The 45,809-nt window shown below is 64.6% G+C and carries 42 protein-coding genes, 1 tRNA gene and 1 pseudogene; 18 read left to right on the plus strand and 26 right to left on the minus strand.

Annotated elements, in window-relative coordinates; all coding sequences use genetic code 11:
* Nucleotides 1–51 precede the first annotated feature (51 nt).
* The gene (locus IVB13_RS18550; RefSeq protein ID WP_026233888.1) at nt 52–642 is read right to left on the minus strand and encodes a DUF4337 domain-containing protein; all 591 of its coding nucleotides are present in this window, start codon (nt 640–642) and stop codon (nt 52–54) included.
* 117 nt (nt 643–759) lie between these two features.
* On the opposite strand from IVB13_RS18550, the gene IVB13_RS18555 reads away from it, so the two are divergent.
* Nucleotides 760–1,332 carry a hypothetical protein gene (locus IVB13_RS18555; protein WP_018459838.1) on the plus strand — a complete coding sequence of 191 codons (573 nt, stop codon included), beginning with the start codon at nt 760–762 and terminating at the stop codon, nt 1,330–1,332.
* A 4-nt stretch (nt 1,333–1,336) separates the two neighbouring features.
* Here IVB13_RS18555 and IVB13_RS18560 read toward each other — a convergent pair whose 3' ends face one another.
* Nucleotides 1,337–2,302 carry a tyrosine recombinase XerC gene (locus IVB13_RS18560; RefSeq protein ID WP_018459839.1) on the minus strand — a complete coding sequence of 322 codons (966 nt, stop codon included), beginning with the start codon at nt 2,300–2,302 and terminating at the stop codon, nt 1,337–1,339.
* A gap of 112 nt (nt 2,303–2,414) precedes the next feature.
* Between IVB13_RS18560 and IVB13_RS18565 the strand changes: the two genes are divergently transcribed.
* Nucleotides 2,415–4,625, plus strand: coding sequence for a primosomal protein N' (locus IVB13_RS18565; protein ID WP_018459840.1), 2,211 nt, complete (start codon nt 2,415–2,417; stop codon nt 4,623–4,625).
* A gap of 197 nt (nt 4,626–4,822) precedes the next feature.
* Here the strand turns inward: IVB13_RS18565 and IVB13_RS18570 are convergent, their stop codons facing one another.
* Nucleotides 4,823–5,332, minus strand: a complete 510-nt coding sequence (locus IVB13_RS18570) for a septal ring lytic transglycosylase RlpA family protein (RefSeq protein ID WP_026233889.1) — start codon at nt 5,330–5,332, stop codon at nt 4,823–4,825.
* Between the two features lie 647 nt (nt 5,333–5,979).
* Between IVB13_RS18570 and IVB13_RS18575 the strand changes: the two genes are divergently transcribed.
* From IVB13_RS18575 to IVB13_RS18600, 6 genes are all read left to right on the plus strand, one after another.
* Nucleotides 5,980–6,540, plus strand: coding sequence for a F0F1 ATP synthase subunit delta (locus IVB13_RS18575; protein ID WP_027566412.1), 561 nt, complete (start codon nt 5,980–5,982; stop codon nt 6,538–6,540).
* On the plus strand, nt 6,540–8,069 hold the full coding sequence (gene atpA, locus IVB13_RS18580; RefSeq protein WP_018459843.1) for a F0F1 ATP synthase subunit alpha: 1,530 nt from the start codon (nt 6,540–6,542) through the stop codon (nt 8,067–8,069). The genes IVB13_RS18575 and atpA overlap by 1 nt, the downstream gene beginning before the upstream one ends.
* Nucleotides 8,070–8,222: 153 nt before the next feature.
* Entirely contained in the window at nt 8,223–9,098 is an 876-nt protein-coding gene (locus tag IVB13_RS18585; protein WP_026233891.1) for a F0F1 ATP synthase subunit gamma, read from the plus strand.
* A 52-nt stretch (nt 9,099–9,150) separates the two neighbouring features.
* On the plus strand, nt 9,151–10,593 hold the full coding sequence (atpD, locus tag IVB13_RS18590; protein WP_007598896.1) for a F0F1 ATP synthase subunit beta: 1,443 nt from the start codon (nt 9,151–9,153) through the stop codon (nt 10,591–10,593).
* An 86-nt stretch (nt 10,594–10,679) separates the two neighbouring features.
* On the plus strand, nt 10,680–11,087 hold the full coding sequence (locus IVB13_RS18595) for a F0F1 ATP synthase subunit epsilon (protein WP_018459845.1): 408 nt from the start codon (nt 10,680–10,682) through the stop codon (nt 11,085–11,087).
* A 151-nt stretch (nt 11,088–11,238) separates the two neighbouring features.
* Complete coding sequence (locus IVB13_RS18600) at nt 11,239–12,870, plus strand: adenylate/guanylate cyclase domain-containing protein (protein WP_247489947.1); 1,632 nt, start codon at nt 11,239–11,241, stop codon at nt 12,868–12,870.
* Nucleotides 12,871–12,948: 78 nt separating this feature from the next.
* Here the strand turns inward: IVB13_RS18600 and IVB13_RS18605 are convergent, their stop codons facing one another.
* The 10 genes from IVB13_RS18605 to proB form a co-directional block, all read right to left on the minus strand.
* Nucleotides 12,949–13,449 (minus strand): RNA pyrophosphohydrolase, encoded by a 501-nt coding sequence (locus tag IVB13_RS18605; protein WP_018459847.1) that lies wholly within the window; start codon nt 13,447–13,449, stop codon nt 12,949–12,951.
* 165 nt (nt 13,450–13,614) lie between these two features.
* Nucleotides 13,615–14,118 carry an RNA pyrophosphohydrolase gene (locus IVB13_RS18610; RefSeq protein ID WP_018459848.1) on the minus strand — a complete coding sequence of 168 codons (504 nt, stop codon included), beginning with the start codon at nt 14,116–14,118 and terminating at the stop codon, nt 13,615–13,617.
* A gap of 75 nt (nt 14,119–14,193) precedes the next feature.
* A complete protein-coding gene (locus IVB13_RS18615) occupies nt 14,194–15,426 on the minus strand; it encodes a divergent polysaccharide deacetylase family protein (RefSeq protein ID WP_018459849.1) in 1,233 nt (410 codons plus the stop codon).
* Nucleotides 15,427–15,571: 145 nt separating this feature from the next.
* Complete coding sequence (locus IVB13_RS18620) at nt 15,572–16,927, minus strand: S41 family peptidase (protein WP_018459850.1); 1,356 nt, start codon at nt 16,925–16,927, stop codon at nt 15,572–15,574.
* Entirely contained in the window at nt 16,924–18,255 is a 1,332-nt protein-coding gene (locus IVB13_RS18625; RefSeq protein WP_018459851.1) for a peptidoglycan DD-metalloendopeptidase family protein, read from the minus strand. The genes IVB13_RS18620 and IVB13_RS18625 overlap by 4 nt, the downstream gene beginning before the upstream one ends.
* A 33-nt stretch (nt 18,256–18,288) precedes the next feature.
* Nucleotides 18,289–18,771 (minus strand): 23S rRNA (pseudouridine(1915)-N(3))-methyltransferase RlmH, encoded by a 483-nt coding sequence (rlmH, locus tag IVB13_RS18630; protein WP_018459852.1) that lies wholly within the window; start codon nt 18,769–18,771, stop codon nt 18,289–18,291.
* Between the two features lie 96 nt (nt 18,772–18,867).
* Entirely contained in the window at nt 18,868–19,224 is a 357-nt protein-coding gene (rsfS, locus tag IVB13_RS18635) for a ribosome silencing factor (RefSeq protein ID WP_007598906.1), read from the minus strand.
* Between the two features lie 238 nt (nt 19,225–19,462).
* On the minus strand, nt 19,463–20,107 hold the full coding sequence (locus tag IVB13_RS18640) for a nicotinate-nucleotide adenylyltransferase (RefSeq protein ID WP_026233892.1): 645 nt from the start codon (nt 20,105–20,107) through the stop codon (nt 19,463–19,465).
* Nucleotides 20,108–20,127: 20 nt separating this feature from the next.
* Nucleotides 20,128–21,423 (minus strand): glutamate-5-semialdehyde dehydrogenase, encoded by a 1,296-nt coding sequence (locus tag IVB13_RS18645; protein ID WP_018459855.1) that lies wholly within the window; start codon nt 21,421–21,423, stop codon nt 20,128–20,130.
* Nucleotides 21,424–21,610: 187 nt separating this feature from the next.
* On the minus strand, nt 21,611–22,732 hold the full coding sequence (gene proB / locus IVB13_RS18650; RefSeq protein WP_018459856.1) for a glutamate 5-kinase: 1,122 nt from the start codon (nt 22,730–22,732) through the stop codon (nt 21,611–21,613).
* A gap of 195 nt (nt 22,733–22,927) precedes the next feature.
* Here proB and IVB13_RS18655 point away from each other — a divergent pair, with 195 nt between their 5' ends.
* Complete coding sequence (locus IVB13_RS18655; RefSeq protein ID WP_247489949.1) at nt 22,928–23,893, plus strand: Bug family tripartite tricarboxylate transporter substrate binding protein; 966 nt, start codon at nt 22,928–22,930, stop codon at nt 23,891–23,893.
* A 137-nt stretch (nt 23,894–24,030) separates the two neighbouring features.
* On the opposite strand, the gene IVB13_RS18660 is transcribed toward IVB13_RS18655, so the two are convergent.
* From IVB13_RS18660 to IVB13_RS18670, 3 genes are all read right to left on the minus strand, one after another.
* A complete protein-coding gene (locus tag IVB13_RS18660) occupies nt 24,031–25,665 on the minus strand; it encodes an alkaline phosphatase family protein (RefSeq protein ID WP_018459858.1) in 1,635 nt (544 codons plus the stop codon).
* A 131-nt stretch (nt 25,666–25,796) separates the two neighbouring features.
* The gene (obgE, locus tag IVB13_RS18665; RefSeq protein ID WP_018459859.1) at nt 25,797–26,837 is read right to left on the minus strand and encodes a GTPase ObgE; all 1,041 of its coding nucleotides are present in this window, start codon (nt 26,835–26,837) and stop codon (nt 25,797–25,799) included.
* A gap of 84 nt (nt 26,838–26,921) precedes the next feature.
* Entirely contained in the window at nt 26,922–27,404 is a 483-nt protein-coding gene (locus tag IVB13_RS18670) for a MaoC family dehydratase (RefSeq protein WP_018459860.1), read from the minus strand.
* A gap of 127 nt (nt 27,405–27,531) precedes the next feature.
* Between IVB13_RS18670 and IVB13_RS18675 the strand changes: the two genes are divergently transcribed.
* A complete protein-coding gene (locus IVB13_RS18675; RefSeq protein ID WP_018459861.1) occupies nt 27,532–28,446 on the plus strand; it encodes a DMT family transporter in 915 nt (304 codons plus the stop codon).
* Between the two features lie 67 nt (nt 28,447–28,513).
* Here the strand turns inward: IVB13_RS18675 and IVB13_RS18680 are convergent, their stop codons facing one another.
* The 3 genes from IVB13_RS18680 to rplU all read right to left on the minus strand — a co-directional run bounded on the left by IVB13_RS18680 (nt 28,514) and on the right by rplU (nt 30,020).
* Nucleotides 28,514–29,107: a GNAT family N-acetyltransferase gene (locus tag IVB13_RS18680; protein ID WP_018459862.1), complete on the minus strand. Its 594-nt coding sequence runs from the start codon at nt 29,105–29,107 to the stop codon at nt 28,514–28,516.
* 153 nt (nt 29,108–29,260) lie between these two features.
* Nucleotides 29,261–29,530 (minus strand): 50S ribosomal protein L27, encoded by a 270-nt coding sequence (gene rpmA / locus IVB13_RS18685; protein ID WP_018459863.1) that lies wholly within the window; start codon nt 29,528–29,530, stop codon nt 29,261–29,263.
* A gap of 97 nt (nt 29,531–29,627) precedes the next feature.
* On the minus strand, nt 29,628–30,020 hold the full coding sequence (rplU, locus tag IVB13_RS18690; RefSeq protein WP_007604396.1) for a 50S ribosomal protein L21: 393 nt from the start codon (nt 30,018–30,020) through the stop codon (nt 29,628–29,630).
* Between the two features lie 332 nt (nt 30,021–30,352).
* On the opposite strand from rplU, the gene IVB13_RS18695 reads away from it, so the two are divergent.
* Entirely contained in the window at nt 30,353–31,492 is a 1,140-nt protein-coding gene (locus IVB13_RS18695; RefSeq protein WP_018459864.1) for an ROK family protein, read from the plus strand.
* 419 nt (nt 31,493–31,911) lie between these two features.
* Nucleotides 31,912–32,001, plus strand: a tRNA-Ser gene (locus IVB13_RS18700).
* Between the two features lie 45 nt (nt 32,002–32,046).
* On the opposite strand, the gene IVB13_RS18705 is transcribed toward IVB13_RS18700, so the two are convergent.
* On the minus strand, nt 32,047–32,958 hold the full coding sequence (locus IVB13_RS18705) for a LysR family transcriptional regulator (protein ID WP_018459865.1): 912 nt from the start codon (nt 32,956–32,958) through the stop codon (nt 32,047–32,049).
* Nucleotides 32,959–33,071: 113 nt separating this feature from the next.
* Between IVB13_RS18705 and IVB13_RS18710 the strand changes: the two genes are divergently transcribed.
* The 3 genes from IVB13_RS18710 to IVB13_RS18720 all read left to right on the plus strand — a co-directional run bounded on the left by IVB13_RS18710 (nt 33,072) and on the right by IVB13_RS18720 (nt 36,902).
* Complete coding sequence (locus tag IVB13_RS18710) at nt 33,072–34,712, plus strand: FAD-dependent oxidoreductase (RefSeq protein ID WP_162496289.1); 1,641 nt, start codon at nt 33,072–33,074, stop codon at nt 34,710–34,712.
* A gap of 100 nt (nt 34,713–34,812) precedes the next feature.
* Nucleotides 34,813–35,793 carry a tripartite tricarboxylate transporter substrate binding protein gene (locus IVB13_RS18715; protein WP_247295759.1) on the plus strand — a complete coding sequence of 327 codons (981 nt, stop codon included), beginning with the start codon at nt 34,813–34,815 and terminating at the stop codon, nt 35,791–35,793.
* Nucleotides 35,794–36,041: 248 nt separating this feature from the next.
* On the plus strand, nt 36,042–36,902 hold the full coding sequence (locus tag IVB13_RS18720) for a DMT family transporter (RefSeq protein ID WP_026233895.1): 861 nt from the start codon (nt 36,042–36,044) through the stop codon (nt 36,900–36,902).
* Between the two features lie 18 nt (nt 36,903–36,920).
* Here the strand turns inward: IVB13_RS18720 and IVB13_RS18725 are convergent, their stop codons facing one another.
* On the minus strand, nt 36,921–37,856 hold the full coding sequence (locus tag IVB13_RS18725) for a LysR family transcriptional regulator (RefSeq protein WP_018459869.1): 936 nt from the start codon (nt 37,854–37,856) through the stop codon (nt 36,921–36,923).
* Between the two features lie 92 nt (nt 37,857–37,948).
* Here IVB13_RS18725 and IVB13_RS18730 point away from each other — a divergent pair, with 92 nt between their 5' ends.
* The gene (locus tag IVB13_RS18730; RefSeq protein WP_039801040.1) at nt 37,949–38,803 is read left to right on the plus strand and encodes an NAD(P)H-dependent oxidoreductase; all 855 of its coding nucleotides are present in this window, start codon (nt 37,949–37,951) and stop codon (nt 38,801–38,803) included.
* A 20-nt stretch (nt 38,804–38,823) separates the two neighbouring features.
* Here IVB13_RS18730 and IVB13_RS18735 read toward each other — a convergent pair whose 3' ends face one another.
* Nucleotides 38,824–40,032 carry an EAL domain-containing response regulator gene (locus IVB13_RS18735; RefSeq protein ID WP_026233896.1) on the minus strand — a complete coding sequence of 403 codons (1,209 nt, stop codon included), beginning with the start codon at nt 40,030–40,032 and terminating at the stop codon, nt 38,824–38,826.
* A gap of 545 nt (nt 40,033–40,577) precedes the next feature.
* Nucleotides 40,578–41,741, minus strand: coding sequence for a hypothetical protein (locus IVB13_RS18740; RefSeq protein WP_018459873.1), 1,164 nt, complete (start codon nt 41,739–41,741; stop codon nt 40,578–40,580).
* A 340-nt stretch (nt 41,742–42,081) separates the two neighbouring features.
* Between IVB13_RS18740 and IVB13_RS18745 the strand changes: the two genes are divergently transcribed.
* Nucleotides 42,082–42,705: a helix-turn-helix transcriptional regulator gene (locus tag IVB13_RS18745; RefSeq protein WP_018459874.1), complete on the plus strand. Its 624-nt coding sequence runs from the start codon at nt 42,082–42,084 to the stop codon at nt 42,703–42,705.
* Nucleotides 42,706–42,789: 84 nt separating this feature from the next.
* Here IVB13_RS18745 and IVB13_RS18750 read toward each other — a convergent pair whose 3' ends face one another.
* The 3 genes from IVB13_RS18750 to IVB13_RS18760 all read right to left on the minus strand — a co-directional run bounded on the left by IVB13_RS18750 (nt 42,790) and on the right by IVB13_RS18760 (nt 44,390).
* Nucleotides 42,790–43,038, minus strand: a complete 249-nt coding sequence (locus IVB13_RS18750; protein ID WP_018459875.1) for a hypothetical protein — start codon at nt 43,036–43,038, stop codon at nt 42,790–42,792.
* 122 nt (nt 43,039–43,160) lie between these two features.
* On the minus strand, nt 43,161–43,538 hold the full coding sequence (locus IVB13_RS18755) for an Hpt domain-containing protein (RefSeq protein ID WP_018459876.1): 378 nt from the start codon (nt 43,536–43,538) through the stop codon (nt 43,161–43,163).
* A gap of 153 nt (nt 43,539–43,691) precedes the next feature.
* Complete coding sequence (locus IVB13_RS18760; RefSeq protein ID WP_018459877.1) at nt 43,692–44,390, minus strand: Crp/Fnr family transcriptional regulator; 699 nt, start codon at nt 44,388–44,390, stop codon at nt 43,692–43,694.
* A gap of 453 nt (nt 44,391–44,843) precedes the next feature.
* Between IVB13_RS18760 and IVB13_RS18765 the strand changes: the two are divergent.
* Nucleotides 44,844–45,265, plus strand: a pseudogene (locus IVB13_RS18765) (response regulator).
* The last annotated feature ends 544 nt before the right edge of the window (nt 45,266–45,809 follow it).

Consider the following 45,809-nt stretch of genomic DNA (forward strand, 5'->3'; position numbering starts at 1 on the left):
AGCCGGGGCATGACAGCGCGCATGTCGCTGCGCTCATGCGGGCTACGAGCCTCAATGCAGATGCAGCAGATGCGGCGACCATGCGCCGAGCATGGTCATCCCAAGTCCGGCAAGCGACAGCAGGCCCGCGATCCAGGCGAGCGGCAGCATGCCGGTGATGATGGTGGCTGAGGCCAGCACGATGCCGATCTGGAAGGCGGCGGACGCCAGCTCGAAGTGATGATATTTCGCAGTCGCCTCGTCGCGCTCATGCTCGGCGTGCTTGGCCTTTTCGGCCAGCTGCTCGGTGCCTTCGCCGGTCTCCGGCTCGGAGCGGTAGCGCTGCGCGGTCTTCTGCCAGTCCTCGATCTGCTTCTGCACGGCCACCTTGTTGGCCTCGTCGCTCGCCGCGCCGAGGATGAGCTTGCCCTGGTCGGCCATGGTCTGCACCACGGTGCGGCGGATGCTCTTGGCCTGGAAGAACGCCCAGAGGTTGGAGGCCTCGACGTTCTTGCTGATCGATTCGGTCTGGGCGCCCTTGCCGAGCGTCTCGGAGATCGCCAGGAACAGCGCCAGAACCGCGATCAGGAGCGCGATCTTCTTGTTCGAGCCGGACGCGTGTTCGGCGTGCTCGGCATGCTCCATGCTTTCATGTGCGCTCATAAATCCCTCCTGCCTGTTTACCAACGATTGACCGAACTGCGCGACGGGCGCAAGTGGCAAGCCGCGATGGCCGTTGCAATTAAGGGTTTCGCGTCGGGGCTGATCTAGTCCTGTCCCATGACCACAGCGGAATTCATCGCAGCCTGCGTCTGGCCTTCCATCCTCGCATCCGCGCTTGCGCTGCTGAAGGCCCGCAACACCGCGGCCTTTCCGTTCGTCGGCAAGATTGTCCTCGCGCTTGGCCTGACCTACATCGGCCTGTTGCGGTTTTATGACAAGAGCTCGATCATCGCAGTCAACGACGTCCATGTCGGCCTCGTTGTTCTGGGCCTGATTATCGTCGGCTCGCAGCTGCGACAACCTCCGCTGTACGGCTCATGGCGTGACCAGGCGAAGGCGTTCGCCTCGATGATCCTGATCGTGCTGCTCGGCAGCGGTCTTGCATGGTATGCCGGACGAATGCTGTTTCTCGATCACCTGACGTCCCGCCTTGTGATCGAAGGCCGTGTCGATCGTGCGTGGAGGTCAGGTAGCCGCCGCAAAGCGGACTATCTCGTTCGCATCGCGGGCCAACCGGTGAAGGTCACGGCGCCGCTGTACGAGCGGCTGGAGACGTTCAGGCCGATGGTCCGCGTCGAGGTCGGGCGCGGCTCGAACTACGTCTACGATATCGAGTATCTCGCCAACTGAGCCGCTATCGGCGCGGATGCGCGCTGGCATAGACTTCCAGCAGCCGCTCGGCATCGATGCCGGTATAGATCTGCGTGGTCGAGAGCGAGGCATGGCCGAGCAATTCCTGGATCGCGCGCAAATCGCCGCCGCGTGACAACAGGTGCGTGGCGAAGGAATGCCGGAGCGCGTGCGGCGTGGCGCTGTCGGGCAGGCCGAGCGCGCCGCGCAGCCGCTCCATCGCGAGCTGGATGATGCGCGGGCTCAAGGGCCCGCCGCGTGCGCCGACGAAGATCGGCCCCTCCGCCGGCAGCGGATACGGGCACATGGAAACGTATTCTTGCACCAGTGCGAGCACGTTCTGGAGCACCGGCACCATGCGGGTCTTGTTGCCTTTGCCCGTCACGATCAGCACGTCGCCTTCACCGGGACGCGGGACCTCGCGGCGCGTCAGCCCCAGCGCTTCGGAGATGCGCAGGCCTGAGCCGTAGAGGAGAGCCATCACGGCGGCGTCGCGCGCAAGAATCCAGGTCTCGCGGTCCTCGCCGGCGCGCTCGTCGGCGTCCGCAAGACGTTTGGCCGACGCCATCGGCAGCGGCTTGGGCAGGCTCTTTGCGACTTTCGGCGCGCGGATCGCCGAGAGCGCCCCGACCTTGCCCTTGCCTTCGCGCTCGAGAAAGCGGCCGAACGAGCGCAGGCCCGCGAGCGCGCGCATCAGGCTGCGGCCGGCAATATCGTCGGCGCGGCGCATCGCCATGAAGGCTCTGATATCGGTGGCCTCCAGCGCGGCGAAACGCTTTAGCGTCACTCGCTCGCCCCAATGGCCGCAGAGGAAAATCAGGCACTGCCGCAAATCGCGGGCATAGGCTTCCAGCGTCTTCGGCGACAGCCGCCGCTCCGCGCCGAGATGCGACAGCCAGCGCGTCATCTCCCGCGCGATGTCAGGATCGGCGCTGGCGAGCTCGATTTGTGGGGCGGCCGCTTTGCTCATGCGCTCTGGACGTGGTGATTCCACTCAGTATATCGCATCACACTCGTTTATCGTTCGCTAAGGCCGCCTCAGGGCGCTAGCCTTGAAGCCCCCGGGTTCCGATTCCCCCTCCATGGATCACACGTCGCGCAGCAACGCCGTCTCCGCCAACGCGACCCGCATGGTCGACGTGCTGGTGCCGGTCGCGCTCGACCAGACCTATTCCTACAAGGTGCCGCGCGGAATGGAGCTGAAGGCGGGCGATATTATTGGCGTGCCGCTCGGCCCGCGCGAGGTGCTCGCCGTGGTCTGGGCCGAAAACGCCAATCCTGATCCGCGCCTGCACAACCGCCTCAAGGAGGTCAGCGAAAAGCTCGACATCCCGCCGTTGAAGCCCGAGCTGCGTGCGGTCGTGGACTGGATCGCCAATTACACGTTGAGCCCGCGCGGCATGGTGCTGCGCATGTGCCTGCGGATGGGCGAAAACCTCGGCCCCGAGCGGGTGCGCGCCGGCGTGCGCCTGGTCGGCGATCCGCCAAAACGTCTGACGCCGGCGCGGCAGCGCCTGATCGAGGTGCTGTCGGACCGGCTGCTGCACGGCAAGTCCGAGGCGGCCAGAGAGGCCGGGGTTTCGGCCGGCGTGATCGACGGCCTCGTCGACGAAGGAACGCTCTCGGTCGAGCCGATGCCCCCGCCTCCGCCGCCGCCGGCCCCAGATCCGGATTTCAGCCGGCCGGATTTTTCGCCGCTTCAGCGCGCCGGGGTCGATGCCATGCGCGCACTCGCCGCCAACGGCAGCTTTCACGTCGCGCTGCTCGACGGTGTCACCGGCTCGGGCAAGACCGAGGTTTACTTCGAAGCCGTCGCCGAGGCGATCCGCCGCGGAAAACAGTCGCTCATCCTGATGCCGGAGATCGCGCTCACCGGCCAGTTCCTCGATCGCTTCGCGCAGCGCTTTGGCGTGCGCCCTCTGGAATGGCATTCCGAGCTGACGCCGCGCACCCGCGCGCGCAATTGGGCGGCGATCTCCGAGGGCAGCGCGCCGGTTGTGGTCGGCGCGCGCTCGGCGCTCTTTCTGCCCTACGCCAATCTCGGCCTCATCGTGGTCGATGAAGAGCACGACCAAGCCTACAAGCAGGACGAGGGCGTGCATTATCACGCCCGTGACATGGCGGTGGTGCGCGCGCATATCGCAAAGGTTCCGATCGTGCTGGCGTCGGCGACGCCGTCGGTCGAATCCGAGGTCAATGCGCGCAAGAACCGCTATCAGCGCATCGCTCTGCCGTCGCGCTTCGGCGGCCAGCACATGCCACATATCGAGGCCATTGACATGCGCCGCGAGCCGCCGGCGCGCGGCCGCTTCATCTCGCCGCGGCTGGCGTCCGAGATCAGGACCGCGATCGAGCGGCGCGAGCAGGCGCTACTGTTCCTCAATCGCCGCGGTTATGCGCCGTTGACGCTGTGCCGCGCCTGCGGCCATCGCTTCGCCTGCACCATCTGCGATGCCTGGCTGGTCGATCACCGCTTCCGCCAGCGCCTCGTCTGTCACCATTGCGGCTTCTCGATGCCGCGCCCGCAAACCTGTCCGCATTGCGCGGCGGAGGAATCGCTGGTCGCGGTCGGGCCCGGCGTCGAGCGCTTGCAGGAGGAGGCGGCGGCGCTGTTCCCGGAGGCCCGCACCATGGTGCTGTCGAGCGATCTCATCACCTCGATCGAGACGATGCGCTCCGAGCTGAACGACATCGCGGAGGGCCGCGTCGACGTCATCATCGGCACCCAGCTCGTCGCCAAGGGCCACAATTTTCCGCGGCTCAATCTGGTGGGCGTGGTCGATGCGGATCTCGGCCTGTCCAATGGCGATCCGCGCGCCTCCGAGCGCACCTGGCAGTTGCTCAACCAGGTGATCGGCCGCGCCGGGCGCGAGCAGGGCCGTGGCATCGGTTATCTCCAGACCCACCAGCCCGATCATCCCGTGATGAAGGCGCTGATCGCCTGCGACCGCGAAGCGTTCTACGATAGCGAGATCGATTTGCGCGAACGCACGCTCTATCCGCCGTTCGGGCGGCTCGCGAGCCTGATCATTTCCGCCGGCGACCGGCCGAGCGCCGAAGGCTTTGGCCGCCACCTCGTTGCGCTCGCGCCGCGCGACGAACGCGTTGTGGTGCTGGGCCCGGCGGAAGCCCCGCTCGCGGTCATCAAGGGCCGCTACCGCTTCCGCATCCTGGTGAAATCGGCGCGCGGCTTCGACCTGTCGGATTATCTGCGCAACTGGCTTGCCGCATGCCCGAAGCCGAAGGGCAATCAAAAGCTCGAAGTCGACGTCGATCCGCAGAGCTTTTTGTAAGGAGCTGCAAAACTCCCCGTCATTGCGAGCGCAGCGACTTGTCCGCCGAAGCTTTAGCGAAGGCGGAAGCAATCCAGAATCCCTCCACGGAGGCAGTCTGGATTGCTTCGTCTCTCCGCTCCTCGCAATAACGGCGGAAGAACAAACAAAAAGCCCGCCGTCCCCCAAGACGGCGAGCTTGTTTCAGGCGTCGCGCTTTAGGAGACGACTTCGGCAGTGACGCGGCCGACGCCGGCGCCGGTGAGGCCGATGGCACGGGCAGCGCCCGTGGAGAGGTCGAGGACACGGCCGCGGATGAACGGGCCACGGTCGTTGATGGTGACGATGACGCTCGAGCCGCCATGGGTGACACGCAGCTTGGTGCCGAACGGCAGTGAACGGTGCGCCGCGGTCATGGCGTTCTGGTTGAAGCGCTGGCCGGAGGCGGTCCTGCTGCCGGACTCGTTCCCGTAAAAGGAAGCCATGCCGGAGAAGGAACGTCCGGTGCCCTGCGACGGCGTCATCGATGCATTGGCGTTACGCCAATCGGAGGTCGTGTTGGCATCGGTCTGGGCGTGGTGGCGGTGATGATGGTGGGAATAGCGATGGTGATGGCGGGATTTGGCGGAAGCTTCGGTGGCAGTTCCCCCGATGAGAAGAGTTGCGGCAACAAAGGCGATCGCCTTACGCGGCCGGGTCACTGAGCCCAGCGTCTTCAAACAAAGCATATATTGGTCCCTAAGCTAGTATTGCCACATATGTGGCAAGTGGAGCCCCCGTAAGTTTGCGAGCGGGATCGCGTTTCGATTCCTAATGAGGCGTGAATTGGGCAGTAAATCCGTTCTGTGTCGCTGTGTAATATCTTGTTACCGGCAGGGATGTTCGGCCGACATTCCGTAATATTGGAATTTAGCAGTTTGTTAACCTCTATATTACTCGCGAATACTGTAAAACGAAGTCATCGCTTTCCGCATTTAGAATTCAGAAAGTATTCGGCGAGTGGAGCCGGGAGGGCTGGAATCACGCCTCAGCGATCCGTGTTCATGGCGGCTATGCGCTGAGGGCAGGAACCAATCGCCGGCCTCGGCTCAGGGTTGGGCTTAAGCGCTGTGGCAATTCCGCGGCATGGCAAGGTCGTCGTCGCGTCGTCGTGGAGTGCGACGAACTGGCGACAGAACGTCATGCCTTTAATTTGGCGTCATGTTGCACGTGCGCGCCTGCTATGTTAGCAAAGCCGCGATTTTAACGAGCCCGGCACTTCCGTGCGGGGTCGAAAATCGAAGTCCCGCTTGAATTCCAAGGGCTTGGATCGCTAGGCGCCGCTTCGTGGCGACGGTTTTTCCCTTGCGAGTTTGACAGCAAAAAGAGCACGTCTGTGGCTGCAGAAGATACGTCCGTTTCCGGTGTGTCGGGCCGTTATGCAACGGCCTTGTTTGAACTGGCCCGCGACCAGAAAGTGGTCGACGAGGTCAAAGCCGATCTCGAAAAATTCGAGGGCATGCTGAACGAAAGCGCCGATCTGAAGCGCCTCGTCCGCAGCCCCGTGTTCGCGGCCGATGCCCAGTCCAGAGCCCTCTCGGCCGTGCTGGACAAGGCCGGCATCGCCGGCATCTCCGCCAATTTCCTGAAAGTGCTGACCGCCAACCGCCGCCTGTTCGCGGTGGCTGACGTCATCCGCGCCTATCGCGCCCTGGTCGCCAAGTTCAAGGGCGAGGCGACGGCCGACGTCACCGTGGCGGAGGCGCTCTCGGACAAGAATCTCGACGCCCTCAAGGTTGCCCTGAAGTCGGTGACCGGCAAGGACGTCGCGCTCAACGTGAAGGTCGATCCCTCGATCATCGGTGGCCTCGTGGTCAAGCTTGGCAGCCGAATGATCGATAGCTCGCTTCGCACCAAACTCAATTCGATCAAGCACGCGATGAAAGAGGCAGGCTGATGGACATCCGCGCCGCGGAAATTTCCGCGATCCTCAAGGACCAGATCAAGAATTTCGGCCAGGAAGCTGAAGTCTCCGAAGTCGGACAGGTGCTGTCCGTCGGCGACGGTATCGCTCGCGTTTTCGGTCTGGATAACGTCCAGGCCGGTGAAATGGTCGAATTCGAGAACGGCACCCGCGGCATGGCGCTGAACCTCGAAACCGACAACGTCGGTATCGTTATTTTCGGCGCTGACCGCGAGATCAAGGAAGGTCAGACCGTCAAGCGCACCCGCGCCATCGTGGACGCGCCGGTCGGCAAGGGCCTGCTCGGCCGCGTCGTCGACGCGCTCGGCAACCCCATCGACGGCAAGGGCCCGATCCAGGCCGACAAGCGCATGCGCGTCGACGTCAAGGCGCCCGGCATCATTCCGCGCAAGTCGGTGAACGAGCCGATGGCGACCGGCCTCAAGGCGATCGATGCCCTGATCCCGATCGGCCGCGGCCAGCGCGAGCTGATCATCGGCGACCGTCAGACCGGCAAGACCGCGATCGCGCTCGACACCATCCTCAACCAGAAGCCGCTCAACGCGCAGCCGGACGAGAACATCAAGCTGTATTGCGTCTACGTCGCGATCGGCCAGAAGCGCTCGACGGTTGCCCAGTTCGTGAAGGTGCTGGAAGAGCAGGGCGCGCTCGAATATTCGATCATCGTCGCCGCCACCGCGTCGGATCCGGCACCGATGCAGTACATCGCGCCGTTCACCGGCTGCACCATGGGCGAGTACTTCCGCGACAACGGCATGCACGCCGTCATCATCTATGACGATTTGTCCAAGCAGGCCGTCGCCTACCGCCAGATGTCGCTCCTGCTGCGCCGCCCGCCGGGCCGCGAAGCCTATCCGGGCGACGTATTCTATCTGCATTCCCGCCTGCTCGAGCGCGCGGCGAAGCTGAACAAGGACCAGGGTTCGGGCTCGCTGACGGCGCTGCCGGTCATCGAAACCCAGGCCAACGACGTGTCGGCCTACATTCCGACCAACGTCATCTCGATCACCGACGGCCAGATCTTCCTGGAAACCGACCTGTTCTTCCAGGGCATTCGCCCCGCGGTGAACGTCGGTCTGTCGGTGTCGCGCGTCGGCTCCTCGGCACAGACGAAGGCCACCAAGAAGGTCGCCGGCAAGATCAAGGGCGAGCTCGCGCAGTACCGCGAAATGGCGGCGTTCGCGCAGTTCGGCTCCGACCTCGACGCCTCGACCCAGCGCCTGCTCAATCGCGGCTCGCGTCTGACCGAGCTCCTGAAGCAGCCGCAGTTCGCGCCGCTGAAGATGGAAGAGCAGGTCTGCGTGATCTGGGCCGGCACCAACGGCTATCTCGACCCGCTGCCGGTCAACAAGGTGCGCGCGTTCGAGGACGGTCTGTTGTCGCTGCTGCGCGGCAAGAACGTCGAGATCCTCAACGCGATCCGCGACAGCCGCGATCTCTCCGACGACACCGCCGCCAAGCTGAAGTCGGTGGTCGAAGGTTTCGCCAAGAGCTTCGCATAAGAGAACGGTCGCAAGGCCGGGCTTCTTGTCCCGGCCTTCCGTGCCTCACTGCATGGAAACGAAGACGTGGATGCCCGGGACACGCCCGGGCATGACGACTGGGATAGGCTAGCGGCTTGATCCAAGGGGTCGAACCGCCGGGGTGAACGAAGAATGGCGTCACTTAAAGACATGCGCGTCCGCATCGCCTCCACCAAGGCGACGCAGAAGATCACCAAGGCCATGCAGATGGTCGCGGCGTCCCGGTTGCGCCGCGCCCAGCAAGCGGCCGAGGCGGCGCGGCCCTATGCCGACAAGATGAGCGCGGTGATCTCCAACATCGCCAGCGCTGCCGCCGGTTCGCCCGGCGCCCCGGTGCTGCTGGCCGGCACCGGCAAGGATCAGGTTCACCTACTGCTGGTCTGCACCGGCGAGCGTGGTCTGTCCGGCGCGTTCAACTCCTCGATCGTGCGCCTCGCGCGCGAGCGCGCCCAGGCGCTGTTGGCGCAGGGCAAGGAAGTCAAATTCTTCTGCGTCGGCCGCAAGGGCTACGAGCAGCTCCGCCGCCTGTACGACAAGCAGATCGTCGAGCATCTCGACCTGCGCGGCGTTCGTCAGCTCGGCTTCGTCAACGCGGACGACATCGCCAAGAAGGTGCTGGCCCGCTTCGATAACGGCGAATTCGACGTCTGCACGCTGTTCTACGCGCAGTTCAAGTCGGTGATCGCCCAGGTCCCGACCGCGCAGCAGATCATTCCGCTGACCGTGGAAGAAAAGGCGGCGACCGCGCCGTCGACGTCCTACGACTATGAGCCGGAGGAAGACGAACTCCTCTCCGGCCTGTTGCCGCGGAACATCGCGGTGCAGATTTTCCGTGCGCTGCTGGAAAACAACGCCTCGTTCTATGGCGCGCAGATGAGCTCCATGGACAACGCCACCCGCAACGCCGGCGAAATGATCCGCAAGCAAACCCAGATCTACAACCGAACCCGTCAAGCCCAGATCACCAAGGAGCTGATCGAGATCATCTCCGGCGCCGAGGCGGTCTGACGCACGAACCAAACGACGGTCGTTCAAGTAAAGAATTTCGAAGGAGAGCTTCATGGCTACAGCAGCTACCCAGGTCGGTCGCGTCACCCAGGTCATGGGCGCCGTCGTCGACGTTCAGTTCGAAGGCCATCTGCCGGCCATTCTGAATTCGTTGGAAACCAGGAACGGCAACATCCGCCTCGTGCTGGAAGTTGCACAGCATCTCGGTGAGTCCACCGTGCGCACGATCGCGATGGACGTGACCGAAGGTCTGGTCCGCGGCCAGGAAGTGACCGACACCGGTCAGCCGATCTCGGTTCCGGTGGGTGCAGGCACGCTCGGGCGCATCATGAACGTGATCGGCGAGCCGATCGACGAAGCCGGTCCGATCCAGTCCGAAGGCATGCGCGCCATCCACCAGGAAGCGCCGAGCTACACCGACCAGTCGACCGAAGCTGAAATTCTCGTCACCGGCATCAAGGTCGTCGACTTGCTCGCGCCCTACGCCAAGGGCGGCAAGATCGGCCTGTTCGGCGGCGCCGGCGTCGGCAAGACCGTGCTGATTCAGGAGCTGATCAACAACGTCGCGAAGGCGCACGGTGGTTACTCCGTGTTCGCCGGCGTCGGCGAGCGTACCCGCGAGGGCAACGACCTCTATCACGAGTTCATCGAGTCCAAGGTCAACGCCGATCCGCATAATCCGGATCCGAGCGTCAAGTCGAAGTGCGCGCTGGTGTTCGGCCAGATGAACGAGCCGCCCGGCGCTCGCGCCCGCGTCGGCCTCACCGGTCTGACCGTCGCCGAGCACTTCCGCGACCAGGGCCAGGACGTGCTGTTCTTCGTCGACAACATCTTCCGCTTCACCCAAGCCGGCTCTGAAGTGTCGGCGCTGCTCGGTCGTATCCCGAGCGCCGTGGGTTACCAGCCGACGCTCGCCACCGACATGGGCGCGCTGCAGGAGCGCATCACCACCACGCAGAAGGGTTCGATCACCTCGGTGCAGGCCATTTACGTTCCGGCCGACGACTTGACCGACCCGGCGCCCGCGACCTCGTTCGCGCATTTGGACGCCACCACGGTGTTGAACCGCGCGATCTCGGAAAAGGGCATCTATCCGGCGGTGGACCCGCTCGACTCGACCTCGCGCATGCTCTCGCCGCTCGTCGTCGGCCAGGAGCACTACGACACCGCGCGTCAGGTCCAGCAGGTGCTGCAGCGCTACAAGTCGCTGCAGGACATCATCGCCATTCTCGGCATGGACGAGCTTTCGGAAGAGGACAAGCTGACGGTGGCCCGCGCCCGCAAGATTGAGCGCTTCCTGTCGCAGCCGTTCCACGTCGCCGAAATCTTCACCGGCTCGCCCGGCAAGTTCGTCGACCTCGCGGACACCATCAAGGGCTTCCGCGGCCTCTGCGAAGGCAAGTACGACCACCTGCCGGAAGCCGCCTTCTACATGGTCGGCACCATCGAAGAGGCGATCGAGAAGGGCAAGAAGCTGGCGGCCGAGGCGGCCTAAGCTGCGAAGGGCGAGCAGGGAGTAGCGAATAGTCGCGCCGCTCCCGCTCCATTCGCAATTCGCTACTCACCATTCGCAGGTTTCCAATGGCCACCTTCCACTTCGATCTCGTCTCGCCGGAAAAGCTCGCCTTCTCGGGCGAGGTCGACCAGGTCGATATCCCCGGCGTCGAAGGTGACTTCGGCGTGCTGGCGGGACACGCGCCGGTCGTGGCCGCGATCCGGCCCGGCATTCTCACCGTGACCACCGGCGGCAAGCACGAGAAGATCATCGTGCTCGGCGGTATCGCCGAAGTCTCCGAGAAGGGCCTGACCGTACTCGCCGACGTCGCGACCTCGCTGGCCGAGCTCGACCGCGCGCAGTTCGCCGCGACCATCTCGGAGATGGAAGAGGGCTTGAAGGAGCACGAAGGCAACGAGCTCGATCAAGCCATCGCCCGGCTCGACCACTTCAAGAGCATCCAGCAGCAGCTCAGCAGCACGGCGATGCACTAAGCCCCGGTGCACTGCGCCGGGGCCCGAACTGAAAATTCCTGAATAAGTTCAGCGCTCGTCACGGGAGTGGCGGGCGCTGAAACTTTGTTGCACGGCGCCGCCGATAGCGCCATTCTGCGCCCGCGAACTTTGTTCCGGGGGCCGACCGCAGATGAAACGCAAGATCGCAGCGATTTTCGCGGCCGATATTGCCGGTTACTCGCGACTGGTTGCGGAAGACGAAGAGGAGACGCTGCGGCGTCTCGCCGCCTATCGCGAGGTCGTCGATGATTTCATTGCCAGGGCGGGCGGACGCATCTTCAACACCGCGGGCGATGCCGTGCTTGCGGAATTTCCAAGCGCAGTCGATGCGGTGCGCTGCGCGATCGACATTCAGGAATCCCTGCGAACCCGCAACATGGCCTATCCGCCGAGCCGGCAGATGTCGTTCCGCATCGGTATCACCATCGGTGACGTGGTCGAGCGCGACGGCGATCTGCTCGGTGAAGGCGTCAATATCGCCGCCCGGCTCGAGGGCCTCGCCGAGGTCGGGGGCATCTGCGTCTCCCGCGCCGTGCACGAGCAGGTCGCCAACAAGCTGTCGGTGCAGTTCGCCGATATCGGCGCGCAGGAGGTCAAGAACATCCCGACGCCGGTGCACGCCTACATGGTGGCGATGCGGCGCGGGGACGGTAGCTACGCGACGCCGCAGATCAAGAAGGTGACGAAGGCTGAGGCCGCGCCGAACTGGATGTGGCCGCTGGTGGTCGGTGTCGTCTCCGTCGTCGCCATCGGCGTCGGCGGCTTCCTCTATTTCACCAAGCTCGAGACGACCAGGGCGCCGGCGGTTGCAGTGACCGCGCCAAGCCCAGCATCAAGTCCGATGCCCAACGCGGCTGCGGCAGCAGCGCCAAGCCCGTCATCCACCATGGCGGCGAAAGCGCCGATGCCCATGCCGGCACCATCGGCTTCACCGATGGCCGGCAAGTTTCCTGCCGACAGCGTCCCCTTCATCAACGAGCGCATCCGCAACTACCTGGCCGGCGACTATTCCGCTGCCGGCGACTACAAGGCGTTCGCACTCAATGTCGGCGGGTTCACCGGCGCGTCGTTGAATCAGCCGAACGAGGAAGCCGCGCGCAACGCCGCACTCGATCAGTGCCAGAAGCGCGCCGATGCCGCGCAGTCGCCGCGGCGTTGCGAGCTCTATGCAGTCGGCAACAATGTGGTCTACACGCACGGCAAACCGCCGATGCCGCCGCAACCGTTCGTCCGGCATGATGCCATGACCGAGCGCGCCTTCGCCTCGAAAGACTTTCCGATGGTGCGCGATCCCGCCAAGGTCCGGCTCGAGAACATGTTCGTGCCCGCGGCAAAATCCCGCGCGGTCGCGCTCGGCCCCGGCGGCCAATATTTCATGGTGATGGGCGCATCGTCCACCGACGATGCCGCGCGGCGTTCACTGGAATCGTGCGGTGCGATCGCCGGCGTCGCCTGCCTGGTCGTTGCGGTCGACGAGAATTTCGTCGTGCCGATCCCGACCCTGCTCCGGATCACCGGCTTCTTCCATGCGGCGTCGAACGCCTCGATCATCGCAGATGCGCGCGACGAGGTCGTGCGCAAGCTCGCCGACGGCATGGGCTGGAACGCCGTCGCGGTCGGCACCGCGGGCCGGCCGGGCCTCGGCCTCAAGGCCGCGGACGAGCAGACCGCCGTCAATTCCGCGCTCGCCGACTGCGCCAAGCGCGACAGCGACTGCCACCTCATCGCAATCGGCCCGTTCACGGTGGGACCGATCAACTAGGCTCACGCAAATTTCCGGGCAAAGTTCTCTAATGATTTCAACCCCGTTCTACTGTGCATGGGGTTGTTTTTCGCGTTTTTAGTTCGCGAACGGCGCAAACTGCTGCGCCACTGCGCTGTAGACGTGGCGGCGGAACGGCACCACGACATCGGGGACGCGGTCGAGCCGCTCCCAGCGCCAGGCGTCGAACTCGGCGGGCTGCCCGTTGCGCGGCGTCAGCGGATCGATCTCGTCATCCTTGCCGGTGAAGCGTAACGCGAACCATTTCTGGCGCTGGCCGCGGAATTTCGCCAGTCGATGTGTCTGCGGCCCGTCATATGGCGGGAATTCGTAAGTCAACCAGTCGGTCTCGCCGAGATAGGATGCGCTCTTGACGCTGGTCTCTTCCCAGAGCTCGCGCAGCGCGGCATCGCGCAAATCCTCGCCCTCGTCGACGCCGCCCTGCGGCATCTGCCAGTCCAGACCCGGCAGGATGATCTCGGGTCCGTCGCCCTTGAAGCGGTGCCCGATCAGCACGCGGCCATCGGCATTGAACAGCGCGATTCCGACATTGGGACGGTAGGGTTTTTCAGTGCTCACGCGTGGATCTCTCGTCGTCATTTCAGGCTGTGCATTAGAGCGTTTTCGAGCGAAGTGGATACCGGTTCGCGTCAAGAAAACGCGTCAAAATAAAAAACTAGAGCCCCGTCCCGATTCTATCGGAACGGAACTGGCTCTAGCATCAACCTGGAATGGCGACTTGAACTAATCCTGCGCCAGCGCGGAAAATTCCTTCACCACGCGCTCGTAGACCGGGCGCTTGAACGGGACGATCAGCCCGGTCAGGTTCTTCATCGGCTCCCAGCGCCAGCTCACGAACTCGGCCTTGTGACCGCCGCCGGGCTTTTCGACGTTGATCTCGCTATCCTTGCCGGTGAAGCGGACCGCGAACCATTTCTGGCGCTGACCGCGGTAGCGGCCCTTCCAGGTGCGCCCGGCGACCGTGCGCGGAATGTCGTAAGTGAGCCAGTCCGGAACTTCGCCGAGCCGCTCAACCGAACGCACGCTGGTCTCCTCATAGAGCTCGCGCTTGGCGGCCTCCCAATTGTCCTCGCCGGGATCGACGCCGCCCTGCGGCATCTGCCAGACATGGGTGTCGTCGACATGCTCGATGCCGCCAGCGCGGCGGCCGATGAACACCAGTCCGTCCTTGTTGAGCAACATCACGCCGACGCAGGTCCGGTAGGGCAGATCCTCGTAACGCGCCATTCCGCCAGACCTCTCGCATGCTGTCGGTAAGGCTTAAGCAGGCCCCGCGGGCCTGTACCATACCAATCCGTTGATTTAGCTGGATTTTGATTTCAGCATCGCGGTTGTCAATGGCACCAAAAGGATACCTCGGTCGCCCAATGTCTTGGTCCAGGCGCCGATGCGCTCGATCGAGACCGGGAGGGCGGAGGCGGTGCCCACGGCCACGCCGCGCTCGCGCGCCGCCGCTTCGAGCTTGGTCAGGGCGCGGTCGATCTCGGCCGGGGTCGGCACCGCGTCAATCGCGATATCGCCCTTGCCGAACGGCATCGCCTGGCTGCCGGCCGCTTGCGGCGCGATGCTGCGCGGCGAGGAGCCGTCGTCGAAGAAGCCGAGCCCGCGCTTGGCCGCCTCGCGGATGATCGGCTGCATCGCCGGCTCCGTCGCGATGAAGCGGGCGCCCATGAAATTGGTGAGGCCGGCATAGCCCTGCATCCGGCTCAAATGCCAGTACAGGCGGTCCATGTTCTGGTCGGCACTCAGCGAGGTCAGCAGCGTCTGCGGTCCCGGATCGTTGTCGGGGAAGTCATAGGGCTCCATCGGGATCTGGAGGAAGATCTCGTGGCGCTGGGCGCGGGCGCGCTCGGCGAGTTTTCCTGGATCGGACCCATAGGGCGTGAAGGCCAGCGTCACCGCCGCTGGCAACCGCATGATGGCATCGGTGGTCTTGGCGGCGCCGACGCCGAGGCCGCCGATCAGGATCGCGACCACCGGCATCTTGGCGGCCTTGGCGCGGTCGGCATCCGCCGCATAGACGTTGAACGGCTTCAGATCCCCGGAAACCGCGGGGATCATGCCATAGCGCGATTTCTCAAGAAGTTTTGGGTCGATCCCGGCCATGACGGGCGGCGGTGCGGAGGCCGCCGCCGTCTCGCTTTTGCCGGCGGCATCGCCGCCGATCACCACGTCGTGGCGCATGCCGGTGGAACCGTCGATCATGGTGACGGTCTTCTGCTCGCCCGCCTGCTTCGGTGCGTCCTTGGTCTCTTGCTTGCTTTCCTGCTTGCTGTCCTGGCCATGGCCGGCCGCGGCCGGCTTGTCGTCGCCAGCCTTGTCTGCGGCATTGGGTTCGCGGATCGCGAGCCGTGTCATTGGCTCGCCGCCGAGCGGATCCTTGTTGAAGATGGCGAAGCCGGCAAAGGTGACCAGGAACAGTCCGAGCAGGACCGCGAGCAGCTGCATGGCCGTGAACGGCAGCCGCAGCCGACGTTTCCGGCGCGGCTTGTCCCGTCCGAGCGGGGCGCTCAGATCATCGGCCGTTTCAGTCATGCGCGATCCCGAATCACTCAGCAATGACGATACCACGCCGGGGTCAAGCGGCGGCAGGCCGGGATAGGCCGGGGGATATCAGGAGTTCCAAGCAAAAAGGGCGGCTCCGGGAGCCGCCCTTTTCGTCAGATCGCGATGCGCCGACCTAGTTCGCCGCTTTGGGCTTGTCGGTCGTGGCCTTGTCGCCGCCCGGCGTGGGCGCCGCGGACGCGCTGTTCTTGATGCCGTGGAGCAGATCGTCGGCGAGCTTGAGCGCCTTGTCGTCCTTGGCGTCCGGCGGAACGTAGGACTGCGAGCCGGTCTTCTCGTCGCCGTCGTTCTTGAGATGGCCGCGCAGCGAAGCTTCGCCCTTGGTGTCGGTACGCGACTTCAGCTCGTCCGGCACGTCCTGCAGCACTTCGATGTCGGGCACGATGCCCTTGGCCTGGATCGACTTGCCCGACGGCGTGTAATAGCGCGCCGTGGTCAGACGCAGCGCGCCGTTGCCGGAGCCGAGCGGAATGATGGTCTGCACCGAGCCCTTGCCGAACGAGCGTGTGCCGACGATGGTCGCACGCTTGTGGTCCTGCAGCGCGCCGGCGACGATCTCCGACGCCGAAGCCGAGCCGCCGTTGACCAGCACGATGACCGGCTTGCCCTTGGTGAGGTCGCCCGTATGCGCGGTACGGCGCTGGGTCTCCTCGGCATTGCGGCCGCGGGTCGAGACGATCTCGCCCTTCTCCAGGAAGGAGTCGGAGACGGTGACCGCTTCCTCGAGCAGGCCGCCCGGGTTGTTGCGGAGGTCGATGACGTAGCCCTTCAGCTTGTCGCCGATCTGATTCGAGAGGTTGGCGACCTCGCGCTTCAGGCCTTCGGTGGTTTGCTCGTTGAAGGTGGTGATGCGGATATAGGCGATGTCGTCGGCCTCGACGCGGGCGCGCACCGAACGGACGCGGATGTTGTCGCGCACCAGCGTGACGTCGATCGGATTGTCCTGGCCCTTGCGGATGATCTTCAGCTTGATCTTGGTGTTGACCGGGCCGCGCATCTTCTCGACCGCCTGGTTCAGGGTCAGGCCCTGCACCGCCTCGTCGTCGAGATTGGTGATGATGTCGTTGGCCATGACACCGGCGCGCGAGGCCGGGGTGTCGTCGATCGGCGAGACCACCTTGATCAGGCCGTCTTCCATCGTGACTTCGATGCCGAGGCCGCCGAACTCACCGCGGGTCTGCACCTGCATGTCGCGGAAGCTCTTGGCGTCCATGTAGCTCGAATGCGGATCGAGACCGGTAAGCATGCCGCTGATCGCGGATTCGATCAGCTTGGTGTCGTCGGGCTTCTCGACATAGTCCGAGCGCACGCGCTCGAACACGTCGCCGAACAAATTGAGCTGGCGATAGGTGTCCGCAGTGGCGGCTCGCGCGCTGGAGCCCATGAAGACCGCGCGCGGTTGCGTCACGAACAGCGTCAGCGCCGCACCGGTGGCCGCGCTGAGGAGGATAACTGAAGTCTTGCGCATCATCCGCGAACCTTCTCGCCTTCATTTGCGGCCCACCATGGGCCTGGATCGATTGGAGTGCCGTCTTTGCGGAACTCGACATAGAGCACAGGTTGACTCGCGTTCGTGGCGAGAATGGAGGCGACTTGAGAGGTCGACCCCATGGTCGCGACAGGCTCCCCCGTGAGCACGAATTGTCCGATGTTGACCGAAATGCGCTCCATCCCGGCGATCAGCACATGATACCCGCCCCCGGCATTGAGGATCAAGAGTTGTCCATAGCTGCGGAACGGGCCGGCATAGACCACCCAGCCATCACACGGCGTCGTGACCTGGGAGCCGGGCCGCGTCGCCAGCGAAATGCCCTTCTGGACCCCGCCGAGCCCGTCCGAACCGCCGAAATCCCTGATCTTGTTACCGTTAACCGGCAGAGGCAGGAGGCCCTTGGCCGCGGCGAAGGCCATCGCAGGGGTGGTGCGGGAACGATCCTTGAATGTGCCGGGGCCGGTCTTGGCGCTGGCGGCCGCGTTTGCAGCCGCCTTGGCCTCGGCCTGCTTGGCGGCCTCAGCTGCTTTCTCGGCCGCCTTGGCGGCGCTTTGCAGATCCTGCTCCATCTTGGCGATCAGCCCCTGGAGATCGCCGACCTGTCTTGAGAGCGCAACGGCGCGCGCGTTCTCGGCGTCGAGGTCCTTTTCGCGCGACGCCTGCTGACGCTGCCGTTCGTCGACCAGAGCCGCGAGCCGGGTCTGGTCGTTGCGCACCTTGTCGCGGTCGGAGGCAAGCTGGTCGCGCTCGGTCGCGATGGTCTTGCGCAAGGCCACGAGCTCGCCGAGCTCGCCCGCGATCTTCTCGGCACGGCCGCGCAACTCCGGCACCACGGCACCGAGCAGCATCGCCGTGCGCAGCGATTGCAGGGCATCCTCGGGCCGTACCAGAAGTGCCGGCGGCGTCCGCCTTCCGGCGCGCTGCAAGGCCGCCAGCACCTCGACGATGTCGGCGCGGCGTGAATCGAGCGAGCTGCGCATCGCCTGTTCGCGGCCGTTCAGCGATCGCAGCCGCGCTTCGGCCTCGTCGATCTTGGTCTCGACGGTGCGCACATTGGCGGCGGTGTCGATCAACTGTTGATTGAGCTGGGTGCGGTCCTGGCCGAGCGAGGTGATCTCGGCCTTGAGCTTGGCCTGCGCTTCCTCAGCGCTCTTCTTGCTGGCGCGCGCGGCTTCGAGCTCCTGCTCGCGCTGCTTGATCGCATCGGGCGCTACGGCCGCAGTCTGCGGTGCAGGCGTCTGAGCTTGCGCGAGGCTTGCGCCGGCAACGCCGGCGATCAGCAGCAGGTTGAAAATCGGCGCTCGCATCGCTTTAAGCAAAGGTGCTCGTTGTGGCGCGGATCACGCGCGGTGATAGGGGTGGCCCGCCAGAATGGTGGCGGCCCGATAAAGCTGTTCCAGAAGCATGACGCGGACCATTTGATGCGGCCAGGTCGCAGAGCCGAACGCGATCACGAGCTTGGCCTTACGGCGCAATTCGGGCGAAAGTCCGTCCGCCCCTCCGATCATGAAGATAGTATGACCGGCACCCTCGTCGCGCCAGCGCCCGAGATGCCGTGCGAATACGGTCGAATCCAGATTCTGGCCGCGCTCGTCCAGCGCCACCAGCACCGACTTTTCGGGAATATGGGCGGAGATCGCCGCGGCCTCTTCGGCCATCCGCGTCGCCGTATCGCGCGCGCGGCTTTCGGGCAATTCGTGGATGGCGAGCTCGCGGAATCCGAGCTTGCGGCCGGCCTCGTCGAACCGCTCGAAATAGCGCTCGGCAAGCTCCCGTTCGGGGCCCTGCTTCAGCCGGCCCACCGCAATGACGGCTATGCGCATGATATGTTCAGGGTCGCGTTTTCTGGACCGCGCGCGATCTGCGCGCGCACGACGCTAGCATGCGCGTCAGCCGATTCGAAATCGGCCAGCAGCCTCTCAGATCGCCTTCGCCGCCCCTGGGCCCTGCGTGTACAATCTCTCGAGACTGTAGAACTCGCGGACCTCGGGTCTGAACACGTGCACGATCACATCGCCGGAATCGATCAGCACCCAGTCGCAATTGGGCAAGCCCTCGACGTGGATGTTCTTGATGCCGTTTTCCTTGAGGCCTTTGGCGACGTTCTCCGCGATCGCGCCGACGTGCCGGTTCACCCGGCCGGTGGTGACGATCATGTAGTCGGAGTAGGCCGATTTGCCGCGAAGGTCGATGGTCACAGTCTCTTCCGCCTTCATGTCGTCGAGGCGGGAGAGGATCAGGCTCAGCGTCTTGTCGGCGTCGGGTTGCGCCTTCAAGGCCGCAGCTTTGGTCGATGTTTTACGCGTCGGCTTGGCAACCTTGGGTAAAACAGACTTCGGTGAAGCCGTCTTGGGTGAGGCTGTCTTGGACAATACAGATGTGGTCAGGGACCATTCCTTTCACTGTATCGCGAACGCCGAATCCGGCGCCCACTGGTTACACTACATCATGTGGGGTTAAGGGTTTCAATATGCCAGAGAGCCCGAAGACCGCATGGCGTTCGCACAATCTGACTCACTTCGTACCTTTCCAGCTTCCGTCCGGGTTCCGTAAGCCGGTCGACGAGAGATTCAGCTTCATTCCGGTCAGGAACACCCAGGCTGGCGCGGGCCGGTCCGCGAGCAAGGCGGCCTCATTCTCCGGCATCCGATAGCGCCTGAGCGCCTGGGCGGCGGGAGAGGCGAGGGCGCGAAAACTCTGCGGCGGACGGTCGATGACCGCGATCGGCACCTGGTCGGCGATGCGCCGCCAGTGCTGCCAACGATGGAATTGAGCGAGGTTGTCGGCGCCCATGATCCAGACAAAGCGCAAGCCCGAGAGGCGGCGGCGCAAGGTGTTGATCGTATCGATGGTATAGCGCGTGCGAATGACGGATTCGAGACAGCTCACCTCGATCCTGGGATCGTCGGCCATTTCGCGCGCCGCCTGCATGCGCGCGCCGAGCTCATGCAGCGCGCCGTTCTCCTTCAGCGGATTGCCTGGCGTCACCAGCCACCACACGCGATCGAGCTGGAGTCGTTTCAGCGCGAACTGGCTGATCGCGCGATGGGCCTGGTGCGGCGGGTTGAACGAGCCGCCGAGCAGGCCGATGCGCATGCCCGAGGTATGGGTCGGTATGGCCTGCGCGAAGAAACGTGGCGCGACGAAATTGTTGCTCAATGCCCCGCGCCCTGCGTCGTCTACGGCCGCGTCTGCCCGGTGCCGTGAACGCGATATTTGAAGCTCGTCAGCTGCTCGGCGCCAACCGGGCCGCGGGCGTGGAATCTGCCGGTGGCAATGCCGATCTCGGCACCGAAGCCGAACTCGCCGCCGTCGGCGAACTGCGTCGAGGCGTTGTGCAGCACGATCGCGGAATCGACCTCGCTCAGGAATTTTTTCGCAGCGGTCTCGTCGGCGCTCACGATCGCATCGGTATGGTGCGAACCGTGATTTTGGATATGCGCGATCGCGCCGTCGACGCCGTTCACCACCTTCGCTGCGATGATCGCATCGAGATATTCGGTGTCCCAATCGTCCGCGCTCGCGGGTTTGACGCGCGCATCGATCTTTTGCACGGCGTCGTCGCCACGCACTTCGCAGCCGGCCTCGATTAGCATCTCAACCAGCGGCTTGAGGTTTTTACCGGCTGCGGCGCGATCGACCAGCAGCGTCTCGGCGGCGCCGCAGACGCCGGTGCGGCGCATCTTGGCGTTGAGCACGATCGATTTCGCCATGGCGAGGTCGGCGCTGCCGTCGACGTAAATGTGGTTGACGCCTTCGAGATGCGCGAACACCGGCACGCGCGCTTCCTGCTCGACGCGCGCGACGAGGCTCTTGCCTCCGCGCGGCACGATCACGTCGATGGCGCCATTCAATCCCGACAGCATCTGGCCTACCGCCGCGCGGTCGCGCGTCGGCACCAGCGTGATGGCAGCCTCGGGAAGGCCCGCTTCGCGCAGGCCCTGCACCAGGCAGTCATGGATCGCGCGGCAGGAGCGGAAACTGTCGGAGCCGCCGCGGAGGATCACGGCATTGCCCGACTTCAGGCACAGCACACCGGCGTCCGCCGCAACGTTCGGCCGGCTCTCGAAGATCACGCCGACGACGCCGAGCGGCACGCGCACGCGCTCGATGGTCATGCCGTTCGGCCGTTGCCAGCTCTCGGTGACGATGCCGACGGGATCGGCAATGCCGCGCACGATGCCGATGCCCTCGGCCATGCCCTCCACCCGCGCCGGCGTCAGCGTCAGGCGGTCGATGAAGGACGAGGTGGCGTTGCCGGAGGCGCGGGCCTCGGTGACGTCCTCGGCATTGGCGGCGAGGATCGCGGCGGCATTGTTGCGGATCGCCCGCGCCATGGCCTCGAGCGCCCGGTTCTTCTGCTCCGGCGGCGCCAGCGCCAGCACGCGCGCGGCAGCGCGGGCACGGGTACCGAGATCGGTCATCAGCGCCTGAAGATCGGCATTGCCGTCGACGGCTTTGAGGGGGGCGGCCATGGGAGTTTCAACCTTCTGCTAAGGCAGTGTCCTAGCACGGAAATCCCGCTTTTGCGAAGGGTCGGCAGGGTATGGCAGGGCTTCACGTGCCGGACGGCAGCTCGATCAATGGCCCAGCTCCGGCGTCATGGCCGGGCTTGACCGGCCATCCACGCCTCGGCCGGCGCCTACTCGGATGCCCTAGCGGCTACCCGCCCACCACCAGATCATCCCGGTGGATCATCTCGGACCGCCCGCTGATGCCGAGGATGGCCATGACATCCGGGGAGGAGCGGCCCTTGATCCGCTCGGCATCGTCGGCGTCGTAGGCGATCAGGCCGCGGCCGACCTCGCTGGTGTCGGGGCCGCGCACGATCACGGCGTCGCCGCGGGCGAACTGGCCCTCGACCTTGATCACGCCGGCCGGCAGCAGGCTGGCGCCGGCGCGCAGGGCCGCGACCGCGCCGGCGTCGATCGTCAGCGTACCCTTCGGCTCAAGCGAGCCCGCGATCCAGCGTTTTCGCGAGGTGATGGGATTGGCCGGCGTCAGGAACCAGGTGCAGCGGCCGCCATCGGCGATCGCCTGCAACGGATGCTCGATCTTGCCCGAGGCGATCAGCATATGCGTGCCGCCGGTGGTCGCGATCTTGGCAGCTTCGACCTTGGTGCGCATGCCGCCGCGCGACAGCTCGGACTCGGCGTCGCCTGCCACAGCCTCGATCTCGGAGGAGATGCTGTCGACGACGGGAATGAGCCTGGCGTTCGGGTTGTTCTTCGGCGGGGCGTCGTAGAGCCCGTCGATGTCGGACAGCAGCACCAGCAGGTCGGCGCTGGCCATGGTGGCGACGCGCGCGGCGAGGCGGTCGTTGTCGCCGTAGCGGATCTCGTTGGTGGCGACCGTGTCGTTCTCGTTGATCACGGGGATCGCGCGCCACTCCAGCAGCTTGCCGATAGTGGAGCGCGCGTTGAGATAGCGGCGGCGCTCCTCGGTGTCCTGCAGCGTCACCAGGATCTGGCCGGCGCCGATGCCGTGGGCGCCAAGCACCTCCGACCAGATGCGGGCGAGCGCGATCTGACCGACGGCGGCGGCTGCCTGACTCTCCTCCAGCTTCAGCGGGCCGCGCGGCAATTTCAGGCGGCTGCGGCCGAGCGCGATCGAGCCGGAGGAGACGACGAGCACGTCACGCCCCTCGCGATGCAGCTTGGCCATGTCGTCGGCGAGCGCGGCAAGCCAGGACGCGCGCACCTCGCCCTTGTCGGAATCGACCAGCAGCGCGGAGCCGACCTTGACGACGATGCGGCGGAATTGACTGAGTTCGGGGCTGGCCATGTGTGCAAGTGCTGGCGCGTGTGACGGATTGCTCTGCATCGGACACGGCGGAGCGAGAGCGGCGCCGATGAGGCCCTGCTTTTGCAGCAGGACGATGGCCCGCGCAAGGCGCCGGCATGCTAAAGGATGAACGCCGGGTTGCCCCGGGCGGCCGTCCGGCTCTCATGCTGCCAACCATAACGGTGGAGGAAACCCATGGATCGCCGCAAATTCATGGTCCGGTGTCTGAGCCTGCCGCTGCTGGCGCAGGTGGGAGCGACGCGCGCACAGGCTGGGCTCACCAAGATCATCTTCCCGTTCGCGGCCGGCGCGGGCGGCGACACGCTGTGCCGGCTGAACGCGCAGGAGATGGCGCCGGCACTGCAGCGGACCATCGTGGTCGAGAACCGCACCGGCGGTGACGGCCTGATCGGCATCAAGGCGGTGAAGGGGGGAAGCCCCGACGGCAGCATGGTGCTGGTGACGACCGGACCCACGATGTACCTGCTGCCGATGGTCGAGACGATTCCGAGCTTCGATGCTGCAAAGGATTTCGTCCCGGTCTCGCTGCTGGCGCGCTTTGAATTTGCGCTGGTGATCAGCCCGGCGGTCGACGCTGTGGATTTCAAGTCGTTCGCGGCCTGGCTGAAGGCACATCCGGACAGGACCTCGTTCGGCGTACCCAGCAGCGGCACCATTCCGCATTTCATGGGCTCGAAGCTGGAGAAGGACCTCGGCATTCCCTTGAGCCGCGTGCCCTATCGCGGCAGCGCAGCTATCCTCAACGACCTCGTCGGCGGCCATGTTCCGTTCGGGATCACCACGCTGGCCGACGCGCTTGCGCAGCATCGCGCCAAGGGCGTGAAGATCATCGCGGTGAGCAGCGCGGAACGTTCGCCCTTTGCCTCAGAGGTGCCGACCTTGAAAGAGAGCGGCATCGATCTCGTCGCCGACGCCTGGTACGGCATGTGGCTTCCCGCCGGCAGCTCGCCGGAATTCGCAAGCAAGCTCGGCGCGGCCGCAAGCGCCGCGCTCGCCAAGCCCGAGGTGAAGGAGAAGCTCACCGCGATCGGTCTGATCCCGGTGGGCAGCAGCGCGGAAGGTCTGACCAAGGAGCTCGCCGCCAACACCGCGTTCTGGCAGCCGGTCGTGAAGGCGACGGGGTACAAGATCGAGAATTAGTTTCTGTTTGCGCTCCGCTCTCCGCCGTCATGGCCGGGCTTGTCCCGGCCATCCACGTGCACCGCCACCTAACGCAAGACGTGGATGCCCGGGTCAAGCCCGGGCATGACGAGCTGAGAGAGGCTCTTTCCGCTCACTCACAGCTTCGCGCGCTGCGCGATCCCGTCCTTGATCGACGCCAGCTCCGCTTCGTCCCAAACACCGATCAAAATCCCGCCCTTCACCTGGAGCTGGTTGTCGGCATAGGCGGCGATTTTCTCGCGCGGCGTCGTGATGTGGTCGTTGGGATGCAGCGCCCAGTCGAACAGCTCGGCCTGCAGTCGAGCGATGACGCCGGCGCACTCGGGATCGTCGCCGCGATCCAGAAACTCTTCCGGATCGGTTTCGAGGTCGTACAGCATCGGGAGGAAGCCTGAGGCGTGGATGTATTTCCAGCGGCCGTCGAACACCATGAACAGGCGACAGCGTTCGATCGGCTGATTCAGCTTCAGCCGCACGTCCTGCATGACATAGTCGTATTCGGAGAACGCCACCTTGCGCCAATCCGGCGGACTCTCGCCGCGCAGCAGCGGCAGCAGCGAGCGTCCCTCGAGGATATGGCCCGGCACCTTGCCGCCGAAATAGTCGACGAAGGTCGGCGCGAGATCGATGGCTTCGACCAGCGCATCGTTGCGCGTGCCACGCGTCGCATCCGCCTCCTTCGAGGGATCGATGATGATGAGCGGGATCTTCGCCGACTGCTCGTGGAACAGATCCTTCTCGCCCATCCAGTGATCGCCGAGATAGTCGCCGTGATCGGAGGTGAACACGATCATGGTGGTGTCCAGCAGGTCGCGCTCCTCCAGGAACTTCATCAGCACGCCCATCTGGGCGTCGATCTGGGTGATCAGGCCCATATAGGTCGGGATCACCTTCTCGCGGGCATCGTCGCGCGCCATGTTGCGGGAGTAGCGCATGTCCATATAGGCGCCGAACACCGGATGCGGGTTCTGCCGCTCGCGCTCGGAGCGGATCACCGGGATCATGTCCGATGTCGAATACATGCTGGCGTAGGGTTCGGGCGCGATGTAGGGCCAGTGCGGCTTGATGTAGGACAGATGCAGGCACCACGGCCTGCCGTCGGTCTCGGCCTCGCCGATGAAATCCATGGCGCGTCGCGTCATGTAGGGCGTCTCGGAATGCTCGTCCGGCACGCGCGCGGCCTTGTCGGCATGCACGAGCAGCCAGCCGTTCTGGAGCGAGCCGTCCTCGGCCGCGCCTGAATTGGCCCAATGCTCCCAGGGATTGGGCGCATCAAAGCCCTGCTGGCGCAGATATTCGTCGTATTTCGGACGCGGCCGCCCCGTGGGATGCAGGCCGTCGTCACGCTCATAGGGCTCAAACCCGCATTCGGCGACGTGCACGCCGATCATCGATTCCGGCGGGATGCCGAGCGCCTTCATGCCTTCGAGATCGGGCGCCATGTGGGTCTTGCCGACCAGCACGTAGCGCACGCCGAGCTTCTTGAGGTGATCGCCGAGGGTGGGCTCGCCGACCCGCAACGGCCAGCCGTTCCAGTGCGAGCCGTGCGAGCGCATGTAGCGCCCGGTGTAGAACGACATCCGCGAGGGGCCGCAGATCGGCGACTGCACATAGGCCTTGCTGAAGAGCACGCCGCGCTTCGCCATGGCGTCGATGTTCGGTGTCTTCAGCGTGGGATGGCCGGTGCAGCCGAGATAGTCATAGCGAAGCTGGTCGCACATGATCCAGAGAACGTTCTTCGCGCGCGCCATGCGTGATCCCTGCCGTTTCTTGATTGTGGGATGCTGCGCTATCGAGGGCGCGAAGACAAGCTATCAGCGATGCACGCGTCTGCGGCCGTACACTCCAGCGTCGTCCCGGCCTTCGCCGGGACGACGAAAAATCAAACCGACCACGGCTCCGCTTCGGCCGCGCTCTTCGCTTTCGCAGACACCGGGCTCTCGCCGATCACATCCGCAAGAGAGCGCAACGCTTCCTGCACGCCGTCACCGGTGACGGCGGAGAGCAGCAGCGGCGTCTTCTTGGCGGCGCGCTTCAGCCGCTCCTTCTGCTTCTTCAACTCGTCCGGCTCGATCGCGTCGATCTTGTTCAGCGCGACGATCTCGATCTTGTCGGTGAGCTGCCCGGCATAGGCGTCCAGCTCCGTTCGCACCGTCTTGTAGGCCTTGCCGGCGTGCTCGCAGGTCGCATCGATGAGATGCAGCAGCACGCGGCAGCGCTCGACATGGGCGAGGAAGCGGTCGCCGAGACCGACGCCTTCATGCGCGCCTTCGATCAGGCCGGGGATGTCCGCCAACACGAATTCGCGGCCGTCGGCATTCACGACGCCGAGCTGCGGATGCAGCGTGGTGAAGGGATAGTCGGCGATCTTCGGCTTGGCCGCGCTGACCTTGGCAAGGAAGGTCGATTTGCCGGCATTGGGCAGGCCGACGAGGCCGGCATCCGCGATCAGCTTCAACCGCAGCCAGATCCAGCGCTCCTCCCCGGGCTGGCCGGGATTGGCATTGCGCGGCGCGCGATTGGTCGAGGTCTTGAAATGCGCGTTGCCGAAGCCGCCATTGCCGCCCTCGGCCAGCACGAACTTTTCGCCGACAGTGGTGAAATCGTGGATCATGGTCTCGCGATCTTCATCGAAGATCTGCGTGCCGATGGGGACCTTCAGCACGATCGACTTGCCATTGGCGCCGTGGCGGTCCGAGCCCGAGCCGTTCTCGCCCTTCTGGGCCTTGAAGTGCTGCTGGTAGCGATAGTCGATCAGCGTGTTCAGCCCGTCGGCGACCTCGATGATGACATTGCCGCCGCGGCCACCATTGCCGCCGGAGGGGCCGCCGAATTCAATGAATTTTTCGCGGCGGAACGCCACGCAGCCGTTTCCGCCGTCGCCGGAGCGGATATAGACCTTTGCTTCGTCTAGGAATTTCATGGGCCATAGGTAGGCCAGCCGGTCCCGCGCGGCAACCCGGATGGACCCGCAAATCGGCCGAAACCCGGCGATTTGTGGCCTTGCTTAACCAGCTGGCCGGCGCCGGATCAGGAATTTCTGCGTGCCCTCCAGCACCAGCTCCTTGCGCTGGTTGAACACGGTGCTTTTGAGCGTCACCACGCCGGTCGAGCGTCCCGGCACCAGCTCGGTGACCTCGAGCGCGGGATAGATTGTGTCGTCGGCGAAGACAGGTTTGAGGAACCGGCTGGATTGCTCGAGGAAGCCGACCAGGGAGTCCTCGACCATGAACGGAAACAGGCCGGCGCCGGGCGCGGTGTGGATCAGCGTCTGGAAACCGTGGGCGAGCAGATGCGGCATGCCGCGGCTGCGGCAATACTCCACGTCGTAATGCACCGGATGCGTGTCGCCGCTCGCGGTCTGGAAGGCCGCGAACACCGCCGTCGTCTGCGTGCGGCTCGGCAGCACGAAGCGCTCGCCGACCACGAAATCCTCAAACCAGCGTTGCGCGGGGATCATGCGATGCCGGGCCGGGTCGAAGTCGGTCATGGCTAAGCTCTTTCCTGGCTCTCTTGTGAGACACCTGTCGCTACCGCGACGCGGAGAGTGCGACAATCCGTTCAATTCGTCCAACGCGGGCTTGTCGTGACGGCCTGCGTCATTACAACGGCGCTCGATGCCCCTGTTCAAGAATCTATCGGCCTATGACGAACGCTCGGCGCGCCTTGCCGGGATTGCGCTCATGGTGCTGTCGATCTTCATGTTCTCGTTTGGCGATGCCATGGGCAAGTTCCTGGTCGGGACTTATTCGGTGGGGCAGCTGCTGTTCCTGCGCGCCTGCGCGGCGCTGCTGCTGCTGTCGCCGTTGGTCTGGCGGCAGCGTCACCAGTTCCTGCATCTGGAGCGGCCGGGTCTCCAGCTCTTTCGCGTCGTGCTGTCGACGCTGGAAGTGGCGGCCTTCTTCCTTGCGACGGTCTACCTGCCGCTCGCCGACGTCATCACCTATTATCTCGCCGGGCCCATTTTCGTCACCGCGATGTCGGCGATCTTTCTCGGCGAGAAGGTCGGCTGGCGGCGCTGGACGGCGATCCTGATCGGCTTCTGCGGCGTCCTGATCGCGCTGCGGCCCTCGGCACAGACGGTGAGCCTGCCGGCGCTGATCGCGCTTGGCGGCAGTCTTTCTTTCGCAACGCTGATGTTGATCACGCGCAGCCTGCGCAAGACGCCCGATATCGTGATGGCGTCGTCGCAATTCGTCGGCACGTTCTTGCTGGGCGCTGTGCTGTCGGCGTTCCACTGGGTGCCGCCGACATCGGGCAGCCTCGTGATCTTCGCGCTGGCGGGATGCGTCTCGGTCACGGCGCTGTTCTGCGTCAACCGCTCGCTCAAGCTCGCGCCGGCCAGCGTCGTCGTGCCCTATCAATATTCGATGATCGTCTGGGCGGTGATCTTCGGCTTCGTCGTGTTCGGCGACGTGCCCGAAATCGCCACCATCGTCGGCGCCGCCATCATCATCGCCGCCGGGTTCTATATTTATCTGCGTGAGCGCGATCTCGGACGCAGGGACGCGGATGTGAATCCGCCAGCGTGATTACAGCGGAATAAATTCGAGCGTCGTCCTGGCTTTCACCAGGACGACAGTTTGAGCCGCCTCCGCCCTACCTCACCCTTCGCGCGCTGCTCCAGCTCTTCAGCGACGCCCACACGCCGCGCGAGAGACGGAAGCAGTCGACGGGCGTGGACGAGCCCAGCGCCAGGAAGCGATGCAGCTGGACGCCGCTCCACTGGAAGCCGCACTTCTCCAGCACGTTGCGCGAGGCCGGGTTGGTGACGCGCGCGCCTGCATAGAGATGATCGTCCTCGAACTCCTCGAAGAAGAAGTCGATCGCGCCGCGTGCGGCCTCGGTGGCAAAGCCCCGGCCCCAATGCTCGACGCCGAGCCAATAGCCGAGCTCGGCGTTGTCGGGCGTCGAGCGGTCGATGCCGACCATGCCGATGGGGCCGCTGTCATGCTCGATCAGGAACACCGTCTCGCTGCCGGGCAGGGCGCTGGCGCGGATGAAGGCGATGGCGTCGTCCTGCGAATAGGGATGCGGAAGGCGCCTTGTGTTTTCGGCGACGCGACGGTCGTTGGCGAGGAGGGCGATGGTCCTGACATCGGCGAGGGTCGGCCGCCGCAAGGTCAGCCGCTCGGTGGCGACGACGCTGGGTCTCGCCTCCCGCAAGGTCACGCTCGAAAAATCCTGCAACATGTCCGGCTCCGTCGAAGTCACTAAAGTGAAAAGTGAGCACGCAAACGAAAGGGGAGGCCGGTTTCCCGCCTCCCCTGGAGCCTTCGATCTGTGATCTCAAGGACTCCGCCGGTTCGGTCTGGGACCCGGCGGACTCCAAATTTGATCCACCGTCTATTCAGCCGCCTCTGCGAGCGGGAGCACCGAGATGAAGGTGCGGCCGTTGGCTTTGGCCTGGAACGTTACGCGGCCCTCGATCTTGGCGAACAAGGTGTGGTCCGTGCCCATGCCGACATTAAGGCCGGGATGCCAGGTGGTGCCGCGCTGACGCGCAATGATGTTGCCGGGAATCACAACTTCCCCGCCGAACGCCTTGATACCGAGGCGCTTGCCCTTGGAATCGCGACCGTTGCGCGATGAACCGCCTGCTTTTTTGTGAGCCATGGCTCGTCTCCGAAATTCTACGTATTTCTAGATCAATTCCTTGACGGAATCATTTCACAATTTCTCACGCATCACTTCGTGACGGCGCGTGATCAAATTATGCGGCGGCCTCTTCGGTCGTGGTCTCTGGCTTGGCGACCTTCTCCCGCTTCGGACGCGGCCCCTTGGTGGGCTTGGCGCCGTCCGTCAGGATCTCCGAGATGCGCAGCACGGTGATCTCGTCGCGATAGCCGCGCTTGCGGCGCGAATTCTTGCGGCGGCGCTTCTTGAAAGCGATGACCTTGGGACCGCGCTTGTGGTCGAGCACCTCGACCGCAACGGACGCGCCGGCGACCGTGGGCAGACCCAGGATCGGCGTGTCGCCGCCGACCAGGAGAACTTCATTGAGCTGCACGATCGAGCCGACTTCGCCTTCGATCTTGCCTACTTCCAGGACATCATCCGGAACGACGCGGTACTGCCGGCCGCCGGTTTTGATGACTGCGAACATCGTTGTTTTCCTTCGTGTTCATTCCCGGCCTCGCGACATATTGTCGGGGCCGGCTTTTTGTCAGTCGTTATGGGTTTATGCGAGTTTTGTGCGGGCGGGAGTTATCCCTTTGAAAACCCACGTAAAAACAAGCGGCGCGAGAAACGCCCCGCGCCGGTTGCGGGATTTATAGCCGCTGATCCCCCGGAGTCAAGGAAAAGCCGGCGAAAACGGCCGGATTTGAAGCATTTGGGCCCGATCCGGCCCGCAGGCGAATTTCGGACCGCGCCGCAACCAACAGGTTCCCCCGCCGTTGTCCCGGCGAATTCAGTCACACGGGCAAGGGGCTTACCATGGCAACAGACGAGCTGGTCAAGACGACGACGGGCATCGCTCATCACGGCGCGGAGCGGCTGCCGTCGGTGGATATCGACAGCTTCAACATCGAGATGAAGGACGAGGATGGCTTCATCGGCGACCGCGCCAGCAAGGGCGCGTTCCGCGAGATCCTCGAGCGCTGGCGCAAGCCGCTGCGCAAGTCCGGCGAGGACCCGTTCGGCAAGGAGCCGTCGGACGAGATCAGCAAGAAGACGCTGGACGCCATCCTGGTCGGCGACGACACCGAGGCCTGGGCGGTGGTGCATAGCGCCATCGAGGACTTCGCCCAGGAGCTCGCTTACGTCACCCGCCGCTTCCTCAAGTCCAAGGCCTGGGCCAAGACCGAGCGCATCGTGGTCGGCGGCGGTTTTCGCGATTCCCGGCTCGGCGAGCTCGCGATCGCGCGCACCGAGATTATCCTCATCGCCGAGGGCTTCAAGATCGACATGCTGCCGATCCGCCATCATCCCGACGAGGCCGGCCTGATCGGCGCGCTGCATTTGGCGCCGTCGTGGATCTTCGAGGCCCATGACAGCATCCTCGCCGTCGATATCGGCGGCACCAACATCCGCTGCGGCCTGGTTGAGACCAGCTGGAAAAAGGCAAAAGACCTGTCGAAAGCCAAGGTCGTGAAGTCCGAGCTGTGGCGTCATGCCGACGACGAGCCGACGCGCGAAGGCGCGGTGAAGCGGCTGACGAAGATGCTGAAGGGGCTGATCACCGAGGCCGAGAAGGAAGGCTACAAGCTGGCGCCGTTCATCGGCATCGCCTGTCCCGGCGTGATCAACGCGGACGGCTCCATCGAGAAAGGCGCACAGAACCTGCCGGGCAATTGGGAGAGCAGCAAGTTCAACCTGCCGGCGAGCCTGCTCGAGGGCATTCCGCAGATCGGCGAGCACGACACCGCGATCCTGATGCACAATGACGGCGTGGTTCAGGGCCTCTCCGAGGTGCCGTTCATGCAGGACGTCGATCGCTGGGGCGTGCTCACCATCGGCACCGGCCTCGGCAATGCCCGCTTCACCAACCGCCGCAAGGACAACGGCAAGGACAAAGACAAAGACCGCGATTCTACGGAGAACGGGAAGAAAAAGGCCAAGTCCGACAAGGAGTAACCTTGACTGGTTAGGTTAAGGACCGGATTGCGTTGCGGTGCACCGCCCGCACGCTACGGTCGAAACCGTCGCCTCACCTGGCCGGCGAAGCCGCCCTTCCCAGCCAGTATTTCAATGAGCGGCACCGGGACCGCCAGTGTTTACCGCGTCTGGCGGTCCCACCCCGCCTTTTGCGGGTACCAGTGATTCGGCACCGACGTGCCGCATCGGGCTCGCGCCGGGTCAGTGGCGAACGGTTCAGGCCCATTCCCGCGCAAACCGCCGCCGAAATCCGCGATCGCCCCCGATCATCACCGTGACATCGTGGGTCCAGCCGGAAAACCGGCCCGATTTTCGCCCTCGCAAGCCTTGTCTGGCCCGCCATCCTCGCCTATTAACGCCCGAACCACAGGGGCCATGCTCCTTACTTGGCGCCTTCAGGAGAGGTGGCAGAGTGGTCGAATGCACCGCACTCGAAATGCGGCATAGGTGCAAGCCTATCGGGGGTTCGAATCCCTCCCTCTCCGCCAACATCATCCGCCACAATAAAACGGCTTTCCAGAAAGCTCGGCAGATCAGTCTGATCTTGCCGGCTCTCGCTCCGCCAGCACCGTCCGCGCCGTCGCCACGAACGCCTGCGCGGCCGGCGACAGCGTCCGACCCTGGCGCTGCAGCAGCGACACCGGGCGGGTGATGGCAGGGCGTATCAGCGGCTTTGCGATCAGAGTTGGAAATTGATCGGCCGGCAGCATCGTCGCAGGAAGGATAGCAAGGCCGAGGCCCTGCGCCGTCATGGCGAGCGCGGTGTTGATCAGCGTCACTTCATAGGTCGGGTTGAGGTGCTTGCCCTGGCTCCCCAGCGCCTGATCGATCTGCATGCGTATCCGCGTCTCGCGCCGCATCGCGATCGTCGGCATCTGATCCAATTCGTCCCATGTCAGTGAGCGCCGTGCCGCGAAGTCGGGGGTGCGCCGGCCGATGGCGCTCAGGCGGCCGCGGGTCAGCGTCTCGATCGTCAGCTCCGCGAATTCTCCCTCGACGCTGCCGATCGCGAACTCCGCATCCGTCGCGATCAGACGTGGAACGAGATCGTCGGCGGCGACGTCGCGCATGTCGATTTCGATGTCGGGATAGCCTGCCCGGAATTTTGCCAGCACCGAGGGCAGCAGTGCCGATGCGGTACCGGCTGAGGCGAGAAACGCGACTCGGCCGGCGCGCGCCTGCGCGAGGTCACGCATGCGCCGCGACAGGCCCAGCGCATCGCCCAGCATCCGTTCGGCGGCATGAACTGCCTCGTCAGCGGCCCGCGTCGGCTGCACCGAACGAGTGGAGCGATCGAACAGTTTGACGCCGAGCTGCGCTTCGAGCTGTTGGATCAACAGGCTCGCCGCCGATTGCGTGATCCCCAGCTCGCGCGCAGCCCGCGTGATGCTGCGCGTACGGTACACGCCGGTGAAGGCCTGCAATTGCCGTAAGGTGACGTTCATAGGCAAAGCTCATGAATTGATGAGTTCTTTCCGGCTTATCACATAAGCGAGCATGCAATAAAATGCATGCCGTGGTCGGTGAAGCGGCGATCGCCAAGGGATTGGAAACGAACATGAGGACACAGGTGCTGGTGGTGGGCGCCGGGCCCGTCGGATTGACCGCGGCGATGGATCTGGCTTCCCGTGGGATCGACGTCGTGGTCGCGGAGATCCGCCATGCCGGCGATCCGCCCAGCGTCAAATGCAATCACGTCTCGGCGCGTTCGATGGAGATCTTCCGCCGGCTCGGCGTCGCCGCAAAGCTGCGCGACGCAGGCCTGCCCGCAGATTTCCCGAACGACTGCTCCTACCGGACCACGGCGACCGGCATCGAGCTGTGCCGCATCGACATTCCCTCGCGCGCACGCCGCTACAGCGCCACCGGCGGCCCCGACACCTGGTGGCCGACGCCGGAGCCGCCGCACCGGATCAACCAAGTCTATCTCGAGCCGATCCTGTTCAGCCATGCCGCCGCTCAGTCGCGCATCACCATTCTGGCGCGCACGGAAATCACGGACATCGAGCAGAATGACGACCATGTGGTCGCATTGGCGCGCGACCTCGACAGCGGAAGCTCGCTCCGCATCGAGGCTTCCTTTGTGATCGGTTGCGATGGCAGCCGTTCCCTGGTTCGCAGATCGATCGGCGCCAACCTGTCCGGCACGCCGGTGATCCAGCGCGTGCAATCGACCTTCATCGAAGCGCCGCAGCTCAAGGAGCTGATGGGCGCGCACAAGCCGGCCTGGATGGTGCTCTCGCTCAACCCGCGACGCTCAGGCACGACGGTGGCGATCGACGGTCAGGACCGCTGGCTGATCCATAATCACCTGAAGCCAGACGAGCCCGAATTTGATTCGGTCGATCGGGACTGGGCGATCCGCGCCATTCTCGGCGTCGACGAGCGCTTCGAATACCGCGTCCTCAGCAAGGAGGACTGGGTCGGCCGCCGGCTTGTCGCCGATCGCTTCCGCGACCGCAGAGTCTTCATCTGCGGCGACGCCGCGCATCTGTGGATGCCGTATGCGGGCTACGGCATGAATGCGGGGATTGCGGACGCCGTCGACCTGTGCTGGCAGGTGGCGGCGCATCTGAACGGGTGGGCGCCGGCTTCGATCCTGGATGCCTACGAGGCGGAGCGTCAGCCCATCACCGAACAGGTGTCGCGCTTTGCCATGGACCATGCGATGAAGATGATGGCGCAGCGTGGTGGAGTCTCCGCGGAGATCGAGGACGACACGCCGCGCGGCCACGCCGCGCGCGCAGCGCTGGCCAGGGCGGCCTACGATCTCAACGTGCAGCAATATTGCTGTGCCGGATTGAACTTCGGCTACTATTACGATGCCTCGCCGATCATCGCCTATGACGGCGAGACGCCGCCCGCTTACGCGATGGGCAGCTTCACCCCCTCCACCGTGCCGGGCGCTCGCGCGCCGCACCTGTTTCTGCGGGACGGGCGATCGCTCTACGATGCCTTCGGCGTCGGCTACACTTTGCTGCGGTTCGATCCGGCGATCGATGTAGCGCCATTGAAGTCTGCCGCAGAGCAGCGCGGCATTCCGCTCGCGCTGCTCGACATTGCGCCGGACGAAGCGAACGGCGCGTATGCCGAGAAGCTGGTGCTGGCGCGGCCCGATCAGCACATCGCCTGGCGCGGGCAGGCCGCGCCAGCGGACCCACAAGGCTTGCTGACGCGCATCACCGGCGCTTCGGCGTAAGGCGATTTGAAGCGGACGGTCTCGCGGCGAAGTCCGCCGGCAGGTGATTTACAAAGTCGTGGTTCACAAAACAAAAAAAGACTCGCACCAGGAGGGAAACGTGTTTCACGTTGCAAGCCGCCGCATTTTGGCCGTGCTGACGGCCGCGAGTTTCGCCGTGCTGCCGCTGGAGGCGGTCCGAGCGGTCTATCCCGAGCAATTGATCAAGATCATCGTGACCTTTCCGCCCGGCGGCAGCGCCGATACCGTCATCCGCGCGCTCGAACCGCTGGTCACTGCCGAGCTCAAACAGGGTCTCGTGATCGAGAACCGCGCGGGTGCTGGAGGCAACATCGGCATGGCCGCGGTCGCGCAGGGCAAGCCTGACGGCTATACGCTCGGCATTGCGCCGGCAGGCAGCCTGACGGTCAATCCGCATCTCAATTCGTCGATGCCGTTCGATCCGAAGGATCTTGCGCCGATCACCCTGCTCGCGAAAATTCCCTTCGTGCTGGTTGCGTCAGCGAACGTGCCGGCGCATACGGTCGCGGAATCGATCGCGCTCGCCAAGGCCAAGCCGGGCGCGTTGTCGATCGGGCATGGCGGCAATTCGACCGCCATGCACTTGACCGCGGCACTGTTCACGCAGAAGACCGGGATCGCCATGGAGCTGGTCCCCTATCGCGGGACCGCGCCGGCGACGGTCGATGTTCTCGCAGGCCATGTCCCCTTCGCGGTACTGGATATCCCCGCATCGAGGCAACTGATCCTCGAAGGTAAGCTCAACGCCATCGGTGTGTCGTCTGCGCAGCGTCTGTCGTCCTTGCCTGATGTGCCGACACTCGCCGAGAGCGGTATTGCGGGTTTCGAATCCGTTGGCTGGTTCGGGCTGGTTGCTCCGGCCGGCACGCCAGCCGATATCGTCGGCCGGTTGAACGAAGCCTTCGGAAAGGCCCTGAAGGATCCATCGGTGGTCGAGAAGATCCGGACGCTTGGCGCAGAGCCTGCACCGACCTCGCCGGAGGAGTTCAGCCGCTTCATCCAAAGCGAAAGCTCGAAATGGGGCAAGCTGATCAGTGAAGCGGGCATCAAGGCGAATTAAGTGTCCCACGCAGCCCTGCTGCTCGTCGGCAATCATCCCCGGCTCGCCTTCAGCGCCCGCCGCATCACGATCGCGGTCTAGAAACACGATTCCGCCCCGGCGTAAGTCATTGATCTTGCAGCTCCGGCTACTGTGCATGGGGTTGTTTTCGCGCTTTTTGTTGTTGGGCCTTGGGAGGCTTACAGGTAATCGTCGCGACACCGGCTGGCCTCGCCAGTTCGGATCACCACCGACAAGGCGAGATGGGCATGCACTCTTCCGGCAGCGGCTTGGGCAACGGGCTTCTTGGCGTCATCATCTTCAGCGCATCGCTGCCGGCGACCCGCGTGGCGGTCGGCGGGTTTTCCGCGCTGTTCCTGACCTCGGCGCGCGCGGTCATCGCGGCGCTGATCGGTGTGGCCGTGCTCGGCCTGCTCCGTCAGGCGCGGCCGCAGCGCAAGGATCTCGTCTCGCTCGCGATCGTCGCCATCGGCGTCGTGGTCGGCTTTCCCTTGCTGACGGCGCTTGCGCTCCAGCACATCACCTCGGCGCATTCGATCGTCTTCATCGGGCTCTTGCCGCTGTCGACCGCGATCTTCGGCGTGCTGCGCGGCGGCGAGCGGCCGCAGCCGATGTTCTGGCTCTTTGCAATTCTGGGCAGCGCCACTGTCGCCGGCTTTGCGCTGTCCAACGACGGCACCGCATCGCTCACCGGCGATCTCCTGATGGTCGCGGCGATCGTGCTGTGCGGGCTCGGCTATGCCGAAGGCGCCGCGCTGTCGCGCCGGCTCGGCGGCTGGCAGGTGATCTCCTGGGCGCTGCTGCTGTCGCTGCCGCTGATGGTGCCGGTCGCGATTCTAACCTGGCCGTCGACATGGAGCGGCGTCGGTGTGCCCGCCTGGATCGGGCTCGCCTACGTCTCGGTCTTCAGCATGTTCGTCGGTTTCATCTTCTGGTACCGCGGGCTTGCGATCGGCGGCATCGCCCGCGTCGGCCAGTTGCAGCAGCTCCAGCCGTTCTTCGGCCTTGCGCTTGCAGGCCTGCTCCTGCACGAACCTGTGGCCTGGAGCATGATCGTCGCGACCGCGCTGGTGGTCGCCTGCGTCTTCTTCGCACGGCGGTTTGCCTGAGGCCGAATTGATGCGGCCTTACCTCTTGCCCGGTTGCGGCTTTTCAATCCCCGGCAGCTGTGCGATTCCCTCGGCAAGAAAATCGACCAGCAGCCGTACCCGCGCGATGCCGGACCGCTCCGGCACGATCAGCATGTTGAGCGGAACGGACGGCGGCGCGTAGTCTTCAAGCACGCGCTCGAGTTGGCCGGAGGCAAGCAGGTCGTCGACGAGCCAAAGATGCGCCGGCGCAATGCCACGACCGGCCGCGAGCGCCTCGCGTGCGGCAAGCCCGTGATCCACCCGCAGCCGCCCTGCGAAGGGGACCACATGACGGCCGCCGCGGCGCCCGTGCAGCACGAGCACGTCGCTGCCGGCGATGTTCGACATCCTGACACCCTCGTGGCTGGCGAGGTCTTGCGGGCGCGCGGGCCTGCCGCGCGACGCCAGATAGTCCGGTGCGGCCACAAGCACCCGCCGCGACTGACCAAGCAGCCTGAGCTTCATCGAGCTGTCGGGGAGCGGCCCCAGACGCAAAGCGATATCGACACCTTCCCGCACGAGGTCGATCCGCTCGTCGGTCAGGCTGAGATCCACCGCCACGTCCGGATAGCGGTCCTGGAACGCGAAAACCAGACGGCTGACGTGGAGCACGCCGAAGGCGGCGGTGCAGGAGACGCGCACCGTTCCGGCAGGCGCGCCGCGCGTGCTGCGCGCCTCGTCGCCGGCGAGTTCGACCAGGCGCAGGATCTGCACGCAGTCGGCGTAATAGCGGCGCCCCTCCTCGGTCATCGTCACGCTGCGCGTGGTCCGCGTGAGCAGCGGCACGCCGACGGCCTGCTCCAGTTCCCGAAGGTGCCGCGTCACTGTCGATTGGCCGAGACCAAGCTCGCGCGCGACCGCGGACAGGCTTCCGCGCTCGGCGACCCGCACGAAGCTGCGCATGCGTTCGAGCGTCACGTCCGATTTATCCATATTTCGGCATGATCCTATCCATCGGCGACAACTACCGGATTGCAGTCGGAGGCGCTACCTGCTGCTCGCAATCGTCAACCAAGGTGCTGATCATGAAAGTGTTGATCCTCTTCGCTCACCCCGAGCCGCGCTCCCTCAATGGCTCGCTCCGCGACGTTGCCGTCAGAGAACTCGAGGCTGAGGGACACGAGGTGCGGGTGTCAGACCTTTACGCGCAGGGATGGACATCCGAGGTCGGCCGCGCCGATTTTCCGCTGCTGCCGCCGGACGGGCGGCTGGCGCCGGCCGCCGCCTCCAAGCAGGCGTTCGAGTCGGGTACACTCACCGCGGACGTCAAGGCCGAGATCGAGAAGCTGCTGTGGGCGGACGTCCTGATCCTGCAATTCCCGCTATGGTGGTTCAGCATGCCGGCCATCCTCAAGGGCTGGGTCGACCGCGTGTTCGCCTACGGTTTCGCCTATGGCGTCGGCGAGCACAGCGACAAGCGGTGGGGCGACCGTTACGGCGAAGGCAGGCTGGCGGGCAAACGCGCGATGCTGATCGTGACCGCCGGCGGCTGGCAGGAGCATTATTCGGCGCGCGGGATCAACGGGCCGATCGACGACCTGCTGTTCCCGATCAATCACGGCATCCTCTATTATCCCGGCTATGACGTGCTTCCGCCGTTCGTCGTCTACAAGGCCGACAAACTGGACGAAGCGGGTTTCCAAGCGACTGCCGAACGTTTGCGCGAGAGGATGCGAACGCTTGCGACGACATCCCCGATTCCCTACCGGCGCCAGAATGGCGGCGATTACCTGATTCCGAGCATGCGGCTCCGCGCAGGACTCGAGCATTCCGGCGCGACCAGCTTCGCGCTTCACGTCGAACAGGTCGAGGCACGCAGCCCAATGGGTGAAACGAGCTCCGTGCACTCGACGGCTGAGGGGTGCGCGGCAACAGCGTAATCCGCCGCTCGCGCAAGGACTCACCCCATCACCGTCCGCGTCAGCGTGCTCCGCGCAAACTTCTTCAGCGGCATCGGCTTGCCGAACAGAAAACCCTGCACGAGGTCGAAGCCGAGCTCGTTGGCGGCGACGAGGTCGGCGCGGCTCTCGACGCCCTCGGCGATGGCGCGCACGCCATAGCCATGCGAAAGCTCGACGATGTGGCGGCACACCGTGCGCTTGAGGCGATCAGTGCCGCTGCCGGTGACGAAGTGCCGGTCGGCCTTCAGCTTGATGAAGGGAATTTTTCCAAGGTCCATCAGCGACGGCCAGTTGGCGCCGAGATTGTCGACCGACAGGCCGATATTGTGCAGACGCAGTTCGCGGGCGACCTCGGCCAGGAGATCGAGATCGCGGATCGCCTCCTCGCTGTCGATTTCGATCGTCAGCCCGCCGAACGCCGGATGCGTCGGCATGCGCCGGCAGAGATCACGCACGGCTTGCGGCTCCTTCAGATAGGACGCCGGCAAATTGATCGCGAGATCGACCGGGCTCTGCTGCTCCAGTAGATAGTGCCAGTCCTGCATGGCGCGCTCGATCACGAATTCGGAGAGGTCGCGCATATTCGGGTCGTGCTCTTCGGGGATGAAATAGGCGGGCGGCACCACGCCCCAGGTCGGATGCCGCATCCGCACCAGCGCCTCGGCGCTATTGCGAATCAGCGTGCGCGCGTCGATCTTGGGTTGGTACCAGAGCTCGAGCCAGCCGGCGTGCAGGGCCTCGCCGACGTGCACGGCGGGGCTCGGCGCCGGCTCCTCGGGCAACAGCATCGCGACACGGTCGCGCAGCGTCTCCGCGGCAAACGGCGTCGTCAGCGGCGGCAGCATCTTGAGGCCGTATTCCTCGCCGACCTGCTGCACGGCCCTGACGATGATCGACTCGCGGGCGCCCACAGTCAGAACCCTGCCGTCGAAGGCCTCGCGCACCAGCGTCTCCAAAAATTTGCCGGGCTCGATGCCGTCGGCGGCGATGCCGAGCAGGATCAGGTCGGGCAATTCGCTTGTCAGCACGCTCTGCAGCTCCTCGGCACTGGCGCATTCGGTGGTGACGAAGCCGAGATCCTCCAGCACTTCCGCGAGAAACGCGCGAAGATGGCGCTTGCCGTCGGCCACGCAGGCGCGCGGCTTCACCTTTCGCCGTCCGAAGGTTTTCGGCCTTCGTTCGGCGAGTTCTACAATTTCGTCGTTCATCGCAAGCACTCCCGTTCCGTGCCGGTGTGTTAGCGACGTGAGCAGTTTCAAATATGGAAGGCTTCAGTCGATTGTCGAATTATCTGAGTAACGTTAAAGCGCCCATCACGTCTAAAATTATCTGGATCTCGGTCGGGAAGTTTTTACGTCTACCCGCGCGCCGGGCGCAGGGTTGCGACAATCACTGGAGATCTCGCGACGTGCAGTGCGGCTGCATGTACGCGCGCTGTCCTGCAATTGGACCAAGCCACGCGCGCCTCGCCCAATTGAATAATGGAGCGCCTCAATTGCGCGCGACGCGCGCATTTTTCCCGGTTCGCTCGTGACGGTTCTGCGACAATGCGTCGGTGCGCGCTGGCGCCAATGTGAAGCACATCACAAGCGGATTGCTGCACGTGCGCTATTGCTCTGGGCAGCCGGTGGTGGGCTGTCGAGGATCGCAGCAATGACGTCGCGGCGAATAATGTATTGGTGGTTCAGGTTCGTGCTGTCAGGGCGATTTCTCGATCGTTTCCTGTGCCTGCCGCGCGCGCATTAGCGCGGGATCAGGTTTGGCCGATCAGCTTGCGCAACGCGGCCGCGCCGTCCTCAATCGCATCGCGTCCCTTCCAGGCCAGATAGGACAGCTTGCCACCGAGCGTGTCGTGGCTGCGCAGCCGGCGCGAACCGAGAATGTGGCCGACATTGGAGGGGAAGCGGCTCACCTCGGCGGACACCAGCGCCGCGATCGCGTCCATCAATTGCTGGAGCCGAATGCCCCATTCGCAATGCTCGATGCCGTCGATCCGCACCTTGAGCGCATATTCGGTCTCGTAGATCTCGGCGAGCAGGTCGCGCGCAATCAGCACCCGGTTGTGCCGGAGCGCGATGCGCAAGGCGAGGCGCCTGTCGTCGAGCTGGTCGAGCACCATGTGAACGACGCAGGCATAGGGCGCGGCGGCGACATCGGCGGCGCCCTTGCTCGCTGCGGCCTTGGTGGCAAGACGCACCAATTGCCAGAACGTCTTCAGCCGCCTCGCCACCAGCGTCAGCGCGAACGGCAGCGCCTCGGGATGGGCCTTCTTGAAGGCGTCCAATCGGGCGGTGATCTGATCAACCGTGCCGTCGTCGAACTTCGCGATCTTCTCGGGCAGCCTGTCGTTGAACTTCGGCAGCGCGGCGCCGGCGCGCAGCACATGTTGGATCTTCTTCACGTCCTCGAAGGCGGTGTGCGATGCCGTGTATTGCGCGAGCTTGCCGCGCGCGAACTCGGTGCTCTCCGCTGATGCGAGGGTGCTTTCGAGAACCTTGACGACCTTGGTCTGGAAGGTCGATGCGATCTTCAGCACTTCCTTCTGGTTGTTGGCGGCGACCTGGTCGTTGATCGCCTTGATGTAGTCGCGTGCCATGGTCGGCAGCAGGTCGCGGCAGATCCACTCCCAGATCGGGGTGAGGGTGTTGCGCGAGATCCGCCCCATGTTGGCATGCTCGGGCGCGCCGTCGATCAGAAGCAGCTCGAGCGGCGCAAAGAAATGGCGCGAGGGACTGGTGGCGCGCGCCTGGTTCGATCCGTCCTTGCGAAATTCGGCGCGCAACCGGGACTGCAGGTCGGACGAGCCCGGCATGTCGATGCCGCACAGCTCAAGCCGTTCGAGCTCGCTGAGCAGGCAGCTGCGCGACAGCGGCGTCAGCTTCTGCAGGAAGTTCGATAGCTGGTCGATCTCGTTCATGGCACGCAATCTTCCGCAACGTTTCCAGCAGGCCTACCGACCCCATGCATGGAGGCATTTGCGCGCTCTCAATTGCGACATAGAGAAGCAAGCCGCCGTTAATATATCCGTAAAATCCAAGGCCGCAGGTAATCGGCGCGGATCTGATCGTTAAGAAGGCGTCGAGCGACCCGTCTATCAATTGGGCAGGTTCAGCAACCTAAGAATGTTGAGGGACGTTGCCACTCAAGCATAAAGTGTGCCTGTGCCGGGGTTTCAGCACAAAACTGCCAAATTCACCGTAGTCTTACGGAGCAAAAAGTTAACTACAGACCGCGTTGGGTTCCGCTAAACGAGTGACATGGGGTCACAGAATGATACGGCCACTGATTCGCGGCCGTCGGAATGGTACGAAAGCAACGCCGCTCCAACTGAAGAGCTCGATGCCGTCCGTCTGAACGCCGCCCGTGCCAAGGCGGCCGACGAAATGGCAGCCGCCATCGCCCGCGAGCTCAACGGTCCCCTCACGGCGCTCCTGCTCTACATGGGCGAGATCAAGCATCACAGCGATCAGCTCGCGCCGGTGACGGGCGACCGTGCCTATTTGCAGCGGGTCGTGGAGAATGCGCTAGTGCAGACCGAGCGGGTTTGTGGCCTCGTCAAACAGCTTGCCGGTTCTCACACGGGTGGCCTGCCGATCGCGTCCAGGGCCGAGGGCGCCGAATCGAAGTTCGCGCGCGCGCCACAGCTGCAGCGCGTGCCGAGCGCCGAAATCCTCGGCCTGTCAGGCCAGAAGCGGCTGACCAAGCGCGAGCGCGAGGTGCTGAGGCTGATCAGCGAGGGTTATTCGAACAAGCAGGGTGCGCTTCGGATGCAGATCAGCCCGCGCACCTTCGAGAGCCATCGCGCCGAGGCGATGCGGAAGCTCGGTGCGCGCAACACGGCGGACCTCGTCCGTGCGGCGCTGCTGCATTCGATCGACTGAAGGGCCTTGCGTCGGGCCGCCCGGCAGCGGGCGAGGGCCAAGCGTGAGGCATTTCTCGAAAAAGACCCGCGGCTCCGACCGTGCTCAGAAATAATCTTCGGCGAAGGGACGCGCGCGCGACGAGGGCCGCAGCGGCTTGAGCTCGTCCTTCGGCACGTTGGGAATGATCGTGATGGTCCAGCGGGGCGGCATGCTCGATTCCTGCTCCAGCACCGAACGTACGAAGCCGGTCACCGTCGCCTCGCCAGCGGCCACCGTCGCCATCCGGCCGTTGAACTGTGCGATGCGGAAGCGGCGAACTTCTTTCTGGTCCGCGGTCTCGTAGGTGAACATGGAAACCCTCCTGGTTTCCGGCGACTATCGCTGCCTATGATTAGCCATCTGTGAAAATCCCAAGCCGTAGAAGTACGGCGGGCATGCACGCGTGAGTGGTTGGAGCGTTTCGAGCGAGCGCGTCAGCCCTCCGGCTCCTGCGCGCGCGCGGCAGCGTAGGCGGCGTCCATCAGGTCCAGGAGGTCGCAAAATCCGGCGTCGCCGAGCCTCTCCGCGGTCTTCTCCAGCCGCAGCGCCAGCACCGCGAGCCTGACATAGCCGAACGTTCCGGCCGCGCCCTTCAGCGAATGCGCTTCGCGGGCGATCCTGCCGTGGTGCTGCGCGAGCGAGAGCGTGCGGAACGATTGCAGACGCGCGCAGGTTTCGCTCCAGAACACGTCGCGCACTTCGCAAGCACCATCCTCGCCGATCTCGCGCACCAGCGCCTGGTACGCGCCCGGCTCGCGCGCGGGTTCGGCATCAAGCACTGTTTGCGCAGGCGCGACGGTGACTTCGAACATGGTTTGGCCTGCCTTGATCACGGTTTGCCGCCGGCCCGTACAGGCGCGCGCGGCACATCCGTGTCTACGGCATCTGGATTTCAGTTCCGGTAGCAGGACATTCCGTGTTTGCGGGCCGGAATTAGCGGCCGGTTTACCACGCCGCAGCGCCAGTCAGCGCGGGCCGAGCAGCCGGTCATACTGCGCCTTCACGGTGGCGTAGCATTCGCACGCCGTCTGGCGCAGGCCGTCCAGGTTGAGGATCTGGATGTGTCCGCGGCTGTAGTTAATGAAATTCGCCTGCTGCAAGGTGTTGGCGACCAGCGACACGCTGTTGCGCCGAGCGCCGATCATCTGCGCCATCGCCTCCTGGGTCAGCAGCAGCCGGTAGTCGCCGGAGAGGTCATGGGTGTGGAGCAGGCAGCGCGACAGCCGTGACTCCACCGGATGAGCGGCGTTGCAGCCCGCGGTCTGCTGCACCTGCGCGTAGACCGCCAGTCCGTGACGCGTGAGCAGCGTCCGCAGGGTGCAGCTCTGGTCGGCCGCGACGCGCAGCCGGTCGAGGTCCATCATCGAGGCGGAGCCTGGAACCAGCACGATGGCCGTGTTCAGCGCGCAGGCATCGCCCATGATCGAGAGCGTTCCGAGCAGGCTGTCGCGGCCGATCATGGCGACTTGCACGTGCTCGCCCCTGGCGAGCTCCACCACCAGCGAGATGACGCCGCGATGGGGAAAGTAGGCGCGCTTGAGCGTTTCGCCGGTCGCGACCAGCACCGCGTCGTGCGGCAGATCGCCCGTCCGCAGGTGGGGGCGGATCAATTCATAATCGTCCGCCGACAGCGCGGACAGGAAACCGTTGGAGGAACGTACCATTGTTTCCAAAGTAGCCTCCCGTCTCCCGGACCAGCACGGGAAACTGCTTGTCGTTCGGCCACGTTCCATCATGTTCCCGTCGGGATATATTGGCAATTGGGACAAGACGTCCGATCGCAGTCAGTGCCGCTGCACGTCGGCCTCGCCAAGACAGATTCCCTGACCCAATTCCTACCGAGCTGGGAACCAGCAGATCCAGATGGTGCGGCTGGAGAATCGGTTTGGAGCTTGTTCGCGGTCATGGTTGATCCGGCGCGTTTCAAGGTCATCCGCGCCGCGTCGTCGTCATGGAGTTGCCTTGGCGCCGCGTGGCCGCAGATTCCGCGTCAATCGTCTTTCCGGCTCCGCCAAGGACGCTCTCAACAGTCCATTTCTCGAGCAAAGGAGCATGGCGTGCGCCACGGTTCAATTATTGAATCGCCAAATCGGGAAGCTCAAACGGGGACAGAAGATCTGCGCGATATTCTCGTCGTCGATGACGACCCGATGGTCTGCATGGCCATCGAGGTCTATCTCCAGCGCAACAATTTTCGGGTGACGATCGCCGAAGGAGGGGAAGCCGGACTTCGTGCGCTCGAACACGAACAGTTCGATCTGATGATCATCGATATCTTCATGCCGCACATGCGCGGGTTCGAATCGGTCAGAATCTTTCACGAGCGCGCGCCGGCCGTTCCGCTGATAGCGATGTCCGGCTACGCGTTCGCAATCTGAATTCGCCGGCCCCGGATTTCCTCCGGATGGCGCTGGAGCTCGGTGCGGCGCGCTGTCTGCGCAAGCCGTTCACGCCGCACGCGCTGCTCGCCGCCATCAACGATTGCCTGGCGGAGCACCGTCCCCAGGGCGAGCTTGCCCCGGCCGCGCGCCTGGGTTAGCGCGGCACCGGCCGCAGCGGACGCGGGTAACGGTTCGTTTACCGCAAATGCGGGTGATGCATATCCCGGCAAAGCACCAGGCGACGTGGCGAGACCGGCCCGGGCTGCAGGCAGCTCGATACAATTTGCGCGAAGACCGCGCATATCTCCTTCACAAGCAGGGCTTTCCCGCGCGCCGGGTCTCGCTGTTATCGGCACGTTCACCTAACGCGTCTCGCCGCTGCGGCGTGGGGCCGGTCTTGCCGAAAAACGCTGTCCCATGCAGTCGAACGGCAAACTTGTCTTCAATATCCGTATTAGCACGGAGGATGAAATTAACGGGACCGTGAAAGGGGATGTCTAACGATCCAAGGTGGGGGCTTCCGTTCATGCCAGCGCGGCTCGGGCGTCGAGGTCCAGATCCAGGTCTGTAAGGCGTAGCTCATGGATGATCTGTTGCGGGAGTTTTTGACGGAAACCAGCGAGAGCCTGGACACCGTGGACAATCAGCTGGTGAAGTTCGAGCAGGAGCCGAACAACGCCAAGATCCTGGATAACATTTTCC

The organism is Bradyrhizobium sp. 17 (assembly GCF_023073515.1).
In the GTDB taxonomy this organism is placed as follows: Bacteria; Pseudomonadota; Alphaproteobacteria; order Rhizobiales; family Xanthobacteraceae; genus Bradyrhizobium; species Bradyrhizobium canariense_D.

What these genes read in the sequence shown, in the direction of transcription:
- IVB13_RS18550 (WP_026233888.1), bottom strand. Translation starts at nt 642, where the DNA reads ATGAGCGCACATGAAAGCATGGAGCATGCCGAGCACGCCGAACACGCG.
- IVB13_RS18555 (WP_018459838.1), top strand. Translation starts at nt 760, where the DNA reads ATGACCACAGCGGAATTCATCGCAGCCTGCGTCTGGCCTTCCATCCTC.
- IVB13_RS18560 (WP_018459839.1), bottom strand. Translation starts at nt 2,302, where the DNA reads ATGAGCAAAGCGGCCGCCCCACAAATCGAGCTCGCCAGCGCCGATCCT.
- IVB13_RS18565 (WP_018459840.1), top strand. Translation starts at nt 2,415, where the DNA reads ATGGATCACACGTCGCGCAGCAACGCCGTCTCCGCCAACGCGACCCGC.
- IVB13_RS18570 (WP_026233889.1), bottom strand. Translation starts at nt 5,332, where the DNA reads ATGCTTTGTTTGAAGACGCTGGGCTCAGTGACCCGGCCGCGTAAGGCG.
- atpA (WP_018459843.1), top strand. Translation starts at nt 6,540, where the DNA reads ATGGACATCCGCGCCGCGGAAATTTCCGCGATCCTCAAGGACCAGATC.
- IVB13_RS18585 (WP_026233891.1), top strand. Translation starts at nt 8,223, where the DNA reads ATGGCGTCACTTAAAGACATGCGCGTCCGCATCGCCTCCACCAAGGCG.
- atpD (WP_007598896.1), top strand. Translation starts at nt 9,151, where the DNA reads ATGGCTACAGCAGCTACCCAGGTCGGTCGCGTCACCCAGGTCATGGGC.
- IVB13_RS18595 (WP_018459845.1), top strand. Translation starts at nt 10,680, where the DNA reads ATGGCCACCTTCCACTTCGATCTCGTCTCGCCGGAAAAGCTCGCCTTC.
- IVB13_RS18600 (WP_247489947.1), top strand. Translation starts at nt 11,239, where the DNA reads ATGAAACGCAAGATCGCAGCGATTTTCGCGGCCGATATTGCCGGTTAC.
- IVB13_RS18610 (WP_018459848.1), bottom strand. Translation starts at nt 14,118, where the DNA reads ATGGCGCGTTACGAGGATCTGCCCTACCGGACCTGCGTCGGCGTGATG.
- IVB13_RS18615 (WP_018459849.1), bottom strand. Translation starts at nt 15,426, where the DNA reads ATGACTGAAACGGCCGATGATCTGAGCGCCCCGCTCGGACGGGACAAG.
- IVB13_RS18620 (WP_018459850.1), bottom strand. Translation starts at nt 16,927, where the DNA reads ATGATGCGCAAGACTTCAGTTATCCTCCTCAGCGCGGCCACCGGTGCG.
- IVB13_RS18625 (WP_018459851.1), bottom strand. Translation starts at nt 18,255, where the DNA reads ATGCGAGCGCCGATTTTCAACCTGCTGCTGATCGCCGGCGTTGCCGGC.
- rlmH (WP_018459852.1), bottom strand. Translation starts at nt 18,771, where the DNA reads ATGCGCATAGCCGTCATTGCGGTGGGCCGGCTGAAGCAGGGCCCCGAA.
- IVB13_RS18645 (WP_018459855.1), bottom strand. Translation starts at nt 21,423, where the DNA reads ATGGCCGCCCCCCTCAAAGCCGTCGACGGCAATGCCGATCTTCAGGCG.
- proB (WP_018459856.1), bottom strand. Translation starts at nt 22,732, where the DNA reads ATGGCCAGCCCCGAACTCAGTCAATTCCGCCGCATCGTCGTCAAGGTC.
- IVB13_RS18655 (WP_247489949.1), top strand. Translation starts at nt 22,928, where the DNA reads ATGGATCGCCGCAAATTCATGGTCCGGTGTCTGAGCCTGCCGCTGCTG.
- IVB13_RS18660 (WP_018459858.1), bottom strand. Translation starts at nt 25,665, where the DNA reads ATGGCGCGCGCGAAGAACGTTCTCTGGATCATGTGCGACCAGCTTCGC.
- obgE (WP_018459859.1), bottom strand. Translation starts at nt 26,837, where the DNA reads ATGAAATTCCTAGACGAAGCAAAGGTCTATATCCGCTCCGGCGACGGC.
- IVB13_RS18670 (WP_018459860.1), bottom strand. Translation starts at nt 27,404, where the DNA reads ATGACCGACTTCGACCCGGCCCGGCATCGCATGATCCCCGCGCAACGC.
- IVB13_RS18675 (WP_018459861.1), top strand. Translation starts at nt 27,532, where the DNA reads ATGCCCCTGTTCAAGAATCTATCGGCCTATGACGAACGCTCGGCGCGC.
- IVB13_RS18680 (WP_018459862.1), bottom strand. Translation starts at nt 29,107, where the DNA reads ATGTTGCAGGATTTTTCGAGCGTGACCTTGCGGGAGGCGAGACCCAGC.
- rpmA (WP_018459863.1), bottom strand. Translation starts at nt 29,530, where the DNA reads ATGGCTCACAAAAAAGCAGGCGGTTCATCGCGCAACGGTCGCGATTCC.
- rplU (WP_007604396.1), bottom strand. Translation starts at nt 30,020, where the DNA reads ATGTTCGCAGTCATCAAAACCGGCGGCCGGCAGTACCGCGTCGTTCCG.
- IVB13_RS18695 (WP_018459864.1), top strand. Translation starts at nt 30,353, where the DNA reads ATGGCAACAGACGAGCTGGTCAAGACGACGACGGGCATCGCTCATCAC.
- IVB13_RS18705 (WP_018459865.1), bottom strand. Translation starts at nt 32,958, where the DNA reads ATGAACGTCACCTTACGGCAATTGCAGGCCTTCACCGGCGTGTACCGT.
- IVB13_RS18710 (WP_162496289.1), top strand. Translation starts at nt 33,072, where the DNA reads ATGAGGACACAGGTGCTGGTGGTGGGCGCCGGGCCCGTCGGATTGACC.
- IVB13_RS18720 (WP_026233895.1), top strand. Translation starts at nt 36,042, where the DNA reads ATGCACTCTTCCGGCAGCGGCTTGGGCAACGGGCTTCTTGGCGTCATC.
- IVB13_RS18725 (WP_018459869.1), bottom strand. Translation starts at nt 37,856, where the DNA reads ATGGATAAATCGGACGTGACGCTCGAACGCATGCGCAGCTTCGTGCGG.
- IVB13_RS18730 (WP_039801040.1), top strand. Translation starts at nt 37,949, where the DNA reads ATGAAAGTGTTGATCCTCTTCGCTCACCCCGAGCCGCGCTCCCTCAAT.
- IVB13_RS18735 (WP_026233896.1), bottom strand. Translation starts at nt 40,032, where the DNA reads ATGAACGACGAAATTGTAGAACTCGCCGAACGAAGGCCGAAAACCTTC.
- IVB13_RS18740 (WP_018459873.1), bottom strand. Translation starts at nt 41,741, where the DNA reads ATGAACGAGATCGACCAGCTATCGAACTTCCTGCAGAAGCTGACGCCG.
- IVB13_RS18745 (WP_018459874.1), top strand. Translation starts at nt 42,082, where the DNA reads ATGGGGTCACAGAATGATACGGCCACTGATTCGCGGCCGTCGGAATGG.
- IVB13_RS18750 (WP_018459875.1), bottom strand. Translation starts at nt 43,038, where the DNA reads ATGTTCACCTACGAGACCGCGGACCAGAAAGAAGTTCGCCGCTTCCGC.
- IVB13_RS18755 (WP_018459876.1), bottom strand. Translation starts at nt 43,538, where the DNA reads ATGTTCGAAGTCACCGTCGCGCCTGCGCAAACAGTGCTTGATGCCGAA.
- IVB13_RS18760 (WP_018459877.1), bottom strand. Translation starts at nt 44,390, where the DNA reads ATGGTACGTTCCTCCAACGGTTTCCTGTCCGCGCTGTCGGCGGACGAT.